General features: G+C 47.3%; 61 protein-coding genes and 2 pseudogenes (1 of these 63 cut by a window edge). 55 read left to right on the top strand and 8 right to left on the bottom strand.

Annotated features, from left to right (window positions below; translation table 11 throughout):
- Positions 1–737 (bottom strand): annotated as a pseudogene (mttB, locus tag BLR65_RS30930) ([trimethylamine--corrinoid protein] Co-methyltransferase) (it extends 724 nt beyond the left edge of the window).
- A gap of 780 nt (positions 738–1,517) precedes the next feature.
- On the opposite strand from mttB, the gene pylSc reads away from it, so the two are divergent.
- The 3 genes from pylSc to BLR65_RS13670 all read left to right on the top strand — a co-directional run bounded on the left by pylSc (position 1,518) and on the right by BLR65_RS13670 (position 4,055).
- Complete coding sequence (pylSc, locus tag BLR65_RS13680) at positions 1,518–2,360, top strand: pyrrolysine--tRNA(Pyl) ligase large subunit (protein ID WP_211285126.1); 843 nt, start codon at positions 1,518–1,520, stop codon at positions 2,358–2,360.
- Positions 2,361–2,429: 69 nt separating this feature from the next.
- Positions 2,430–3,389, top strand: coding sequence for a choline kinase family protein (locus tag BLR65_RS13675; RefSeq protein ID WP_093794743.1), 960 nt, complete (start codon positions 2,430–2,432; stop codon positions 3,387–3,389).
- A 30-nt stretch (positions 3,390–3,419) separates the two neighbouring features.
- Positions 3,420–4,055 carry a corrinoid protein gene (locus BLR65_RS13670; RefSeq protein ID WP_093794742.1) on the top strand — a complete coding sequence of 212 codons (636 nt, stop codon included), beginning with the start codon at positions 3,420–3,422 and terminating at the stop codon, positions 4,053–4,055.
- A gap of 51 nt (positions 4,056–4,106) precedes the next feature.
- Here the strand turns inward: BLR65_RS13670 and BLR65_RS13665 are convergent, their stop codons facing one another.
- Positions 4,107–5,543 carry a sigma-54 interaction domain-containing protein gene (locus BLR65_RS13665; protein WP_211285125.1) on the bottom strand — a complete coding sequence of 479 codons (1,437 nt, stop codon included), beginning with the start codon at positions 5,541–5,543 and terminating at the stop codon, positions 4,107–4,109.
- Positions 5,544–6,003: 460 nt separating this feature from the next.
- On the opposite strand from BLR65_RS13665, the gene BLR65_RS13660 reads away from it, so the two are divergent.
- The 18 genes and pseudogenes from BLR65_RS13660 to BLR65_RS13575 all read left to right on the top strand — a co-directional run bounded on the left by BLR65_RS13660 (position 6,004) and on the right by BLR65_RS13575 (position 20,416).
- Positions 6,004–7,002 (top strand): DMT family transporter, encoded by a 999-nt coding sequence (locus tag BLR65_RS13660; RefSeq protein ID WP_093794740.1) that lies wholly within the window; start codon positions 6,004–6,006, stop codon positions 7,000–7,002.
- Between the two features lie 21 nt (positions 7,003–7,023).
- Complete coding sequence (locus BLR65_RS13655; protein ID WP_093794739.1) at positions 7,024–7,332, top strand: hypothetical protein; 309 nt, start codon at positions 7,024–7,026, stop codon at positions 7,330–7,332.
- Between the two features lie 124 nt (positions 7,333–7,456).
- On the top strand, positions 7,457–7,792 hold the full coding sequence (locus tag BLR65_RS13650) for a BMC domain-containing protein (RefSeq protein WP_093794738.1): 336 nt from the start codon (positions 7,457–7,459) through the stop codon (positions 7,790–7,792).
- A 31-nt stretch (positions 7,793–7,823) separates the two neighbouring features.
- Positions 7,824–8,471 (top strand): ethanolamine utilization microcompartment protein EutL, encoded by a 648-nt coding sequence (gene eutL, locus BLR65_RS13645; RefSeq protein ID WP_093794737.1) that lies wholly within the window; start codon positions 7,824–7,826, stop codon positions 8,469–8,471.
- An 18-nt stretch (positions 8,472–8,489) separates the two neighbouring features.
- Positions 8,490–10,010 (top strand): acetaldehyde dehydrogenase (acetylating), encoded by a 1,521-nt coding sequence (locus tag BLR65_RS13640; protein WP_093794736.1) that lies wholly within the window; start codon positions 8,490–8,492, stop codon positions 10,008–10,010.
- A 39-nt stretch (positions 10,011–10,049) separates the two neighbouring features.
- Positions 10,050–10,691 carry a cupin domain-containing protein gene (locus tag BLR65_RS13635; RefSeq protein ID WP_093794735.1) on the top strand — a complete coding sequence of 214 codons (642 nt, stop codon included), beginning with the start codon at positions 10,050–10,052 and terminating at the stop codon, positions 10,689–10,691.
- Positions 10,692–10,715: 24 nt separating this feature from the next.
- Positions 10,716–12,080 (top strand): ethanolamine ammonia-lyase subunit EutB, encoded by a 1,365-nt coding sequence (locus BLR65_RS13630; RefSeq protein ID WP_093794734.1) that lies wholly within the window; start codon positions 10,716–10,718, stop codon positions 12,078–12,080.
- A gap of 16 nt (positions 12,081–12,096) precedes the next feature.
- Positions 12,097–12,990: an ethanolamine ammonia-lyase subunit EutC gene (gene eutC, locus BLR65_RS13625; RefSeq protein ID WP_093794733.1), complete on the top strand. Its 894-nt coding sequence runs from the start codon at positions 12,097–12,099 to the stop codon at positions 12,988–12,990.
- 27 nt (positions 12,991–13,017) lie between these two features.
- Positions 13,018–14,493, top strand: a complete 1,476-nt coding sequence (locus BLR65_RS13620; protein ID WP_093794732.1) for an ethanolamine ammonia-lyase reactivating factor EutA — start codon at positions 13,018–13,020, stop codon at positions 14,491–14,493.
- A gap of 42 nt (positions 14,494–14,535) precedes the next feature.
- Positions 14,536–14,847 carry a BMC domain-containing protein gene (locus tag BLR65_RS13615; RefSeq protein ID WP_093794731.1) on the top strand — a complete coding sequence of 104 codons (312 nt, stop codon included), beginning with the start codon at positions 14,536–14,538 and terminating at the stop codon, positions 14,845–14,847.
- A 45-nt stretch (positions 14,848–14,892) separates the two neighbouring features.
- Complete coding sequence (pduL, locus tag BLR65_RS13610) at positions 14,893–16,191, top strand: phosphate propanoyltransferase (protein ID WP_211285124.1); 1,299 nt, start codon at positions 14,893–14,895, stop codon at positions 16,189–16,191.
- Between the two features lie 3 nt (positions 16,192–16,194).
- Positions 16,195–16,953 carry a hypothetical protein gene (locus BLR65_RS13605; RefSeq protein ID WP_093794730.1) on the top strand — a complete coding sequence of 253 codons (759 nt, stop codon included), beginning with the start codon at positions 16,195–16,197 and terminating at the stop codon, positions 16,951–16,953.
- Complete coding sequence (locus tag BLR65_RS13600) at positions 16,950–17,264, top strand: EutN/CcmL family microcompartment protein (RefSeq protein WP_093794729.1); 315 nt, start codon at positions 16,950–16,952, stop codon at positions 17,262–17,264. Before BLR65_RS13605 ends, BLR65_RS13600 begins: the two co-directional genes overlap by 4 nt.
- Positions 17,233–18,585 (top strand): 4Fe-4S dicluster domain-containing protein, encoded by a 1,353-nt coding sequence (locus BLR65_RS13595; protein ID WP_245692778.1) that lies wholly within the window; start codon positions 17,233–17,235, stop codon positions 18,583–18,585. Before BLR65_RS13600 ends, BLR65_RS13595 begins: the two co-directional genes overlap by 32 nt.
- Positions 18,582–19,040 (top strand): annotated as a pseudogene (locus BLR65_RS13590) (BMC domain-containing protein); the annotation flags it as partial. The gene BLR65_RS13595 and the pseudogene BLR65_RS13590, both read left to right, overlap by 4 nt.
- A gap of 133 nt (positions 19,041–19,173) precedes the next feature.
- The gene (locus BLR65_RS13585; RefSeq protein WP_093794726.1) at positions 19,174–19,518 is read left to right on the top strand and encodes a BMC domain-containing protein; all 345 of its coding nucleotides are present in this window, start codon (positions 19,174–19,176) and stop codon (positions 19,516–19,518) included.
- A 2-nt stretch (positions 19,519–19,520) separates the two neighbouring features.
- Positions 19,521–19,970 carry a EutP/PduV family microcompartment system protein gene (locus BLR65_RS13580; protein ID WP_093794725.1) on the top strand — a complete coding sequence of 150 codons (450 nt, stop codon included), beginning with the start codon at positions 19,521–19,523 and terminating at the stop codon, positions 19,968–19,970.
- A gap of 53 nt (positions 19,971–20,023) precedes the next feature.
- Entirely contained in the window at positions 20,024–20,416 is a 393-nt protein-coding gene (locus tag BLR65_RS13575) for a response regulator (RefSeq protein ID WP_169716833.1), read from the top strand.
- A 94-nt stretch (positions 20,417–20,510) separates the two neighbouring features.
- On the opposite strand, the gene BLR65_RS13570 is transcribed toward BLR65_RS13575, so the two are convergent.
- Both BLR65_RS13570 and BLR65_RS13565 read right to left on the bottom strand, forming a co-directional pair.
- A complete protein-coding gene (locus BLR65_RS13570) occupies positions 20,511–20,918 on the bottom strand; it encodes a VOC family protein (RefSeq protein ID WP_093794723.1) in 408 nt (135 codons plus the stop codon).
- Positions 20,919–20,922: 4 nt separating this feature from the next.
- A complete protein-coding gene (locus BLR65_RS13565; protein WP_093794722.1) occupies positions 20,923–21,690 on the bottom strand; it encodes a histidinol phosphate phosphatase in 768 nt (255 codons plus the stop codon).
- Positions 21,691–22,099: 409 nt separating this feature from the next.
- On the opposite strand from BLR65_RS13565, the gene BLR65_RS13555 reads away from it, so the two are divergent.
- The 7 genes from BLR65_RS13555 (at position 22,100) to BLR65_RS13525 (ending at position 29,302) form a co-directional block, all read left to right on the top strand.
- The gene (locus tag BLR65_RS13555; RefSeq protein ID WP_211285123.1) at positions 22,100–23,293 is read left to right on the top strand and encodes a phosphotransferase; all 1,194 of its coding nucleotides are present in this window, start codon (positions 22,100–22,102) and stop codon (positions 23,291–23,293) included.
- A gap of 48 nt (positions 23,294–23,341) precedes the next feature.
- Complete coding sequence (locus BLR65_RS13550) at positions 23,342–24,784, top strand: trimethylamine methyltransferase family protein (RefSeq protein ID WP_093794719.1); 1,443 nt, start codon at positions 23,342–23,344, stop codon at positions 24,782–24,784.
- Between the two features lie 31 nt (positions 24,785–24,815).
- Positions 24,816–25,436, top strand: coding sequence for a corrinoid protein (locus BLR65_RS13545; RefSeq protein ID WP_093794718.1), 621 nt, complete (start codon positions 24,816–24,818; stop codon positions 25,434–25,436).
- 42 nt (positions 25,437–25,478) lie between these two features.
- Positions 25,479–26,276 carry a methyltetrahydrofolate cobalamin methyltransferase gene (locus tag BLR65_RS13540; protein ID WP_093794717.1) on the top strand — a complete coding sequence of 266 codons (798 nt, stop codon included), beginning with the start codon at positions 25,479–25,481 and terminating at the stop codon, positions 26,274–26,276.
- Positions 26,277–26,278: 2 nt separating this feature from the next.
- Entirely contained in the window at positions 26,279–26,905 is a 627-nt protein-coding gene (locus BLR65_RS13535; RefSeq protein WP_093794716.1) for an HAD family hydrolase, read from the top strand.
- A 457-nt stretch (positions 26,906–27,362) separates the two neighbouring features.
- Positions 27,363–28,628, top strand: coding sequence for a PocR ligand-binding domain-containing protein (locus tag BLR65_RS13530; protein ID WP_093794715.1), 1,266 nt, complete (start codon positions 27,363–27,365; stop codon positions 28,626–28,628).
- The gene (locus tag BLR65_RS13525; protein WP_218130635.1) at positions 28,628–29,302 is read left to right on the top strand and encodes a corrinoid protein; all 675 of its coding nucleotides are present in this window, start codon (positions 28,628–28,630) and stop codon (positions 29,300–29,302) included. The genes BLR65_RS13530 and BLR65_RS13525 overlap by 1 nt, the downstream gene beginning before the upstream one ends.
- Before the next feature lie 111 nt (positions 29,303–29,413).
- Here BLR65_RS13525 and BLR65_RS13520 read toward each other — a convergent pair whose 3' ends face one another.
- Together BLR65_RS13520 and BLR65_RS13515 are read right to left on the bottom strand one after the other, a co-directional pair.
- A complete protein-coding gene (locus tag BLR65_RS13520) occupies positions 29,414–29,656 on the bottom strand; it encodes a hypothetical protein (protein WP_093794713.1) in 243 nt (80 codons plus the stop codon).
- Positions 29,657–29,881: 225 nt separating this feature from the next.
- Complete coding sequence (locus BLR65_RS13515) at positions 29,882–31,750, bottom strand: sigma 54-interacting transcriptional regulator (protein WP_093794791.1); 1,869 nt, start codon at positions 31,748–31,750, stop codon at positions 29,882–29,884.
- Positions 31,751–32,078: 328 nt separating this feature from the next.
- Here BLR65_RS13515 and BLR65_RS13510 point away from each other — a divergent pair, with 328 nt between their 5' ends.
- Positions 32,079–35,012 (top strand): insulinase family protein, encoded by a 2,934-nt coding sequence (locus BLR65_RS13510; protein WP_093794712.1) that lies wholly within the window; start codon positions 32,079–32,081, stop codon positions 35,010–35,012.
- A gap of 71 nt (positions 35,013–35,083) precedes the next feature.
- On the opposite strand, the gene BLR65_RS13505 is transcribed toward BLR65_RS13510, so the two are convergent.
- Positions 35,084–35,392 carry a hypothetical protein gene (locus BLR65_RS13505; RefSeq protein ID WP_093794711.1) on the bottom strand — a complete coding sequence of 103 codons (309 nt, stop codon included), beginning with the start codon at positions 35,390–35,392 and terminating at the stop codon, positions 35,084–35,086.
- A 171-nt stretch (positions 35,393–35,563) separates the two neighbouring features.
- Here BLR65_RS13505 and BLR65_RS13500 point away from each other — a divergent pair, with 171 nt between their 5' ends.
- From BLR65_RS13500 to BLR65_RS13490, 3 genes are all read left to right on the top strand, one after another.
- The gene (locus BLR65_RS13500; RefSeq protein WP_093794710.1) at positions 35,564–37,468 is read left to right on the top strand and encodes a hypothetical protein; all 1,905 of its coding nucleotides are present in this window, start codon (positions 35,564–35,566) and stop codon (positions 37,466–37,468) included.
- A gap of 111 nt (positions 37,469–37,579) precedes the next feature.
- Entirely contained in the window at positions 37,580–38,152 is a 573-nt protein-coding gene (locus BLR65_RS13495) for an RNA polymerase sigma factor (RefSeq protein ID WP_093794709.1), read from the top strand.
- Complete coding sequence (locus tag BLR65_RS13490) at positions 38,149–39,066, top strand: hypothetical protein (protein WP_144036424.1); 918 nt, start codon at positions 38,149–38,151, stop codon at positions 39,064–39,066. Before BLR65_RS13495 ends, BLR65_RS13490 begins: the two co-directional genes overlap by 4 nt.
- 133 nt (positions 39,067–39,199) lie before the next feature.
- Here the strand turns inward: BLR65_RS13490 and BLR65_RS13485 are convergent, their stop codons facing one another.
- Entirely contained in the window at positions 39,200–40,384 is a 1,185-nt protein-coding gene (locus BLR65_RS13485) for an HD-GYP domain-containing protein (RefSeq protein WP_093794707.1), read from the bottom strand.
- 121 nt (positions 40,385–40,505) lie between these two features.
- Between BLR65_RS13485 and BLR65_RS13480 the strand changes: the two genes are divergently transcribed.
- From BLR65_RS13480 to BLR65_RS13365, 23 genes are all read left to right on the top strand, one after another.
- The gene (locus BLR65_RS13480) at positions 40,506–41,324 is read left to right on the top strand and encodes a carbon-nitrogen hydrolase family protein (RefSeq protein ID WP_093794706.1); all 819 of its coding nucleotides are present in this window, start codon (positions 40,506–40,508) and stop codon (positions 41,322–41,324) included.
- Between the two features lie 121 nt (positions 41,325–41,445).
- Positions 41,446–41,655: a 50S ribosomal protein L31 gene (rpmE, locus tag BLR65_RS13475; protein ID WP_093794705.1), complete on the top strand. Its 210-nt coding sequence runs from the start codon at positions 41,446–41,448 to the stop codon at positions 41,653–41,655.
- Between the two features lie 165 nt (positions 41,656–41,820).
- The gene (locus BLR65_RS13470) at positions 41,821–42,660 is read left to right on the top strand and encodes a DUF1385 domain-containing protein (RefSeq protein ID WP_093794790.1); all 840 of its coding nucleotides are present in this window, start codon (positions 41,821–41,823) and stop codon (positions 42,658–42,660) included.
- On the top strand, positions 42,650–43,717 hold the full coding sequence (gene prfA, locus BLR65_RS13465) for a peptide chain release factor 1 (RefSeq protein WP_093794704.1): 1,068 nt from the start codon (positions 42,650–42,652) through the stop codon (positions 43,715–43,717). The genes BLR65_RS13470 and prfA overlap by 11 nt, the downstream gene beginning before the upstream one ends.
- Positions 43,717–44,574: a peptide chain release factor N(5)-glutamine methyltransferase gene (gene prmC, locus BLR65_RS13460; RefSeq protein ID WP_093794703.1), complete on the top strand. Its 858-nt coding sequence runs from the start codon at positions 43,717–43,719 to the stop codon at positions 44,572–44,574. Before prfA ends, prmC begins: the two co-directional genes overlap by 1 nt.
- 23 nt (positions 44,575–44,597) lie before the next feature.
- Positions 44,598–45,644, top strand: coding sequence for an L-threonylcarbamoyladenylate synthase (locus BLR65_RS13455; RefSeq protein WP_093794702.1), 1,047 nt, complete (start codon positions 44,598–44,600; stop codon positions 45,642–45,644).
- Between the two features lie 63 nt (positions 45,645–45,707).
- On the top strand, positions 45,708–46,304 hold the full coding sequence (locus tag BLR65_RS13450) for a manganese efflux pump MntP (protein ID WP_093794701.1): 597 nt from the start codon (positions 45,708–45,710) through the stop codon (positions 46,302–46,304).
- A 74-nt stretch (positions 46,305–46,378) separates the two neighbouring features.
- Positions 46,379–46,843 carry a low molecular weight protein arginine phosphatase gene (locus tag BLR65_RS13445; RefSeq protein WP_093794700.1) on the top strand — a complete coding sequence of 155 codons (465 nt, stop codon included), beginning with the start codon at positions 46,379–46,381 and terminating at the stop codon, positions 46,841–46,843.
- A 56-nt stretch (positions 46,844–46,899) separates the two neighbouring features.
- A complete protein-coding gene (rpiB, locus tag BLR65_RS13440) occupies positions 46,900–47,343 on the top strand; it encodes a ribose 5-phosphate isomerase B (RefSeq protein ID WP_093794699.1) in 444 nt (147 codons plus the stop codon).
- Between the two features lie 17 nt (positions 47,344–47,360).
- Complete coding sequence (locus BLR65_RS13435) at positions 47,361–47,915, top strand: TIGR01440 family protein (protein ID WP_093794698.1); 555 nt, start codon at positions 47,361–47,363, stop codon at positions 47,913–47,915.
- A 38-nt stretch (positions 47,916–47,953) separates the two neighbouring features.
- Positions 47,954–49,189, top strand: coding sequence for a serine hydroxymethyltransferase (locus BLR65_RS13430; protein WP_093794697.1), 1,236 nt, complete (start codon positions 47,954–47,956; stop codon positions 49,187–49,189).
- Positions 49,190–49,208: 19 nt separating this feature from the next.
- Positions 49,209–49,835 carry a uracil phosphoribosyltransferase gene (gene upp / locus BLR65_RS13425; RefSeq protein ID WP_093794696.1) on the top strand — a complete coding sequence of 209 codons (627 nt, stop codon included), beginning with the start codon at positions 49,209–49,211 and terminating at the stop codon, positions 49,833–49,835.
- Positions 49,836–49,892: 57 nt separating this feature from the next.
- Entirely contained in the window at positions 49,893–50,366 is a 474-nt protein-coding gene (locus tag BLR65_RS13420; RefSeq protein ID WP_093794695.1) for a deoxycytidylate deaminase, read from the top strand.
- A gap of 8 nt (positions 50,367–50,374) precedes the next feature.
- Positions 50,375–51,049 (top strand): MazG nucleotide pyrophosphohydrolase domain-containing protein, encoded by a 675-nt coding sequence (locus tag BLR65_RS13415; RefSeq protein WP_093794694.1) that lies wholly within the window; start codon positions 50,375–50,377, stop codon positions 51,047–51,049.
- Positions 51,050–51,229: 180 nt separating this feature from the next.
- A complete protein-coding gene (locus BLR65_RS13410) occupies positions 51,230–52,273 on the top strand; it encodes a glycosyltransferase family 4 protein (RefSeq protein WP_093794693.1) in 1,044 nt (347 codons plus the stop codon).
- A 115-nt stretch (positions 52,274–52,388) separates the two neighbouring features.
- Complete coding sequence (wecB, locus tag BLR65_RS13405) at positions 52,389–53,555, top strand: non-hydrolyzing UDP-N-acetylglucosamine 2-epimerase (protein WP_093794692.1); 1,167 nt, start codon at positions 52,389–52,391, stop codon at positions 53,553–53,555.
- A 195-nt stretch (positions 53,556–53,750) separates the two neighbouring features.
- Positions 53,751–53,960 (top strand): AtpZ/AtpI family protein, encoded by a 210-nt coding sequence (locus BLR65_RS13395; protein ID WP_093794690.1) that lies wholly within the window; start codon positions 53,751–53,753, stop codon positions 53,958–53,960.
- A gap of 21 nt (positions 53,961–53,981) precedes the next feature.
- Complete coding sequence (locus BLR65_RS13390) at positions 53,982–54,386, top strand: ATP synthase subunit I (protein ID WP_245692783.1); 405 nt, start codon at positions 53,982–53,984, stop codon at positions 54,384–54,386.
- A gap of 26 nt (positions 54,387–54,412) precedes the next feature.
- Positions 54,413–55,093, top strand: a complete 681-nt coding sequence (atpB, locus tag BLR65_RS13385; RefSeq protein WP_093794688.1) for a F0F1 ATP synthase subunit A — start codon at positions 54,413–54,415, stop codon at positions 55,091–55,093.
- A gap of 56 nt (positions 55,094–55,149) precedes the next feature.
- Positions 55,150–55,401, top strand: coding sequence for a F0F1 ATP synthase subunit C (gene atpE, locus BLR65_RS13380; RefSeq protein WP_093794687.1), 252 nt, complete (start codon positions 55,150–55,152; stop codon positions 55,399–55,401).
- Positions 55,402–55,486: 85 nt separating this feature from the next.
- Positions 55,487–55,990 (top strand): F0F1 ATP synthase subunit B, encoded by a 504-nt coding sequence (atpF, locus tag BLR65_RS13375; RefSeq protein WP_093794686.1) that lies wholly within the window; start codon positions 55,487–55,489, stop codon positions 55,988–55,990.
- Positions 55,984–56,538 carry an ATP synthase F1 subunit delta gene (gene atpH, locus BLR65_RS13370; protein ID WP_093794685.1) on the top strand — a complete coding sequence of 185 codons (555 nt, stop codon included), beginning with the start codon at positions 55,984–55,986 and terminating at the stop codon, positions 56,536–56,538. Before atpF ends, atpH begins: the two co-directional genes overlap by 7 nt.
- A gap of 80 nt (positions 56,539–56,618) precedes the next feature.
- The coding region (locus tag BLR65_RS13365; RefSeq protein WP_093794789.1) for an ATPase domain-containing protein at positions 56,619–57,442 on the top strand (824 nt) is incomplete at its 3' end.

Raw genomic sequence — 57,442 nt, 5'->3', positions numbered from 1 at the left:
TCGGCATTGTGTGTTACCAGGGTACTGGCAAGGTTGACACAAGTCGTACCACCTGCCAGCCCCATGGAGTTGACTTTGGCCGGTACGCCCAGGCGAATGGCCTGGATAAGAGTATCTGTCGCTCCTTTGGAATGAACCATAGGGCTGACCGGGTCCGTACTTTGAGAAAAGAGCGGGCGTGCCCGGAAATTTTCTTCGCCACCGGAGACCACATAGCCCATTTTAGCGGCCGCCCGCATATTTTCAGGTCGATTCATACCGATGTAAGCATGCTTGGTGGAGTGATTGTAGAACGATTCGGCAATGTGGACTTGCGCCACGTCAGGGTCCACTTCTGAAGGGCCCATGGCCCGTTCAAAGATAATGACCTGCTCCATGGCTTCACAAAAGCGCGTAACATCGTCGACGTCCTCTTTTAAGGGTTTGCGTAATTGGCGGGTATAAGGGTCGATCATAGTTACCGCTTCGCCAAAATTGACGAAGCCGGTACGGTTCCCCTCATTTAGCCAGTCATTTTCCGGATTTCTCCCACAGGCCCGGAACGTTTTGGGGATGGAGCGCAGGGCATCCTCTACCAGGTGAGCCGGGATTTTAACGATATTGGTATCCCGGTCTAAAGTACAGCCATTGCTGTAAAAAATCTCACGTGCTTCCTCGCTCTCCACCTTTACACCGATATTCCACAGAACATCAAGTGTCGCGAGATGGATATCGTAGAGTTCATCATCGGTAAACATGTGGAGTCCAATTCCATCCATACGGGTAGAACCGGCGTGCAATCCTCTAACAGTCAAATACGTCACCTCCTAAATTATTTATTTGAAGAGTCATAGGGTGTTACCACAGTCCCATTACGGGAATGGTTCACCTCCTTCCAAACGGTCAGCCATAACTCACGCGGTAACAAATAGCATGGCAGAGGTTGTATTACACTTATATTTCATGCAACAATCGTGCCAATTTTTCACTGAGCTCCACCGCTGGCGCTTGTCTTCCGCTTTTACTAACACTTTGCCTGCAAAACTTTATTGGATACTGTTAAATCAAAGTGCTGGGAGCTGGTGCAAGGGATTGGTTGTCAGACTTGCGGTTGAGCGTCCAATAAGGTGAAGACGTAAGCGAATTTGACTTACGAAGTCATTTTTGATTTAGTTAGCAGCGCATTTTTCTCAGTTTAAGGTGACTGAGAGTCAAGCTATATAGGGGAAAACTGGCTATAGAAAATCCAATAAAGATTTTCATCTGCCAGGGTATTAGTAACGCTCCGCCGCTGGCGCTTAACCTCCGCTTTTACTAACACCCTGTCTGTAAATCTTTATTGGCGTACTATATAGAAGAAAGTGGCACGTTTCTTGCAATTGAAAATTATTGCAGATCGCTGACCTAACAATAAGTATCTTTTTATGGGGGGTGGATCGAATGGATCACACGGACTCTAAATTCGTGCAGGCGGGTGAAACTCCCGTACTCCCCGCCAACTATAGGGAGCCCTGCACTGTAGACTGCAAGGAGGGTGCATGGTGAGTATTTTATGGACACCGGTTCAATTGCAAAGGTTGAAGGAACTGAATGCAACTGCCGCAATGCTGGCAATGAATTTTACAGAAACAGCCGGACGTGACCGTGCGTTTCAAAAGATTGAGCGTCAACTAGTGGGTCAGGGGAAATTACGGCTGGAAAGATTGCGCACTAGCAAGCGCCGTCCGTCGCTGCTGGAACTGACAGACCGGTTGGCTGACGTATTATGTAAGCAAGGATTTGTACAGGTTGCAACACCTGCGATTATTACGAAAGCGGCATTAGCCAAAATGACAATTGCAGATGACCATCCTCTGTTTTCCCAAGTATTCTGGCTGGATGCCAAACATTGTCTGCGGCCCATGCTGGCTCCCAATCTATATGCTCTCTGGCATGAGCTGGAACGTTTCTGGGAAAAGCCGATTCGTATTTTTGAAATAGGAAGCTGCTATCGCAAAGAATCACAGGGTGCGCATCATCTTAATGAGTTTACCATGCTGAATCTTGCGGAATTGGGAACGCCGCTTGACAATCGGCACCAATCCTTAAAGAAAATGGCAGAATGGGTAATGACGGCTGCCGGGATTGAAGAGTATGAATTTATAACGGAATCGTCGGTAGTCTATGGCGATACTGTGGATATTGTCAAAAACGGGCTGGAACTGGGGTCAGGTGCAATGGGACCGCATGTTTTGGATGAAAAATGGGGAATTATTGATCCCTGGGTTGGGATTGGTTTTGGTTTGGAGCGGCTGCTGTTGATTCGTGAAGGAGCAAATAATATTCAAAGCATGGGAAGAAGCAGGAGTTATTTAGACGGTGTTCGGCTAAACATCCTGTGAGGGAAAGCATGGAAGGATCAAGTTGCCGGGTATACGTTTTCATTTAAATACAAATTGGGGGGAGTAGACATGTACCACAAAGTTGAGCTTGAGGAATCAATTCCACTAAACCATATCGGCAGAATCTTTGCGATGATTGGCGCCATTCCTTACTTTCAACAGGAAGAAACGAGAATTGACCGTATTGCAATACTTCCGGGCGGTCTGACAAACAGCAATTATAAAGTAACAGTTAGTGAGGTTACCTATGCGTTACGCTTAGCCGGCGAGGGAACGCTGGAATATCTTAACCGTCCGGCAGAAAAACATAATGCACAGATTATGTCTGATATTAAGGTAAATGCGCCGATTATTCACTATGATGAGACAACCGGCAATCAGGTCTGTAAATATATTGACAACAGTATTACCCTGCATCCGGAACAGTTTAATGAGGACCATTATATCCGGCTTGCTGCCAAGGTATTTAGAAAATACCATACTTGCGGCAAGAAGTTTAAATCAGAATTCAACCCTTTACATGAGACACGTAATTATCGCGAGCTTTTGCGCCTGAAAAATTATCGCTTTTATGAGGGTGCGGAGCTTATGAGCCAAAAATTAGATGAAATTGATGCCGTCCTAAAGAAGTATCCAGTACAGTTAGCCCCTTGCCATAATGATCCGTTGTGTGAAAATTGGCTGGATGACCAGAAAGACTTTTACCTTATTGATTGGGAATACGGGGGCATGAATGATCCAATGTTTGATTTAGGAGCGCTGTCAATTGAAGCAAGTTTGAACGACGAGCAGGAACGGTACTTGTTGCGGGAGTACTTTGGCGGTGATTTGGCTAAAAAACAGTGGGGCGGACTGATTATTAATAAGTTTCTTTGCGACGCACTCTGGTCTTATTGGGCCGTACTGCAAATTGCCACAGGCAAACCGCATGAGGATTACTGGCCCTATGGTCTTAATCGCTATAACCGGGCCTACAGGCTTATCCATGAAGGAACACTTGACCAGGCTTTACAGGCATGGTCGAGGTGATTTTAATATAAGTCAAGGGGGAAAAGGAATATGGCTACATTAAACGATCTTGCCCAGAGTGTAATTACCGGGAATTTAGATCAGGTAAAAGACCAGGTTAAATTCTTTATCGCTAATGGCACTGATCCGCTGGCAATTATCAATGAAGGATTAATTGGCGGCATGAATGTTGTCGGTGCACGTTTTAAAGCTGGGGATATGTATGTGCCGGAAGTATTGATGTCGGCCCGTACGATGAATGCCGGCCTGGAGATTGTCAAACCATTAATTGCCGAAAGAGATATCCACAAACAGGGAAAAGTTGTTTTAGGTACAGTAAAAGCAGATCTGCATGACATTGGCAAGAATCTTGTGTCGATGATGATGCAAAGCGGCGGTCTGGAAGTGATTGATATTGGCATTGATGCGGCGCCGGAAAAATTCGTGGCAGCCGTTAAGGAACATAACCCGGATATTGTGGGTATGTCAGCCTTACTGACAACAACCATGCCGGCAATGCAGGATACCATTGAGCTTTTGACTGAAGAGGGGCTTAGAGATAAAGTCAAAATCATTGTGGGAGGGGCTCCGGTATCACAAGAGTTTGCCAATTCAATCGGTGCCGATGCTTATGCCCCTGATGCGGCAACAGCAACAGATCTCTGCAAGGAATTTATTAGCGCTTGATATGCAAAAAGGTAAGACTATCTCGACCGACAGTCTTACCTTTTTTAGCATCTAATTTTGACTTATCATAAACTTATTCTGTGCTTCAGGCATATATTTGCGGATAAGGCGGCTGGCTTTGCTTTGACTGATTTTTAAAAATTTGGCCACCTCATAGGAACTGCCGAGTTTCTGGTAAGCCTGCAGAATGAGCTTTTTCTCCACTTCATCCACTGCATCTTCTAATGAAAGGTTGTGACCGACAATGGAAGTTAGACTGGGAAAACTTGAAATCGCCTGTTTCGCGTCATGCACGGCAGTAAGGCTTTGCGGCAAATCCAAATCGTCGATGATATTGCTTTGGCTGGTGACAACCAACCGTTCAATCATATTTTTTAGTTCACGGGCATTCCCTGGCCAGGAATATTGTAAAAACAAATCAATAGCTCGCTTGGATAATTGCCGTTCATATTTATACTTCTGATTATATTTATCTAAGAAATATAAAGCCAGCGGGATGATTTCTTCTTTTCTTTCCCGTAACGAGGGAATTTTAATTTCGAATACATTAAGCCGGTAATACAAATCTTCCCGGAATTTCCCTTGTTCAAGCAGCTTATGGATATTCTGGTTGGTGGCGGCAATAATGCGGCAGTTAACCTGTTGGACTTCCCGGCCACCGACTTTATAATATTGATTCTCTTGAAGGATTTGCAGGAGCTTGGCCTGCATATGAAGCGGCAATTCGGCAATTTCATCGAGAAAAAGTGTCCCTTCACTGGCTAATTCAATAAGCCCGATATTTCCCTTGGTGTTTGCGCCGGTAAATGCCCCTTTAGAATATCCGAACATTTCCGCTTCCATAAGTTCGGCCGGAATGGAAGCGCAGTTTACCACAATGAACGGCCCGTTGTATCGTGGGCTGTCTTTATGGATGTGCTTGGCCATATGACTTTTTCCGGAACCCGATTCCCCCAGCAAGAGAACGGTAGAGTCAACCTGTGAAATCCGGTGAACAAGATCTAAGAGATTTGACATTTTGGCGCTTCTGGAAATGAAATCAGGAATATTCATTTCATTTTTCCGCAGAACGGCCACTTCTGTTTGATAGCGATTCAGTAATTTTTCGCTTTTGGCAAGTTCTATTTTAAGCCCGGTTGATTCGGTAATATCTCTGCCATTTTCGATAATATATTCAAGCTTCCCCTCTTCATTAAATATGGGAGTCGCCGTGGTTAACAGGGTTTTGCCGGTGCGGGTTTTTTGTTCCATTGTGACGCTTTGCTTTTTTTCCAGGACAATGGGACTAACCCGTGGGTGCCAATAATGGCAGGCTGAAAGTTCTTCCGAGTTCTTGCCGATAATTTCTCCAGCGCTGATTCCACAATGAGCTTCTACTGCCTGATTAACATAGAGCACAATTCCTTGTGCATCTGTAACATAGATTTCGTCATGAGAATGATCCAAAATATTTTTGAGAAGTTCATAATTAATACAGGATTCCGACACGGATAATCTCACCCTTTCCAGAATACTGAAATTTGATCTATGAAAATGTATAGTAAAGTAGAGGCTCATTTTGCGTTCTTTTTAACAAGCTATGGATTGGTTGTATTAAAATTAGAAATATATTGTAAAAAATAGTTCGCTATATGGTAAATGCATTCCTTCCATACACAGAAAAAAAAGAAAATTGTGATAAAAATATATGCAACGTCCTGAAGATAGTTATAAATCGAAAAAGACTTAAGGAGTCACTTTTGATTTAGGGCAACGGGATTTTATTATTGGAAGACCACTTAAAAACCCAGTTATATGCAGGAAAAAAATGTACGAGATACTGGCACGGTTTTTGCTTAATTAGTTTATAAGTGGTTCTTTTATCGCAATATTCTTTATAATTGAAAGGAGGGCGGAGCGGTTTTATTACGTTTTAGCAAAAAGCCAAAAGAAGAAAAGGAGGGAGAATATGTCCAACTTAAGTACTGCACAATTGCAGGAACTGCAAGCAAAGAATGAACTGTCCCATGCCAAAACGGGTTTATTATGGGGGATTATTTCCGGGGCAACCTGGGGGCTGGATGGCGTTGTCTTAGGCTTGGCACTGGCAATGGCCCCCTTTACGGGAGGGACGTCGCTTTATGCCGCGCCTTTGGCGGGAGCGGCGTTACATGACGGATTTGCCGGTTTTTATTTGTTCTTTTTTAACCTGTTTACGGGTAGATGGAAGGAGTATTTACGGACGCTCAGAACAAAACCCGGCATGATTGTTTGTTTAGGCGCATTATTCGGCGGCCCAATCGGTATGTCTGGATATCTGCTGGGAATTAACATGGCGGGAGCCTCTTATGCGCTCTCTATTACGGCCATGTATCCGGCAATTGGTGCGATTTTAGCTTTTTTTGTATTAAAAGAGAAAATTCAGCCACGCGTTTGGCTGGGTATTGTCTTATGTATTGCAGGTGCTATTATCGTAAGCTATGTTCCGCCGGAAGGTGACTTCCCCAATTTTTACTTTGGTTTAGCCCTGGCTTTGTTAGCTACTATTGGATGGGGATCAGAAGGCGTGCTTTCGGCTTTTGGCATGGATATGGTTGATCCGGCTATCGCCATCGGTATCAGGGAAGCAGTGTCCTTTGTCATTTACTTTATTGCCGTTTTGCCGTTAGCAGCAGGAATGATTATTTTCTGGGATGCTTTTCTTGAACAGGCCATTTGGTATATTGCACTTGCCGGTCTCTTGGGCGGAGTATCTTACCTGGCCTGGTACCGGGCGATTAATATGACTGGCGTGGCACGGGCCATGGCCTTCAATATTTCTTATGCACTCTGGGCGGTTTTTTTTGGCTGGCTGTTAACAGATCTTACTATCACCCCGACTCTTCTCGGTGGCGCTGCCATTATTACTGTCGGGACGATTTTGGTTACCGCTAATCCGAAAGAGCTTGTTAAATTAAGAAATAATTAGTATAAGGGGGGGAACTAGTAAATGTTATTACCTATGCGATTTCGTATTCTTCATCTGCTGACACTTCCGGAAACGGGACTTACTGAACTGGAAATTATGGAGGCATTAAAACCCGAATACGGGACAGACGGACAATATAGAAGATCAATTGTTGATGACCATCTTGCTTCCATGAAAGCAGTCGGAATGATTGAGATTCTGGAACTCTTCATGGGGGATGACGGTAAACTTTTGCATAAGTTTCGAGCAACGGATTATGGAAAAAAATATCTTAAATATATCCCCCAAGGATGGAGCGCTGATCAGCCAGCGAAGCGTGTTTCGCTGTAATTATGTGCCAAGCTGCTGTGCCCGCCGGATTCAGCCGAAGAACTGCGGTTCGGCGGGTACGTGTCTACTTTATTAGCGGCCGGGTTGGTCACGATTGAAGAAAAATGGAAAGGAGAATAGATGAATGGCATACAAAGACGAATTGATTGCTCTTGGAATGGTAGAAACAAGAGGTGTTGTCGGGGCAGTTGAAGCCGCCGATGCCATGGTAAAAGCCGCCAATGTAACGCTTATCGGCAAAGTAAAAGTAGGCGGCGGACTTGTTACCGTGATGGTGCGGGGCGATGTAGGGGCGGTTAAGGCCGCAGTTGACGCGGGTGCGGCCGCAGCCGAACGCGTGGGCGAACTGATGAGCTGCCATGTCATTCCGCGTCCGCATCAGGAATTGGAACAGATTCTTCCGAAAATGCCCAATAGCGAAGAAAAACCGAAAGCCAAAATTTCGGAACCGGCTAAATAATAGATAAAAACAAGTAGGGAGGAAGGTTCTTATGATTGAGCCTATTAAACCAAAAGTTTTAGCAGTGCGGCTCATCCCCAATGTTGCCCCCAATTTGGTGGAACAGCTTGGATTAAAGGATTACCAGCGATCGGTTGGCATGATTACAGCCAATATCGATGACTCCACATACACCGCTTTGGATGAGGCCACGAAAAAAGCAGAAGTTGAAGTCGTGTACGCCAAAAGCTTTTATGCCGGTGCCGCCCACGCGTCAGGGCCCCGATCGGGAGAAATTATTGGTATCTTGGCGGCCCCCAATCCGGCAGAAGTGCGTGCCGGGGTGGATGCCTGTATCGATTATCTGGAAAATGAAGCATTTTTTTATACCTGTGACGGAGGAAAAACGGCCTGGTATCCCCACACCATTTCGCGCACAGGCAGCTACCTGTCGAAGATTGCCAAAATCGAGGAAGGTGAGCCGCTGGCTTATTTAATCGCGCCGCCGCTGGAGGCGGTCTATGGCATTGATGCCGCGTTAAAAGCGGCGGAAGTAGAAATGAAGGCATTTTACGGTCCGCCGACAGAGACGAATTTCGGCGGTGCCTTACTCACCGGTTCACAAAGTGCTTGCCGTTCAGCCTGTGAGGCATTTCAACAAGCTGTTATCGCAGTTGCCGAAAATGCTCTGAAGTTTTAACCGGGGGGGATTACTCAAATGGAATTGGATCGGGATTTGCTTTCCATGCAGGAAGCCCGCAATCTGGTATGCGCGGCCCAAAAAGCACAGGAAATCATCAAGAACTTTTCAAAAGAGCAGATTGACCGCGTCATTGATTTTATGCGGCAAGCAGGTGAGACTAACGCCGCGAAACTAGCCATGATGGCAGTATCTGAAACGGGAATGGGAAACTATGAGGATAAATGCCTGAAGAATTATTTTGCCTCTCATCATGTTTATGAATTTATCAAAGATATGAAGACCATCGGGGTTATTAATGAGGATAAAAAACAGCATATGGTGGAAATTGCCGAACCTGTGGGAATCATTGTCGGGATAGTGCCGACAACAAATCCGACATCTACTGTGATTTATAAATCCATGATTGCCCTGAAAGCGCGCAATGCGATTGTTTTTTCGCCACATCCGTCGGCAATAAAATGTACCCATGAGGCAGCTAAGCTTATGAATCAGGCTGCAGTTGCCGCCGGTGCCCCTGAAGGCGTGATCGGCTGTATGAGTACTGTGTCCATGCAGGCAACCAATGAACTCATGAAGCACCCGGATACAAAGCTGATTTTGGCAACAGGCGGCAGCGGTCTGGTAAAGACGGCCTATTCCAGTGGAAAACCGGCTTTGGGTGTGGGCCCGGGCAATGTGCCGGCTTTTGTTGAACGCAGTGCCCGGTTAGACCGGGCAGCGGAACAGATCATTATTGGCAAAACCTTTGATAACGGCACGATTTGTGCGTCAGAGCAAGCCATTGTTGCGGAAGAATGTATAGCAGATGAACTGATTGAGCTCTTAAAAAGAAATGGTGCCTACTTCCTTGAAGCGGAAGAAGTTCAAAAAGTAGCTAAAGCAGTTATTCTGCCGACGGGGGGAATGAGTCCTCAATATGTGGGAAAGGATGCAAAATTTATCGCCAGTCAACTGGGAATCACTGTCCCTGCCGATACAAGGTGTTTGGTTGCACCCCTCCAGGGAGTAGGTCCGCAGTATCCCTTGTCTCATGAAAAATTAACAACCGTGCTGGGTTTCTATCGGGTTCGTGATTGGCAGGAGGGCTGTGACCGGTGTATTGAACTTTTAGAGTCCGGCGGCATAGGACATAGCCTGGTTATTCACAGTGAAAATAAAGAGATTATTCGTGAGTTTGCCATGAGGAAACCGGTATTTCGTATTCTGGTCAACACACCTTCGTCCTTGGGGGGAGTAGGAGCAACCACCGGGTTGGCGCCTTCTTTTACACTGGGATGCGGGACCTGGGGAGGATCCAGCGTTTCGGAGAATGTTACGCCGCTGCATCTTATTAATGTCAAGCGGGTTGCCTGGCCTGTTCGCGAGCCTGCGGAGTTAACGATTCCCAATTATATTGAGCCGGCCGGTATAGCTGCTATGGCGCAAAATCCCGTTAGCCGGCAGAGCGAGATGAGCGCTTCACCAGCTCTTAGTCCGGACATGATTAGGGATATAGTGGAACAAGTTGTTCGGCGTGTACATAGCTGTAAAAACTGAATTTAAAAATTTCCTAATCATGCATGGGAGGTGAGAGTCATGCGGCATTTTATATCTGCCGAATCTCTGCGTAAAATGGTTGAACAGGGAAAGAAGGTTACTATTGACAAAAATTGTGTGTTAACACCGGCGGCACAGGATTTGGTTAAAGAATTGGGATTAACGGTTATATACGGTGAACCACAAGCTCAGCAGGCTGAACGGCAGGTAACCGGAGTCAGCCCAGTGCCGCCATCCGGCGTTGCTATACACCCGGATGCGCCACAGGAACTGAAACAAAAGGTCCGGCAAATCCTGAGGGAAATTCTCAAACCGGCCTGCCTGCATCCGCAGGTCGTGCATGTGCGCGGCGAGCAAGTGGTCATTCAGCCGTTTGCGGCAGCACCGCCCGGACAAAAAATCGGCCTCACTGATGCCGTAACGGCAAGAGAGGGGAATCTCTGCGCAGGCTTTATGACTTTTGATCACGCCGAACTACCCTGGCTGCTGCATTATGATGAGGCGGATTATATTATTGAGGGCGAATTCACTCTGAAAGTGGGAGAACAACGGTTCGAGGCCAAAGCCGGAGACATCATCTATATTCCAAAAGGAAGCCAGGTGGTTTTTTCCTCGCCGACATTTTGCAAGGTATTCTATGTTACCTATCCGGCGAACTGGGCGGATCTTGGCAGCCAATAGGCAGACAGATTGGGGGGAGAGCAGATGATTTTAAAGGCTAAAGTCTACAATAAAATTTTTGCCTTTAAAGAACTGAAAGAAGTCTTAGCAAAAGCAAATGAAGAAAAATCCGGCGACATGCTGGTTGGGATTGGTGCAGAGTCGGCATCAGAACGGGTTGCCGCCAAACTGGTACTGAGCAACCTTACCTTGGAAGATATCTATAATAATCCGGTAATCGCCTATGAAGAAGATGAAGTTACCCAGGTAATCTATGATCATCTCAATACCAGAATCTATCAAGAAATAAAATCCTGGACAGTGGGTGAGCTGCGGGAATATATCCTGAGCCATAAGACCACAGGCAATGATCTTTCCCGGATCAGCCGCGGACTGACCAGCGAGATGATTGCGGCGACCGCCAAACTCATGTCCAGCATGGATTTGGTTTACGGTGCCCATAAGATGCGCCATGAAGCCTGTTGCAATACCACCATCGGCCGGCCGGGGACCCTGGCATTTCGCAATCAGCCCAATCATCCGACCGATAGTGTCGAAGGCGTCATGGCCTCTATCAAAGAAGGCCTGTCCTATGGCGCAGGGGATGCGGTGATCGGCATCAATCCGGTGGAAGATAATGTAGAGACAGTAGCCCGGTTACTGGAAGCCGTAAAAAAATTCATGATCGAATGGGAAATTCCGACCCAAAACTGTGTACTGGCGCATGTCAGCACGCAGATGAAAGTATTGGAAAAAGGAGCGCCGGTAGACCTTGTATTCCAGAGTATCGCCGGTACCCAGAAGGCGAATGAGGCTTTTGGCATCAGTAAAGCCCTGCTGGAGGAAGCGTTTGCCCTTGTGAAGACAAAAGGCACAGCCACCGGGCCAAACCTTATGTATTTTGAGACAGGCCAGGGATCGGAAGTATCCCTTGACGCGCATAACGGCGTGGATATGATGACGCTGGAAGCCCGAACCTACGGGTTTGGCCGCTATTACCAGCCCTTTATGCTCAACAATGTTTCCGGTTTTATCGGACCGGAGACCATCTATTCAGGACGGGAAGTAATCCGGGCAGACCTGGAGGATTTGTTTATGGGTAAACTGCACGGTTTGCCGATGGGAATAGCGCCCTGCTATACCAATCATATGAAAGCAGACCAGAATGATCAGGAGATCGGCACATTGTTATGTGCGATGGCAGGCGCCAATTACTTTATGGGTGTACCTGGCGGTGATGACATTATGCTAAGCTATCAGGATACCAGTTTTCACGATGATGCGGCAACCCGCGAAATTTTGGGGCTGCGCCCCCTGCCGGAATTCGAAAAATGGCTGGAGAAGCTGGGAATCATGGCAGATGGCCGCCTAACCGAACGAGCCGGCGACCCATCCATTTTTACTAAATAAGCGTGAGGTGAGGAAAATGGCGGTGGCAGCCAGCGAATTAGAAAAAATTATTCAGGAAGTACTGAACGAATTGGGGAAAAACGGGGGAAATAAAAAAGCAGTAACAGAACATGCCATGTCGGCTGTACAGGCGGCTAGGCCGGCAGTTGGGGCGTTCACGGAAAAAATGGTCAGCCTGATAGCGGCCGATGAGATTTTAGTAGAACACCCGGTGAATCTTGCTGCCATAAAAGCCATGAAAAAGGCAACAACGGCTCGTATCGGCATAGGCAGGGCGGGAGCGAGGCCGAAAACCGCATCCTGGTTAAAACTGCTTGCCGACCACGCCGTAGCGCAGGATGCCGTATTTGTGGAGGTATCGGAAGATTTTTTGCAGCGGACAAACCTATTTTCCGTGCAAAGTGCGGCTGAAAACAAAGAACAGTTTCTTACCCGGCCTGATTTAGGCCGCCGGCTTAGCGACGAGGCGGTGCAGACCATACGGCAAAAGTGTGAAAAAGATATGCAAGTGCAAATTCTCATCGTCGATGGTCTGAGTTCGACGGCGATTGAAGCCAATGTACCCGATATTTTGCCGGCACTGCAACAGGGACTAAAAGCAAACGGCATAAAAGTAGGCACGCCCTTTTTCATAAAACACGGCCGGGTAGGAGTACAGGACGAAGTGGGGCAGCTGCTGAATGCGGAACTGGTCATATCGCTGATTGGTGAAAGGCCGGGTCTGGGAACAGCGGAAAGCCTGAGTGCCTATATCATTTACCGGCCCAATGAGAAGACGGTGGAAGCCGACCGTAATGTGGTATCCAATATATACAAGGGAGGAATACCGCCGGCGGAAGCGGGTGCCCATCTTGTCGACCTGATAAGGCAAATTTTGTCCGCAAAGGCAAGCGGGGTTAGGTTTAAGTAAGGAGCTAATCATTTGAGGTGAGTAGAGATGAGCGACCCGGCAGTGCAAACGATGACTAGTGTGGGAATTGACATCGGCACAACGACTACGCAACTTGTTATCAGTCGTCTTACACTTGAAAATACGGCATCTGCTGCTCTTATTCCCCGGGTTGAAATTACAGGTAAAGAAGTAATTTACCGCAGTCAAATTTATTTTACGCCGTTGTTAAATCATCATTTAGTGAACGCCGTGGAAATCTCACGGATTGTAGAAAGTGAATACCGCCAGGCGGGAGTTACTGCGCGCGATATTGATACAGGAGCGGTGATTATTACCGGCGAGACAGCCAAAAAAGAAAATGCCAAAGCTATTCTAGAGGCTTTGGCAAACTTTGCCGGGGATTTCGTTGTTGCTACTGCGGGTCCCAACCTTGAAGCTGTATATGCGGGCAAAGGCTCCGGGGCGGCTGCCTTTTCCCAGGAGAAACATCAAATTATTGTGAATATTGATGTCGGCGGGGGAACCGCCAATTATGCCGTATTCCATGAAGGCCAGGCGATTGATACGGCTTGCCTGAATGTCGGGGGCCATCTGATTGAAATTGAACCAGACAGGCAGCGGGTTACTTATATTGCTGGCCCCGCGCAGGCGGTATTGAAGTCACTGCGGCGGACAATCCAAGCTGGTGAAAAAATCAGCCTGTCTGTTCTTACAGAAGTCGCTGCCGCTATGGCACACTCCGTTGTGGAGGTGCTGCAAGCAAAAGTTCTCTCTGACTTAACCCGTCAACTGCTGATGACACCATCGCTTTCGCTGGACTATCCGGTAACCAAGGTGATGATATCCGGCGGTGTGGCAGACTACGTCTATGCGGAGCAGCCACCCTGTTCGCTAGCGGAAGTAAGCTGTTTTGGCGATTTTGGTCCACTGCTGGGATGGAAACTCAAGGAGGCTTTGCTGGCGGCGGGCTTTGAACCGGTAAAACCGTTGGAAACAGTAAGGGCTACGGTCATCGGCACAGGCACGCAATCAGTCAACCTAAGCGGCAGTACCATTCATGTTGCAGAAAGAACCTTACCACTGCGCAATGTTTTGGTAGCCCTGCCGTTTACCGGCTGTATTCACGGGTTGCCGGCAACAGCGCCGGAGATTGCGGCGTTGGTAAGAAAGACAATGAATATCATAACGGCAGACAACGATGATCAGCTCATTGCCCTGGCCATGAAGGGGCCGGAAACGCCAACCTTTGACGATATACAGATCCTTGCCCGGGGAGTCCTTTCGGGAATGGCGGAATACCTGGTCCGCACCAACATCCTTATTATAATTTTAGAAAAAGATTGCGGGAAAATACTGGGACAGTCGATTGCCGCCCTCTACACAAAACCATTGGAGTTAATCTGCATTGATCAGCTTGCCGTAGGCAGCTCGGATTATATTGATATCGGCAAGCCCGTGATGGGCGGGCGAGTTGTTCCGGTTGTCATTAAGACCCTGCTCTTTGAGACGAAAGAAAAATGATGATAAAGCCCATGAATAGGAAAATAGGAGGAGGAGAAGCAAATGGGAGAAGTCCGTAATGTAGTTGCTCTGGGAATGATTGAGACCAAAGGGTTGATTCCGTCCATCGAGGCCGCAGACCAAATGCTAAAGGCCGCCAATGTAACCTTATGCGGTAAAGAGCATGTAACCGGCGGCTATGTGGCTGTTATGGTACGCGGTGATGTCGGGGCCGTCAAGGCAGCCGTGGATGCGGGGGCGGCGGCTGCCGAACGTGTCGGCGAAATGGTCAGTGTGCATGTAATACCGCGTCCGCACACCAGTGTGGAATACATTTTGCCTGTTGGTGATAATAAAGCCTACGGCAATCAATAGCCGCCTCTTGGCCAAAGCATGAAAACAGCGGAGAGGTGATGTACTTTGATTATTTCAGAACATGAGTTACGGGCCAACTGGAATAAGATAAAGTCCGCTACAATGACGATTCCCCAGGGAAGTATTGTTACACCTTCGGCACGGGATTTTCTACGTTCCCAGGGAATACAGATTCAATATGACAAAGTACCAGATGGCAAAGCAAAGTGGGAAATGCCACCTGTGGCCGGGCAAACACCACGTTTTCCTCAGGAGGAAGAGCCTAAACCGGAGCATATGACCCATTTGCGGGGCAAGCAACTGATTTTTAAAACCCACCCGGTCATTGCCTGGCGAGGCCAGCTTGATCAGTTTGCGTGCGATTTGGTAGAAACGCAAACGCTGTTGGTGAAGGCCGGCGAAACGAAACTAGCCGCTCAATTAGAAGAGGTTGCGTTGCTGGCGCAAAAGGTTATGGCTGCAGAAGTTAAACAGGAGGGCATTGCGTTTGGCACTGTGCTGGGGTGGACGGCAGAACAAATTCGGGATATGTCCCATTATCCGCAAAAATATTTTGGTACGCCGCATACGGCAATGAGCTATCAGGATGGGTGGCTTATTGCCAGGTTAAACAGTTTACGGTCCAAAATCCGGGAAGTGGAACTTTCTGCTAATCGCGCATTTACTGCCGAGGACGGTACTTGCAGCCGGTCTGATATTATTCTCATCTTAAACAGGCTGTCCAGTCTGTTTTATGTTCTTGGCTGCAAACGGCGGCGTGAACAACTGAAAAGTAAACAATTGCCAATCGGCATATCCAACCGGCATGTCCACTTATCGCAAGCCCACCTTGAAAAACTTTTCGGAACCGGGTATTTGCTGCATAAACAAAAGGATTTATCCCAGCCTGGTCAATTTGCCGCGCAGGAAAGCGTTATGCTGGCAGGTCCTAAAGGCAGGATTGAAAATGTTCGAATTTTAGGGCCGGTCCGCCCTGACACGCAGGTTGAAGTCAGTGTTACCGATTGCTTTACATTAGGGATACGGCCTGCTGTGCGTGACTCCGGGCAGATTGAGGGAACAAGCGGCATAACGCTGACCGGGCCGGCCGGCAGCATTGAATTAGCGCAGGGAGTTATTGTTGCAGCGCGGCACATTCATCTGCACCCTGATCAGGCCGAGGCCTGGAATATTAAAGACGGGCAAAGAGTAAACGCAACCGTTGAGAGTGAGCGGTCTGCCATATTTCAGGATGTCCTTGTCAGGGTTAGTCCCCATTTCAAGGGAGAGTTGCATCTGGATACCGATGAAGCCAATGCCGCATTGGTAAAACCGGATACCCAATGTGTTATTTTGGAGGTGTAATTCATGAACGAAGACTTGTTAAAGCAGGTAATAATCAGAATATTATCTTCGCCGGAACTGCAACCTCTGCTAAATAGCACAAACGTAAGTCAGGTTGCCAAACCGGGTTGTCTGATTTTGCTGAACAGCCAGGAAGATATTTGCCATTTGGCTGCCTTGACAGCACGTTATCAGCAGGATTACGAGCTGGGTATTTGCGCTGAAAGCCAGCTAGAACTTCCGTATGAATTAAAACAGATTGACTGCAAACAAGCATGGCAGCATTCGCATTGGCAGCGCCTGCATATACCGGTATGTTCCCAAGACCAGTTAGCACAAATTGCGTTAGGCGTTTGCACTGACTGGCTAACCGGGTTTGTTTCTCAGGGAATTATTGCCGGAATCCCGGTGGAAATCGGGCGGGTGAATTGGCGTTTTACGGCAAAAACGCCGGAGCCATACCGGCAACTGTTTGCAAATTATGTCCGCCAGGCGGCTGGTTTCGGTGTTATGATTGCAGATGATTATTTTACGGATTGCCGGCCAGCTCTGGCCGCAAGCGGGATGAATGAGCCCCGCCGGAGTGTTGAGGAGACATACGGGCAGCAGGCACGTTCTGAACTGAAATACGATAAAAAATTGTTAGCGGCGAAAGAAGCCGCACAACTGCCGCCTAACGGGATATTGCAGGTTGCTAAGTCAACAATTATTACGCCGGTTGCCATCGATGTGTTGAAGCAGCAGAAAATAGAAGTCTACAGGGAAGGGGTGCGTTGCTTATGATTATTGCTCGTGTGATTGGAAATGTCTGGGCAACACGCAAGGAAGAGTCCCTGCGCGGACTGAAATTTTTGGTTGTACAGCCGGTAGCGATAAACTATCAGGAAGCCGGTGGCGTGTATCTGGAATCCCGGGGTGATACGCTGGTGGTTGGCGATAAAATCGGTGCCGGCGAAAGTGAAATTGTCATGGTTGCCGGCGGGTCTTCAGCCCGGCAAAGCCTGGCCGATACGCACATACCTATTGATGCCATGGTCGTCGGGATTATTGATAAAGAAACATTTGAGTCTGGAAGTGGCGAACGCTATGAATGATATTATTGCGAAAGTACAAGCGGCGGGGGTAGTGGGGGCAGGCGGTGCCGGGTTTCCTACCCACGTTAAATTGGCGGCGCAAGCGGATGTTTTTGTGGTAAATGGCGCGGAATGTGAGCCGATGCTCAAAACAGACCAGCAGTTGGCGGCCTGTTATCCGGAGCAAGTACTGCAGGGACTGCGGTATGCGATGCAAGCCACAGGCGCCAAGGAAGGCATTATTGCCCTGAAGGCTAAATACCAGGCAGCCGTTAAAGCATTGCAGCCACTATTGCCGCGCCAGGTCCGGCTTGAATTTTTGCGGGATATTTATCCGGCGGGTGATGAAGTTATGGCTATCTGGCTGACAACGGGGCGGCGGGTGCCGCCCGGCGGTATTCCAATTCAAATCGGCGTTGTTGTAAATAATGTGCAGACCTTGCTTAATGTCGCTAAAGCCATGAATGGCGAAGCCGTTGTGACCAGAACGCTGACAGTAACCGGCGCCGTTAAATCACCGATGACGGCTACCGTACCCATTGGCACTTCCATGGCGGAAGTGATCGCTTTGGCCGGCGGCGTCACCTGCGAAAAGCCGGCTTATATTGACGGCGGCCCGATGATGGGGAAGCTGGTGGCAGACTTATCCAGCCCTATTACCAAAACAACCGGCGGCCTTATCGTTTTGCCGGCAGATCATCTGCTTATCAGGCGCAAGCAACAGTCTGTCCAGTCTGTTTTGCGGATAGCTAAGACGGTATGTGAGCAGTGTTGTTATTGTACTGAGCTTTGCCCGCGCCATATCATTGGGCATGAACTGGCGCCCCATCTTATTGTGCGCTCAGTCAACCATAATGCCATAGGCAATCCGCAATTGCTGCAAAGCGCCTTAACCTGCTGTGAATGTGGTGTCTGCGAAGCCTATTCCTGTCCGGTAGGAATTTCGCCCATGCGGGTAAACAGCGCGCTGAAAGGAGAGTTCCGGTCGCGTAATATTCGCTATCAGGGAAGTTTAGGGCAGATTGACCCCATGGCTGAACACCGACTCATTCCCTCCGCCCGGTTAGTTTCACGTCTTAATCTGCGGTCGTGGTATCCGCCGGCAGCCCCCTTGCAGCAGAAAATTTATCAACCGGAACGTGTTTCCATTCCCTTGCGCCAGCATAGCGGGGCGCCGGCTGTGGCTGTAGTCAAAGAGGGAGACAAAGTTGAGGTAGGCCAATTAATCGCCGAAATGCCTGATAAAGCATTGGGGGCCCGGATTCATGCCAGCATAGCCGGGACAATAAAGCAGGTTTCCCCGCAAGCCATTACGATTCGAAAAGGTGGTGCCGCCTCATGATTAATGCAATTGGTATTGTTGAGTTTACCAGTATTGCCAAAGGAATAGAAGCTTCAGACGCTATGGCGAAAATTGCCGACGTCACGTTGCTGATCGCCAAACACCTTTGCCCTGGCAAGTATATGGTGCTGGTCAGCGGCGATGTCTCGGCTGTCCGGCAGTCGGTCAATGCCGGCGTTGATATGGGAGCCCAGCATGCAGTTGACCATTTCATTATTCCTAATGTTCATCCTTCCATCCTGCCGGCTATTGGGGGCGGCAATGATTTGAGCGGTGTACGGGCTATTGGCGTGATAGAAACCTATACAGTGGCGACGGCAATTGAAGCGGCCGATTTGGCTGTGAAAACGGCGGCGGTGACGCCTGTCCGTCTGCATATGGCTTTTGGTATCGGCGGCAAATGCTACAGCGTACTGACAGGCGATGTGGCTGCCGTTAAAGCGGCTGTCGCTGCCGGGAGTGAGTTGGCGGCAGATAAAGGGATGCTGGTGTACAAAGTTGTGATTCCCCGTCCTCATCAACAAGTCATTGACAGTCTGAAATAGGCTCTAAACCACTGGACCTATCGGCGGAAAGGCTGGTGAAGAAATGACCGCAGTACAAAAACAGCGTATGATTCAGGAATATGTCCCAGGCAAACAAGTGACAATGGCTCATATCATACCCAACCCGCAGGGAAATTTGCACGAACGGTTAGGAATTGACGGCAACGGGGCATTGGGCATTATGACAATTACTCCCAGTGAAGCGGCGATTATCGCTGCCGATTCGGCGGCTAAATCCGGCGATATAGAAATCGGCTTTGTCGACCGGTTTACTGGTTCGCTTGTCATTACCGGCAATATTGCCGATGTCGAAGCGGCCATTCGGGCAGCCGTTGAGACACTTGTTACAATATTAGGATTTTCAGCAGCGGAAGTGACGCGGAGTTAACGATGAAGAAAAAAATTTTACTGATTGGCGGTATCGGCGCCGGCAAAACAACATTGAAACAAAAATTGTTAAACCAGTCGCTGGTTTATTTGAAAACACAGGCCATGGATTTTTCCAGCATTTTTATTGACTGTCCGGGGGAATATCTGGAAATCCCCCGTCACTATCATGTATTGATTAATGCCGGCATGGGAGCGGCCGAAGTATGGGCCTTGCATGATGCAACCCGCGGCAATTGCCCGTATCCTCCTAAGTTTGCCTTGGCATTTCGCAAGCCGGTGATTGGCATTATTTCAAAAATTGATCATCCGGAAGCCAATCCAAAACTTGCCGAAGCCCACTTGCGAAAAGCTGGCATTGTTGGCCCGATTTACCTTGTGTCGGCGCAAGAAGGGATCGGTATAGAGGAGCTGGCATTACACATGTCCCGTCTGACAAATCTGTCAAACTAAAGTAGTTTGGAGCAGCGGGATTTTACGCTATGCATGTAAAGGAGCTGTGGCGAATGTATAAATTGCTGATTGTTGATGATGAGCCCTTGGAACGGCAGGCTGTCCGTTTTATTCTCGACAGGCATTGTCCCCAAATAACGGTGGTGGGTGAAGCCGGTGACGGTGTACTGGCTGTACAGGCTGCCGCTTTAGTACAACCGGACATTATTCTTATGGACATTCAGATGCCGAAAATGAGCGGTTTGGATGCAGCAAGGCGAATACGTAAAAAATTACCCAATGTGAAAATAATGATGCTGACTGCAGCAGATAATGCCGACTATCGAAAAGCAGCGACGCAAATAGGGGTGGAGGAATATATGTTAAAACCTGTTCGCCCTGATAAACTGGTGCACACTGTACATGGCATTTTGGCGCAAGTGTTGAAAAAGTCTATCGCCCTATAACGGGAAGAGAGGATGGTTCGCTTGAGTTGATAAACAATTTTAGTAAACAAAAACCCGTTTTCTGCCTTGCAGCGTGAAAACGGGTTTCTTACATTTAATTTTTAAATGAATCATAAACCACCTGATATTCGGGTGTTGGCGGAATGGACTTGTAAATGTAGATATGTACGCCATTGGGGTCATTGACAACAAAACTGCGCTCACCCCAGGGTTTATCCACAATTTCCTGACAGATTTCAACGCCGGTTTCTTTTAAGCGGTGATATTCTGCGTCAACATCATCAACTTCCAAAGAAATAATAATGCCGGACCCATTGAAAAATTCGCCTGCATCACGCTGGGTTTTCGTAAAGCTAACGCCGGCCGGCAGGCCGGGAGCAATAAGTTCAATATACCAGTCACTTTCATAAACCAAGGTAAAGTTAAAGTGGCGGATATAAAAGTCTTTTGATTCACTTAGTTTGTCGGTACTTATGGTCGTATCAATCCGTTTAATTTTCATAAAGCTACTTCCCCCATTCAGGTTTACGTTGCTTAAAATAGACGACTTTCAGGTTACAAGCATCGGCCATAGCGTGTGCTATCGACAAATGATTACCGATGCTTTCCGGTTTATGAGCATCAGACCCGATAGTAACCATCTGCCCGCCCAATTCCTTAAACCGTTTATAAATGGGCAGCAGATTGGCTGCTGTATCGGGGTTTCCCAGACGGCGGGTATTGATTTCCAGGGCTTTTTCCTTACGGGCGGCAAGCTTAAGTATTTCATCAATCCGATCACTGAATTCATAATAGTAAAGTTCCGGGTTGCTATACCGGGCATAACGGGAGATATAATCAATATGCCCCAGGCTGTCGATAAAATCATAACTCTTCAGACAATCCAGCATGGATTCGAAATACCGGTTGTATGTTTCCTGCTTGGTACGGGCCTGAAAATATTCTTCCTGATAAATTTCTATATTATCAACAAAGTGAATAGAACCAATTACATAATCAAAGTGCTGGTTAGTAACAATATCGCAATTAGCCTGTAAGCATTCGGCCCGCATGCCTAATTCGATTCCCAGAAGCACCTTTTCATTTCGATACTTTGCATATTCCTTAAAATATTGGTTGACATCAAAGGCCACGTCCGGTTTGGGGTGCGCCATATCCATGTGTTCGGTAATAATAATGCCCAGCCCTAATTCGGCTGCCCGCTTGAGAGCCGCATCGATCGGCATGTTTGAATCATTGGAAAAACAGGTATGCACATGAGTGTCAAATAACAATAAAACTGCCTCCTAATTAACTAAAAAAATAGTATAAACTATATATACCATTTTAATACAAAAAGCAGAAAACTACAAATAGCGATTAAAAAGATATATAAAGAGTTTAGGGGAAGAGTCCTCCGGAATTGGTTGCGCTAGTAACTAATTCTGGAGGAGATACAAGTGATGGTTTGAACTTTCTGAAAAAGATGTTATATGGCTTGTTTTGCGCTAAAAGGTACAGGAATGAAGTAATTTATTGGCAAATGATGTGTGCTATAATTTTTTCGAAAGATAATTTGAAATTTTTAAAAAACGAGGGGGAGAGTCCGGTGATGAGGTTTCGGATGGTTTTTCACGGTTAAATTCGCGGCCGGAGACAGGGTTTTGACGCATGCAAAGTAAATCCGAATTTGAGGAGGAGAGAATGATGAATACAGACCGGATGTTGCATTTTGAAGGAATGGGCTTGGAAAAGATGGCAGGGCTATTTTCGCAAAGTCAAACGCTAAAGTCAATCTCCGCCAATATTTATGATTCCATGGAAATGGCACTGCTCCGTACACAAATCACAGAGGCAATAGAAAAGAGCTACGATATAGGGGAAGTAACCGAAGTATATGAAATATTTGGCGGCTATGTAAATAGAAGCTTTGGCATTTATACTTTGAAAGACGGTGTACAGAAAGAATATTTTGTACGAAAGTATAAGAGCGACATAACAGAAAAAGAAATTCTCTTTGAGCATAAACTTATCGACTTTTCGATCATAAACGGTCTGTATATGGCTGCCGGCTTGATTCGCACTAAAAATAATAAGACATACATCAAAGTTCAACGTGAAGTAACCGAGTATTATGCAATTTACGAATATTTGCAAGGCGAAGACAAATATACATGGGATAATCCCAATTGTAATGATGCTGAGTATGCGAGTTCGGCGGAAGTACTGGCACTGGTGCACAATTCGACGCGTCATTTTGATCCGGAAGGCCTGGAAAGAATGGAACCTAAAATTATGGAATTTCTGCCGACACGCGTGCCTGTTTTTAAAGAATTTGCCGCAAGAGAACTGGATACCAAGTACCATAAATACTATTTAAAAAATATTGATGCAATTCTTGCGGTCGTTGAATCTTCGCAAATACCGGAAAGCATTTGGCGTCAAATGCCATTGAACCCCTGCCATAACGATTTTCATCCTGGTAATTTAAAATATTTAAATAACAAGGCGGTTGGTATTTTTGATTTTGACTGGTCGAAGATAGATATCAGGTTATTTGATGTTTGTTTGGCAATTGCTTATTTCTGCAGTTCCTGGGATGGTGAAACAGATGGTGTGCTGCGCCTTGATAAATGCGCCATATTCCTTGAAGCGTACCAGCAAAAATTAAAAATACTGGGTGGACTTCCCCCCTTGACTGGCATGGAAAAAGAATACTTTCCGACAATGATGGCGGCTGCTAATGTCTATTTACTAAACTGGGATATCACCGCCTATTACCAGGGATCTGATTTGAATGAATATGAGTATATTGCCTATTTGTCGCATAATGTGCGGTTGATGAAGTGGATTGAAAGCCATAAAGCAGAGATTGGTAAAATGATTCAAAACGTATAGCCGGGAAAAGGTACAATCATCTGCAAAAAATAATTGGAGGGATATGCAATGCAATTTTACAGATTTTTTACCGATGATCAGGTGAAGCGTATTCATGAGGCATCACTAGAGTTATTGGAAAATGTCGGAATTTTGGTTCATAACGCCCAAGCGCGGGCCATTTATGGCCAAGCGGGCTGTAAAGTAGATACAGAAAGCGGCATTGTCAAATTTCCTGCTCAGGTTGTGGAAAAGGCCAGACAGTCATTTGTGCCGACATATACCTTTTTGGGACAAGATCCGGCGTTTGATAAAGTTCTGCCCCAAGACGGCCCCGTTGTGGTGACAGGCAGTTCAGCCCCCAATATCATTGATCCCAAAACCGGTGAGGAGCGGCGGGCCACTTCCATAGATATTGCCAACATTGCCTATTTGATTAATGAGCTTCCGGGTTTTGATGTTTTTTCCATTTCGACACTGGCCGAAGATGCTCCGGCAGGGCAGTTTAGCCTTTCACGGTTTTATCCCGCGCTGAAGAACTGTAAAAAACCTGTACGCAGTAACACTCCCAATATCAAGGATTTGGAGCAAGTGCTCGAATTAGGGGCGCTTATTGCCGGCAGCGAGGAAGCCTATTTGGAACGGCCGTTTATTAATCATCATTATTGTCCGATGGTTTCTCCGCTGACGATGGATATAAACTCCACCGATGCAGTTATTTATCTGGTGGAAAAGGGATTGCCTGTTTATGGCACGGTTGTTCCTAATGCCGGCTTAACCTCGCCGATGAGTCTTACAGGCACGGTAACTTTGGGGAATGCCGAGTTCCTGGCTTTATCCACTCTAATTCAAAGTATTCGCCCGGGCGCGCCGATGATCTATGCTGTTTTATCTACCGTCGCCGATATGCGTACCGGCAATTATGCTCCCGGTGCTATCGAAACAGGTATACTGCAAATGGCACACACCGAAATGGCAAATTACTATCATGTTCCGTCAGGCGGCTATATTGGGTTAACAAATTCCCATGTAAATGATGCGCAGAGCGGGTATGAAACAGGTATGAATACAACCGCGGCTTTGCTTGCGGGGGGCAGCTTATTTAATATGGGAGGCTTATTGGGGAGCCTGATGGCTTTCGATTTTGGCAAGGCCGTTACCGACAGCGAGATTGCTATGAATCTTAAACAGATACAGCGGGGCATGGAATTCAGCGAAGAAAATCTTTGCCTTGACTTAATCGCCAAAGTTGGGCCTGGTGGCAGCTATATGAGCGAAAAGCATACGGTGAAAAATATGCGTAAGACCGCCGTATTGCCGAAGATTGCCAACCGCGATATGCGCGGCCGCTGGGAAAGCGAAGGCAGAACAGATTACCAGACCCGGGCTATGCGTGAAGCTGACAGAATTCTTAGTAAAGAAAATCCCGCCAGATTCTCAGCAGAACTTGATCGGAAAATTCGCAGCCATTTTCCTAATTTAGTGGCTGGCGACGCAAAATGGTACTTGTAATCAGCAAAAAAATTCATTAGGGGGTAATAAAATGAGTGTACAAAACATATTTGACGCGGTGCTTGATTTTGATGAAGATCTGGCTGTCGAAGGGGTAAAAAAAGAAATTGCCGCCGGCACAGATGTATCCCAAATTTTAAATCAGGGTCTTATTGGTGCGATGGATGAGGTTGGCAAACGTTTTTCCGCCGGCGATCTTTTTGTTCCGGAAATGCTGATGGCCGCTCAGGCAATGAAAGCAGGCCTGGATGTGCTAAAGCCGCACCTTGCTAAGGGGGACACGGTAACGAGAGGTGCCGTTGTTATCGGTACGGTCAAAGGTGATTTGCATGATATTGGCAAGAATCTGGTTGCTATGATGCTGGAAGGTGCCGGGTTTGAGGTTTTCGACATAGGTATGGATGTAGATGTGGAGAAATTCCTGGCAACTGCCCAAGAGAAAAATGCCGGTATTATTGCGATGTCAGCCCTGTTAACGACCACGATGCCAGGTATGGAAGAGGTCGTCAAAACCATCCGGGCAAAGGAGTTGAACATTAAGACGCTAGTGGGGGGAGCACCGGTAACACCTGAGTTTGCCCGGAAAATTGGTGCTGATGCCTATTGTGAAGATGCGCCGGCCGCTGTGGAAGCAGCCCGCAAATATAGTTGATCGTAAGTTTTATCATATTTCGTATCAAGGAGGCGCACAAAGATGCTGGTTGTGGGTGAATTGATCAATGCCAGCCGCAAGGCAATCAAAGCGGCGATTGAAGCGCAGGATGCCGGCTATATTCAAAAAATAGCAAAAGATGAGGTTGAAGCCGGTTCCCATTATATTGATGTCAATGCCGGAATTTTTGTCGGCAAGGAAGCAGAATATCTGCAGTGGCTGGTAAAAATTGTTCAGGAGGTTGTTGATGCCCCCTGTTGTATTGACAGTCCGGATCCTAAATGTATTGAGCAGGCACTGAAAATCCATGAGGGTACGGCCATGGTTAATTCAATTTCTTTGGAGCAGGAACGTTATAACGCGATGTTGCCGCTCATCGCCGGCACGGATTTAAAAGTAGTGGCACTTTGTATGAGCGATGAGGGAATGCCGGAAACCATGGATGCGAGAATGCGGATTGCGGATAAACTTGTCAATTCTTTAATTAAAAATAATGTGCCGATGACTAATATCTATGTGGACCCGCTGGTACAGCCAATTGGTACCAACAGCTCCTTTGGCATTGAGTTTCTCAATACGGTTGAAGCGATAACCAAGACATTTAAAGGTATCCATACCATGTGCGGCCTGTCAAATATTTCCTTCGGTTTGCCAAACCGCAAATTTATGAACCAGATGTTTGCTGTTATGGCAATTGCCAAAGGGCTGGACGGCTTGATTATTAATCCCTTGGATAAAGCCATGATGGCCAGCCTTATCACTGCAGAAACACTACGGGGCAGCGATGATTTCTGTGTGAAATACCTCAAGGCTTTCCGAAAAGGGGCTTTTGAGTTTTAATCATGAAGCCATCTAAGCTGGTTATGTTCGATTATGATGGTGTAATTGTAGATTCTCTGGAAGTTTTTTGTGAAAGTTATATTGGCGCTTGCCAGGACAATGGCCTGTATGGAATAAAAACACAAAAAGATGTATTGACCTTGTTTGAAAACAATGTTTATGCGGCTTTACAACAACAGGGGGTACCGCTCTCCATAATTGACAAAATACTTGAAGACTATGAGCGCAGGCAAAGCAAACATCTTCTGGGTTTACATTTATTTGCCAATATGGCCGACGCATTGCGGGCAATTTCCAAAAAAAATAAAGTCTTTATTATTACCTCGAACATTTCCGCTGCTACTGAAAGTGTCATGCGAAAACATGGTGTGGCTTGTTTCGAAGAAATAATTGGTGCGGAAAAAGAAAAGAGTAAGATCCGCAAAATTGAAAAGATACGGGCACGTTTTCCCGGCTTGCCTGCATTTTATGTAGGGGATACTAAAGGCGATATGATGGAAGGCAAAGCAGCCGGAACAACAGCCGTAGGTGTTACGTGGGGCTGGCATAGCAGGGAACAGCTTGCCGCAGGGGGGGCCGACTTTATTGTTTGGTCACCGCAGGAATTAGTGGCTTTGTTATTAAGGTAAGCCCAATAAGGAATTTTTCTATAAACAAATCACAATTGACTTTTTAAGTCAATTGTGATTTGTTTTGGCATTTTTATTATCTAACGGTGTCCTGGAACTAAACCATTTGTATGGATTTCTATAGTTTAACCAAATGAATGGTTAATGGCACGTTTCATGCAATATATAGTTACAGTTGAATAAACTTGCTTTTAGGGCATAATAGTGGCACCATTGGCCATATTCTTCATGATATGAAAATGAAATGGCGTGTATACAGGTTCACTAATTATTAATATCAGTTTTTTCTGTATTTTCAGTGTATGATTAACGGATTTTTGCAGGAGATTGAGGGGCGATTCGTGAACTATTGGAACGATAGCGTCGATGCTGCAGGGAATTCAGGCCTTTTACCAGCAATAATATAAGGAAAACCTTACTTTTTGATAGTAAACTAAAACAAGTGAGGTATGAACTGATGAACATGGAAAACGATCTATTCGACATCAAATACTTAGAAGAAATTCTGGGAAGTTTTTCACAAGCAACCGGACTGCATATTGAAGCTGTGGATGATAAGGGCGAAACTTTTTGTATCCCTGAAAAAGCCGAACGCTGTGAGTTTTGCCAGTACATTCGCAGCCAGCCTTATGGAACAGAAAAGTGTCGCGCTTCTTACCGGCAGGCAAGTTTGGAGGCTGCCAAGTGGGAAGAACCATACTTTTTCCGGTGTCATGCCGGGTTGGTTATTTGGGCTGTGCCGATTAGCGTGCCAGCGGCATCACTAAAAAGTATTATCTGCGGCCAGGTATCAATGTGGAGACCAGATCGTTTCTTTTATCAGGAGCTGAAAAGCCGTAATTCCAGCATAAAAAATTTTGATGAACTCAAGGAAAAGGCAAAGTTATTGGAGGTTGTTTCCCCAAAACGCTCCCAGGCCGCCGCTGATATGTTATTTGTGGTTGTAAATTATCTGGTCAAAAGGGATATTCGCGTTTTAGAACAAGTGAATAATCGTAGAATGCAGCAGAAAATCAGTAAGTATTTAGCGGAACAAAAACAGCAAAGACCTCAGGAACAATATAATTATAGTACATATTTAAAAACAGAAAGAAGTTTCCTGCGGTATATTCGGCTGGGAGATAAAATAAAGGCTGAAAAGATTTTACAAAGCTTATTGGCCTGTCTGTTTACCAAAACGGTGGGGGACATAAAAACAATCAAAATACGGATTTGCGAATTGGCCGCGCTGGTTTCGCGTGCCGCTGTCGAAGGCGGGGCTGATGCAGAGCAGGCTATGTCTATACTTAAAAATTTTTATAATCAAATTGACAATCCTAAACGCGTAGAAGAATTGTTTTGCTTGATAAATACCTTAATTTTGGAATTATTGGACAATAGTTTGGCACTAGCAAATAAAAAACATCTTAGTTTGGTTAATGAAGCGAAAAAATTTATTATGAGCAATCACTCTAAGTCAATAAAGATAGAAGATGTGGCGGGAAGACTGTTTATTAGTCCCTCCTATTTATCACGCCTCTTTCAACAGGAAGTTCGCTGCACTGTCAACGACTATATTACCCGGGTTCGAATAGAACATGCCGTGGAGCTGATAAAAAAACATGAGCTTAGTGTTGAGCAGGTATCGAAAGCAATAGGGTTTCAAAGTCAAAGTTATTTCACGAAAATCTTTCGTAAGTATATTGGAGTGACTCCGCTGGTTTATCGCAATAGTTTGTTGTAATGGGAGAGGAAGTTCTCATGGTTTATGAAGAGATAATTTGCAACGTTATTGAGGGTGAAGCCGAGAAAGTCGTAGAACTTAGCAAGCAGGCACTGGCAAAAGGTTATCCGGCCACTGTCATTTTAGAAAAAGGGCTTTTGGCTGGAATAAACAAAGTAGCCGATAAATTTCGCAATCAACGTGTTATGGTACCGGAGGTACTGATGTCTGCCAGGGCTATGAATGCCGGATTATCAATACTGGAGCCGCGCATAAAAGCAAAGAAAAAATGGGGGAGGCGAGGTAGTGTTGTCATTGGTACGGTTGCGGGCGATTTACACGATATCGGCAAAAATCTTGTAAAAATGATGATCATGACGACCGGTGTAAGGATTATTGACTTAGGCGTAGATGTTTCTTCAAAAAAATTTGTTCATATTGTTCAGAAAGAAAAACCCGATATGTTAATGATGGCCGCTCTATTAACAACGACCATGCCGATGATGAAACAAGTAATTGATGAACTAATAGAAGCCGGTATTAGGCCAGGAGTAAAGATTGCAGTTGGGGGAGCACCGGTCCAGGAAAATTTCTCCAGAGAGATTGGAGCAGATTATTACTTTGAAAGTGCGGCGGAAGTAAAACACTTTTTGGATGAGAATATAGGAAAAATTATAGCTCATAGGAAAACTTAGAGTATAGGGGAAATCTTGCTAGGAGAGCTGTGGAGCAACCAAAAGAAAGCTGTGCGGACAATCCACACAGCTCAGGTCAAAATAAGGTTGTTGTCGAGAATAGACAGGCACTTAGATAGTACCTTTCCTAAAGTAATTGAAAAGCTTAGTCAGTTTACCGGTATTAAGATTGTCGGTAATGGACGGAGTCAAATCCTGCGGCTGCAATAGCTGCTGGGCTTCTTCCGCCTTGCTGGCGGCTTTGCTAAGAAAGAGACTATGAATTCCGTTGGATAAGTTGGCCGCAGGTGGTTTTTGCGGAATTATCGGCGTTGGCTGGCCTGTTGACGCAGGATTAGGTTTTATTTCTTGCATAATGACACCTCTTTGTTGATTTTGGGGATTGAGCTATTCGTAGCAGGTAAACAAGCGGCAAATCATTGCTGTAAGATTATGTTTTGCAGTATAGGCTGCTTTATACCCGTTACTCGAATAATATGCAATTTTCATGCCAAAAATAATTAATAGCAAAAGCTGGTTTTTTCGCCAAACAAAGAGACAGTGATGTTTCATATTAAAACATTACTGTCTCTTTTTAAATCACTCAGAGCAATCTCGTAATTTGCGCCAGAGAGTAGAACGACCAATGCCTAAAAGCTTTGCGGCCTGCTGCTTATTACCGCCGGTTTTGGCCAATGCTTCCTGAATGGCGATGGTTTCGGCGTTTTTTAGATTGACAGGCGGGACAGGTGATAGTGGAGGCAGCAGGTTCTTAAGGCAAGCGCTTACCTCTTCTTTGGTAATGACGGGAGTGGCCGCTAATACGACCAGCCTTTCGACGATATTATGCAGTTCCCGGATATTGCCGGGCCAATCATATTGTGCCAGCAAGCTGATGCCTTCCGGTGCGATATATTGGACAGCGGTGTGAAACCGTTGATTAAAATCCGCGATAAAAGCCCGGACAAAAAGGGGAATATCCGCTTTGCGGTCCCTGAGCGGTAACAGCGTTATGGTCAGCACTGCCAGTCGATAATAACAATCTGCCCGGAAGCATTGTTCGGCCATCATCTGCCGGAGGTCGCGGTTTGTGGCGGCAATTACCCTGATATTGACCGGAATAACCCGGTCGTCACCAACGCGGTACACCTGATGTTCCTGCAGGACACGCAGCAGCCTGGCCTGGAGAGCATCGGACATTTCGCCAATCTCATCCAGGAAAATGGTGCCTTCGTGGGCCTGTTCAAACAGGCCGATTTTGCCGCCTTTTTTTGCACCCGTAAATGCCCCTTCGGCATAACCGAATAGCTCGCTTTCCAGAATATTGGCCGGAATGGCGGCGCAGTTGACAGCTACAAACGGGCCGCTGCTCCGGGAACTCGCCTGATGAATGGCTTGCGCGAAATATTCTTTGCCGACGCCGGTTTCTCCCAGAATGAGTACAGTGCTGTCATAGCAGGCAAAGCGTTTGGCTTCTTCGATCACTCGCTGCATAGCCGGGGCCTGCGATTCAATATCGAGAAATGAGGCTTTGGCAATACGTCCGCGCAATGCCAGCTCCTGACGGGTTTTCCACTCGAGTTCCCGCAATTGGTCGATAAGCTGGAAAGTGGTAACCGCGCCAACGACCTCACCGCTGGCGACAACGGGCTGAAAGCTGGCGGCAATATCGAAGTTGCGGCCAATATGTTCGACAATGCCGATTTGGCGCTCTCTTTTTTCCATGCAGTTCCACAAGCGCTCTATAATGGAGTCGGCGGCAGCGGCGCTCCCGTCTTTGGCCAGGTTGAACAAGCGGGCTGCCTCCATATTCATGGCAGTTACGGCGCCGGCATGATCTATGGCTAAAACGCCGTAATCAATGGAATTTATAATTGTTTCCAACTGGCGGTCTGCCTGTTCCTGCGAGCGTTTTTGGGCAAGTTGCTGCATAGCCAGTAAAATAGCCTGCTCCACTCCCTCACGGCCGGAAGTGAGAATTGTGCCGGTTAAGCCATAGGTTGCCGCTGTTTCAATAACTGCTCTGGTACCAATCAGCGTGGTTGCCCCGAGCTGACGAGCGGTGCCTATTGCTGCGTTAATATCAGCATCATCTTCTAAATTTACCTTAATGCACGCCGGTAATTGCAAAATATCTTCAATACTCTTCATGCCAGCGGTTACCTGCTTGACGGCCACGACCGCCAAATACCCGCCATGATTGGCGGCTGCCAGGCGTGCGCGCAGGATGTCATAGCCGGTGTAGGAAATTTCCACGACGGCAATGTCGGGTATGGCATTGATAATCATGTGAAAGGTTAAGCCTCTGGTAATTAATACTTTGGCGCCGGCGCTAACGGCAGCTTTAGCGGCTGTTACGCCTTCCATTAAACGGGCGGCGATAAACGATACCGGGCCGCCGTTCAGTCCAAGAGTTTCAGCTAATTCAACAATTTCCGGGTCAGGGGCAATTAGGACAATTTCCGACAAACGCATCACCTTCTGCTGGAATAAATAACTTTTGTATACCTTAAGTAATTTTTCGGCTTATAACGATTTTTTCCTGTAAATCTTTCTTGAATTTCATATATTAATTATGAGCAAGCGGGAGAAGCTATTTATGAGCAGTGCTTTTTATATATTCCGCATGCAAGCATTTTGCAGGCGGATGGTTATGGACATTCTGACATAAGAAAATCCTTCTTTAAATTCATATAGAAGGAAAACTGTTCCAGATTGCCGAAACCAGAATAATTAACTTCTTTGTAAAATACTACATAGGATAATTTAAACAAAATGATAAAAGCGAGGTAACAAAATGTCCTTTACGATTGGAAAAACCTATCAGGGATTTAAATTGCTTGACGCCAAGTATGTTCAAGAAATTAATTCGGAAGCCAAACTGTTTGTGCATGAACAAAGCGGAGCCCGGCTATTGCATTTAGGAAATGAGGATGACAATAAGGTCTTTTCTATTACTTTCCGCACGCCGCCGGCGGATTCGACCGGTGTGCCGCATATTGTGGAACATTCGGTTTTGTGTGGTTCGCGTAAGTTTCCGATAAAAGAGCCGTTTGTTGAATTGGTAAAAGGGTCGCTTAATACCTTTTTAAATGCCATGACTTTTGCCGACAAGACGATGTACCCGGTTGCCAGCCGCAATGACAAAGATTTCCGCAACTTGATGGATGTTTATCTGGATGCCGTCTTTTATCCGCTAATGGTAAAGACGCCTGAGGTTCTTATGCAGGAGGGCTGGCATTATGAACTGCCTGATCAGGAAGCTGAGCTTGCCTATAAGGGTGTTGTTTATAATGAAATGAAAGGGGTATTTTCTTCACCTGACGCTATTTTGGAGCATCAAATTTACGCTACTTTGTTTCCTGATACGACTTATGGCGTAGAATCAGGCGGGGACCCCGAATTTATACCTGATCTTACCCAGGAGCAATTTGTGGCTTTTCATAAAAAATATTATCATCCTGCCAATAGCTATATTTTTCTGTATGGCGACATGGACTTGGAGGATAACCTGAAATTTCTGCATGAAGCTTATCTCAAGGACTTTACTAGGACAAAGATAGATTCTGAGATTTCGCTGCAGCAACCGTTTGCCAAAATGGCAGTCAAAGTAGTGGACTATCCGGTATCACCGGAGGAATCAACCAAGGATAAAACCTTTATTACGCTGAATATTGCCGCCGGCAGGGCTACGAATCCCGAAAGTTATCTGGGACTGATGATGCTGGAGCATATCCTCCTGGAGACCCCGGCGGCACCACTGAAAAAAGCTCTGCTGGATGCAGGCTTAGGTAAAGAGGTATTTGGCAGCTATAATAAAAGCATTCTTCAGCCAACCATGACGTTCGGCGTCAGCGGGGCAAACCCCGAGCAAATTGATTTGTTTAAAAATACGCTTCAGCAGGAACTAAACAGACTGGCAGCCGAGGGGCTGGATCAAAAGCTGGTGGAGTCTTCCGTAAATATTTTTGAATTTCATTTGCGGGAAGCTAATTACGGCAATCGCCCCAAGGGGCTTGTCTACAACATAAAATGCCTTGACAGTTGGCTCTACGATGCGAATCCGGTGATTCATCTGGCCTACGAACCGGCACTTGATAAAATTAAACAGCAATGTAAACACGGCTATTTTGAGCAGTTAATAAAAGACTGTCTGCTTACCAATCCGCATCAAGCTTTGGTTGCTTTGCAGCCTAACGGAAAAATCGGTGCAAGCAAAGCCGCCGCCATCAAGGCTAAGCTGGCCGAATACAAGGCTGGCCTGAGTCAGGCTGAACTGACCGCTTTAGTCAAGCAGACGGAGGCACTAAAACTACGCCAGGAAACGCCGGATGATCCGGAAAAGTTGGCACTGATTCCACTAATTGAATTAAAGGATATCGATCCGCAGGCGGAAAAACTGGTCACCGAAGAACATAATGAGCAAGGGTTGACGGTACTCTTCCATCCTTTATTTACCAACCGGATTGCTTATCTTAACCTTTATTTTAATACCGGGGCTGTCGCCGAGGACGAATTGCCTTATTTATTTTTGCTGGCCGATATTTTGGGAAAAGTGGATACGGAAAAGTATCCGTACGCGGAATTAGCTAAGGAAATTAATATCCATACAGGCGGCTTCGCCTATGACGTGTTTGCCTATTCGGAAAATGGCAATGACTTGCGGTATACGCCGATGTTCAGAGTCAAGGCCAAGGCGCTGGTGAGCAAACTGTCTGAACTTTTTGCCTTGCTGGGCGAGGTAACCGGCGGCAGTTTGTTTGAGGACAAAGGCCGGTTAAAGGAACTTATCCGCGAAAATAAAGCCGCCTGGGATACCGCAATATTCCGGCGCGGCCAACAGGTTGTGGCGAGCAGGCTGTTGTCCTATATATCGCCGACAGCCAAATTCAATGAAGTGGGTCAACTGACTTATTATAAGTTTATTGCGTCATTAGAACAGGATTTGGATGCCAAGGTAGCCGAAGTTGGCCGTACGCTGGCAAAAGTGGCCCAGACTATTTTTAATCATAATAATTTGCTGGTCAGTATCACCTGTGAGGGCGAAGACTATCAGACGTTTTGCCGAAGCCTGCCGGTGTTTGTGAGCAAACTTGGCAGAAGGCAATATGAACCGGTTACCTACAGCTTTCAGGCTAAAGCCCGTAACGAGGGGTTATTGACAGCAGGTAAAGTACAATATGTGGCCAAAGGTGGGAATTTCCGCCGTTTGAACTTTACCTACCACGGCAGTATGAAGGTACTGGAAACCATTTTGCGCTATGATTATCTTTGGAACCGCATCAGGGTACAGGGCGGGGCCTATGGCGCCTTTACCCAGTTTGACCGCAGCGGCAATGTTGTGTTTGGTTCCTATCGCGATCCTAATCTGGCCGAGACGCTTAGGGTCTACGACGAAACCGTGGACTATCTCAAAAAATTTACGGACAAAACTGTGAGCAAGCGGGAAATGACAAAATATATTATTGGAACCATGAGTTCTCTGGATACTCCCCTGACGCCGCAGATGAAAGGCGAACGGGCCGACGCTGCTTATATTCGCAACATCAGTCAGGCTGATTTGCAACAGGAACGGGACGAAATACTGGCAACTAAGCAGCAGGATATTCAAAAACTGGCCGGGCTTGTCGAGACCGTAATGAAGTCGAATATCCTGTGTGTGCTGGGAGGCGAGCAGAAGATTAAAGCTAATAAAGAATTATTTGGTGAGTTAGTGACTGTTATTGAGTAATGAAAATGCCACGCTTATTGTGCAATGAGGAAGGCTTTTCCGGTCATTGCGCCCGCAGCGTGGCAATTTTTTTATTCGGTCAAGATTCCCTGAGCCAGCAAAGTGTCGTCTCTTTCCCAGGATTCAACAATAACAATAGCGGTAGGATAATCAAATCCCATTCCCATTAAGTAGGCAATTAGTGCTAATTCCGTTAAGGCATGGCGTGGGTTGGTTTCCGCCAGTTCTTCAATTCCGTGACGGATGGCAGGTTCAACCTGTAATAAAAAATAACCGGTGCTTAATGACTGACCGGGAACAAGCTGAAATATTGGTGCCGGCCTTACGCGGCGCTCAGATTTTGAATTTTGTTTGGATAGCATTTTGTAGAAATTATCCATAGAGCAGCCCCCTTTATGGCTTTTATTATAGTTTATGTATGGATACAAATATTTGTGTTATGTTAAGAATTTAAATAAAAATCTCGATAACAGAGATAGCCACAAGTAATATTGGAACGAAGGTCCTTATCAAGTGCCAGGGAATGGAAAGCCTAAGGAAGGTGTAAAAAGATGAACGTCAACACCGTAAATGACGCCGGTTCGGTTCAACCCGCTTCGGGGGTAAAAGCCGAGGCTGCTCCGGTGAATCAACAAACGGATGCCGCCCAGGTACAACCAGGGGCGGCAAATAAAGCTGCCGACTCGTCGCAAGCAGTAGCGGTTGACTTAGAAAATACGATTACGGCTAAGCTGGCCGACCTTGGCCGCGCTATAACCGGCCAAACTGAACTGCTAAAAAACTTGCCTAGGGAAATCAGAGAACTGGTTGAGCAGCTTTTAAATCAAAATCAGTCTGCGGCGAAAACTTTGCCGGAAGGACTGGTCGCACTACTTAAATCACCGAAAATAACGAATGAAAAATTAGGCATTTTGGTTGAGCTTATCGAACAGGCAGCCGGTATATCTAGCGAGACTCAGCCTCCTTCCAGTGCAACCGCTAAGCAGCAGTTGCTGCTAGAACTCGCTGAAGCCTGGCAGGGGACAAATTCCGGCGATTTACAGCAAGCAGCCAAAGTTTTGCGTGAATTGGCGACTGTTGTGCAGTCAAATAAGCAATTGCCGCAACAACAAGAAGCTGTCGGCAACGTGGCAAATCCCACTGCGGCGGACGGCAGGGAACAAGCTCCGCTTAAAGCTGTTACGCAGTCAGGTGAAAGGCTGCAACAGCCGCCGGAACAACCGGCAGCGGCAAGACAGCCGGGTATATTGCAGAACGAGCAGGCAAAAGCCGTGCTGCCCAACCGGTTCACCGATGGTGCCGGTGTTTCACGGCAACCGGCAACACTCCCCGCGCAAGGCAGTACGCCGAATAATTTGCCAGGCATACCGGTAAAGACTGCTGTGCCGGCGAGTGAAACCCTTCGGTCTCAGGATTTGCCGCAAATACTTAAGACAGTCGGCGCACAGCCGGAATTAATCAAAAACCTGCCGCCGGAAATTCGAAAATTTATATTGGATATCTTACAGCAAGAAACTCCGCCGGCGCAAACAGAGCAAGCAGCTTCAAACCAGACACCGCCAGCAAAAATGGTAGCACAGACAGCACAGACACTACAGGCGGGTCAGACATCCCAACCGCTGCAGTCGACGGCAGCGCAGCAGAGCCAGCAGGCGCCAACAACTCAACAGGTACCGCAGAGTAGGCAGGTGCCACCCACTCAACAAGTAACGCAGAACCAGCAGACTTCGCAGTCGCAACAGGCTTCGGCTGCAATAGCCCAGTCGCCGGAGCCGGGTGCAGGGATATTTACCGTACCTAGTCAAAGTCAAACACCACAAGCAGGGCAGCTTGCACAAAGTTTGCCGCCGGCGTTGACAGAATTGCTGGCTGCTCTCAATAAGTCCAAACAGAAACCGTCAGAAAAGCTCGAACTGCTGGCCGGTACACTGGAACAAACCGCGGAATTGCTCATGCCCGGGGAACCTGCGGCGGGACAAGCAGCAACCTTTCGTCAGCAAGTAGCCAGGATGGCCGGGGTTTGGCAGGAAAAAAATCCCGAAGACCTTAAAGCCGCCAGCAAGCTTGTGCAGCAATTGGCGGAGGCGATAGCAAAACCCAGTGGGGTTACGGCCGAGCGGCAGGAAGGCCAAAAAGTATTGACTTTAGCAGTGCCTTTATATTTTGGCGAAGGCCAAAACGTTTATCCGGCTTATATTCATGTATACCAACAAGAAGAACAAAACAAAAAAAATCCTGACCGGAAAGTAAGCGAAACATGGCTGAGAGTTTGTCTGGAAACAGAAAACATGGGTACGGTCGATGCGTCATTTCGGTTGTATAATGAAAATAGTCTCGATGTAAAGGTACGCTTTAATGATGAACAAGCTGCTAACGGTTTTGCCAGCAGCCTTGATGAGGTAAAAAGTCAATTAGCCAAATTGCCGTTCACGCTGGGAGAGTTTCTGGTAAAATAAGTTATATGGAACGAAATTTATGGAAAAATACGCATAGGGATAATCTGCCTGTTACTTATTTGCACTATATTACGTTTAATTTTACATGGAGGTAAGGCGTGGTGACATGGATTGCCAATTGATGAAAATCTTATGATCGCCAGAGCACAAAGCGGTGATCGGGCAGCTCTTAACGAACTGGTTGTTGTCTATTGGCCATCTATTTACCGCCTGGCGCTGTCCAAAACCGGCAGCCCGGAAGATGCTCAGGAAATCGCGCAGGACACCTTTGTAAGAGCGCTGGGAGCATTGCCCCGCTACCAAGAAACTAGTGCTGCATTTAAAACCTATCTGTCACGTATTGCTCTTAACCTTATTACTGATTATTACCGTAAACGTGGCCGGAATCCCCAAATGGTTGATATTGCCGAATATAATTTGCCGCTTATTGCTACCGGGACTCAGCCTGATGAGGCTGTCTTAGACAGCGAACGCCGCGGAGAAGTAAATAGATTGCTGGGGCTTTTGCCAGAGGAACAACGGCGCGTGATTGAACTTAGAATTTTGCAGGGAGTCGCAGTTGCTGACGTGGCACGGATATTGGGTAAAAGCGGTGCGGCCGTGAAAATGCTGCAGCAGCGGGCACTTAAAAGGCTTAAAGCATTATGTGATCAACATGGTCTAACAGAAAGGGGGGGAGAATGATGAGCGATCAGGTTGATACCGAAAGAAAACAGGCAGAGGACTTGTCGGCGGCGATTGACAGACTTAATCAGGGACTGCCGGCTGATGATGGCCAGGAACGCGAAATTATGGAACTTATTGATACGGCAAAGCTGCTGAAAGCGGCTGCCGAGCCTTCGGCCGCGCCGCCGCCGGCTGTACTTAGCTATATTGTGGCTGAAGCCGCCGGCACAATAACCAAAGAAAAAAACAAAAAAAGACTGGCCTGGGCCTTGGGAAGCCTCTCCAGTGCAGTTGCGGCGGTTATATTGGTCATTCTTTTACATGCCATGTTGCCGGCTGTTCAAGAACAGGAACAGGCCAATACCCTGCCGCCACCGCAGACTGCTGCGGAAGCACCGCCGCCGCCCGCTACAGTTCAGCCACCGCCTGATTTGACAACTACGCATACTGACACTGAACCACAAGTGCCGGCTGGCCCTGATACGAAATTTGTCCCCCAACCGGCTGACACACAGCAAGCTGAAGCTATTCAGCAGCCGATCGTAGCCCTGAATCCGCCTCCATCCCCGCCAGTCACAGAAGCCGGTGAGACGATGCTGGCTTTGGCGGACCGTAAAGCCGATACGGTTACAATTGATGCAGTAACAAAAACCATCAGACAAGTATACCATCAGGCTGCTCCTGATGAAATCATTATTACCCAGGTGCCAAGGCAGGCAAAAGCTCTTCGTTCGTCCTCTGAGCTTCCACACGCGCAGGTCAAGATGGCTGCTCCCCTGGCTAAAGAATCTGCGGGGATCAAACCGCCAAACCGCAACAAAATTACGGTTACCGTCGATGATGCGGAAGTGACATTGGAAGGTGCTGTCAGCGAGGAGGAACTACGCAATCTTGCGAAAACACTGACGAAAGTAAGCCTGTCAAGTAAATAGAATAAACCAGGGAAGCTCCCTGGTTTATTCGTATAAATTGGCGTAATACGGCTATTTTTTTACAAGCATTTTCGGCTTTTGAGGAATTGTTATATAATGAAAATAGCTTCCAAAGACTAGCAGCTATTTTCCGTTAGGAATTTGGTTGGAAGTTCTTTTTCAGATACATGTCGGTAGGTTGTTGCCGGCGACAATGCTTGGAGCTTGTCCTGGCATCAAGGTGCAATAGTTCGGTGGAGGTGAATACCTTATGAATAAATGTTGTCAGATTTTTGGTCAAATCAATTTCGGGACCATCTGCCAGGCGGCAGCCGTCAGCGTTTACCAGGATTTTTAAAGTCGGCCTGGTTTGCAATCCGGGGGTTACCCCTATTACTACCGCGATATCACCGGTGTTAAGCTGAACGATGCTGTCCAGCGGATAAACGGCAATTTGATTGAGAAAAATCCGCAAGATGGCGGGGTCAAAGTGCGTACTAGCCAGTGACATCATAATTTCATAAGCTTCGTGCGGCAAAGTTCCCTCTTTGTAAGGACGGTCCGAGGTAAGGGCATCATATACGTCGGCGATGGCTACAATACGGGCATATTCATGAATTTCTGTTCCGCAAAGGCTGCGGGTATAGCCTGTACCGTCAAATTTTTCATGGTGTTGATAGGCAATGTGGGCAGAGACCAAGGGAATATCTCTTTGGGTGCGGAGAACGTTAAAACCAAGGTCAGGATGTCGTTCCATGAGCTTGCGTTCGGCGCATGTAAGCGGGCCGGGTTTGATTAACAGTTCCTTGGGAACAAGCATTTTTCCGGTGTCGTGCAGTAAGGCGCCTAGAGCCAATTCCTTAAGCTTACCCAGATCGTAACCCATCTGCAGACCGGTAAGGGTGGCCAGTACACAGACATTGACAGAATGACCAAACGTATAGCCGTCGCGAGCGCGGATATCAGTAAGATGAATCATGGCGCCACGATTTTTAATCACTTCTTCCAGCAGAAAATCGGAGATTTCCTGAAATGGCTGTGTATTTAGCTCTTGCGTGATGGCCAGGTTTTGAAAGGACGTATTTACGATCTGGATGGCCTGAACCCGTGTTTCTTCACGGACAACCTCCGGAATCGTATCGAAAAGGTCACTATCATTTAAATTGTCGGTAAAGGGATTTTTTATATAGATACTTGTTAAACCGAATTGTTGCAAACGGTCAATTTGCGAAGGGTTTAGCACCGTATCGGCACTTAACAGTAATACGCCGTCAGGGCTAAATATATTACGGGCGACCACCATGTTGGGCTGAAGATTTGGTATAGCAATTTTTTGCATGGGCGAATATATCCTCCTGATAATCTACTACTATTATTCGACAGGAGGGATTGGAAAATCCTTCACTTTTTTTGTTTTTGTAAAATATGATTTATGGTAAATAACGATTGGAGGGGTAAATGTGTCGGGTTTCACTGTGGGCATATGCCAGTTAGGGGTTGTTGCCGATAAGAATGCCAATATTCTTAAGGCGCAGCAGATGATTGCCGAAGCGGCAAAGCGAGGTAGCCGCCTGGTGGTCTTGCCGGAAATGTTTAATTGTCCCTATCAGTCGGAGCTATTTCCCCAATATGCAGAAACCTATCCGGATGGGCCGACGATTGCCATGTTGGCTGAATGTGCCGAAAAGCATAAGGTCATTTTAATTGGCGGGTCAATTCCTGAACGTGGCGAAAGCGGTAATATTTATAATACCAGCTTTATTTTTAATGAGTGGGGGGAATTGCTGGGGCGCCATCGCAAAGTGCATTTATTTGATGTGGCTATTAAGAGCGGGACCATATTTCAGGAATCAAGAACACTGGCGGGCGGCAATAGTGTGACCCTGGTAGAAACCTCTCTGGGCAATATCGGTGTGGGAATTTGTTATGACGTGCGCTTTCCCGAGTTGGCCAGGACCATGGCACTTAAGGGCGCTGAAATTCTTGTTTATCCGGGAGCTTTTGGACCGGTAACCGGCCCGGCCCATTGGGAACTGCTGATGCGGGCCCGGGCTGTTGATAATCAGGTATATATAATCGGCGCGGCGCCGGCGCTCAATGCCGCTGCTGAATATAAAGCGTACGGGCACTCTCTTGTTGTTGACCCCTGGGCCAGAGTGCTCGCCATTGCTAACGAAGAGGAAACTGTCATTACCAGTAAAATTGATTTTAGAACATTGGAAAGAGTGCGGGACGAATTGCCGCTTTTGCGGCACCGTAAACCGGAATTATATCGGTAGCGGGCATAGGCAGGGATATTGGTTAAGATATCGTAAGATAACTTGCGCAGTATAGGTGAATGTGCTATAATTACTACGCATAAATTTAATTTAAGTGGCTTTATAAAGTGAGGTGCAAGATATGCAAGAGAAAATTCATCCCCAATACGGTGAAGCCAAAGTTATTTGCGGCTGTGGCAATACATTTGTTACTGGTTCGGTTAAAAAGGAACTTCGCGTTGACGTTTGCTCCAAATGCCACCCGTTCTATACCGGTCAGCAGCGTCAAGTGGCAGCGGGCGGCCGTGTAGAAAGATTTAACAAACGCTATGCCAATAATACCCAAGAATAATTAAATTGCCGCTTGGCTAATTGAACAACATCTGGGCAGCAGAGCAGGAATGCTCTGCTGTACTTGTATGTTAATAAACAAATACTAATTTTTTTATAAAGGAGGGCGGTAAGCGTGGATGAAAAAAAACCTTTTGTAGGTGGGCAGGCTGTTATTGAAGGCGTTATGATGCGTGGCCCGGAATTTATTGCCACTGCCGTTCGCGAACCGTCCGGCAACATTACGATCCAGAAGGAGCGGCTGACCTCCATTACCGACCGTTACCCGGTGCTAAAAAAACCGATGATTCGCGGGGTGGTAGTTCTAGTGGAATCGCTGGTGTATGGTCTTAAATCCTTATCATTTTCGGCGCAGGCGGCTGGTGAGGAGGAAGAAACCTTATCCTCGAAAGAAATTGTGATGACTATGGTTGTTTCGTTGGGTTTGGCGATTTTGCTGTTTGTCATAATCCCGACCTATGCCGCTAAATATATTCATAGTGCAGTTACCGATTCCCGGCTGCTAAATACCTTTGAGGGAATATTGCGGCTGGCCATCTTTTTTCTCTACATTATCGGCATATCCATGATGAAAGACATCCAGCGGGTTTTTCAGTACCATGGGGCTGAGCATAAGACCATTCATGCCTATGAAGCGGGCGAAGAACTGACAATTGACAATATTCGGAAACACAGTCGCCTGCATCCCCGTTGCGGTACAAATTTTTTGCTGATTGTCATGGTAGTGAGTATTGTTATGTTTGCCTTTTTAGGTTGGCCGGACCTTTGGCTTAGAATAGTGTCCCGGGTTATTTTGTTGCCGGTGGTAGCCGGTATTGCTTACGAGATTATCCGGTTTGCCGGGCGGAGTGAAGCCCGTTGGGTCGCTTATGCCATTACGCCGGGACTATGGCTGCAGAAACTGACTACCCGTGAACCCAGTGATGATCAAATTGAAGTAGCTGTCGCAGCTCTAAACGCTGTGCGTCCTGACCAAAAAACAGAGGTGAATACGAATGCTGGATAAACTGCAGGCACTGGAGGATAAATTTCTTGAACTGGAAGGCCAGATCAGCGATCCCGCAGTTATGGCCGATATGGTCGAGTGGCAGAGGCTTACTAAGGCTCATAGTAAAATGGCTTTGGTTGTCGAGAAGTTTCGGGAATACAAGAAAATGCTGAAGACCATTGGCGATGCCCGCGAAATGCTTCAAGATAAACTGGACGATGAGTTTCGCGAGATGGTGGAAGCCGAATATAACGAGGCTCAGAGCAAAATAGGGACATTAGAGGAAGAATTGCGGATTTCGCTACTACCCAAAGACCCTAATGATGATAAAAACGTGATCGTGGAAATCCGGGGCGGCGCCGGCGGCGACGAAGCCGCGCTGTTTGCGGGTGATTTATTCCGCATGTATACCCGTTACGCGGAAAAACAAGGTTGGCGGGTAGAAATGCTGGATGCCAATGCACCCGAACTGGGGGGCTTCAAGGAAGTGATTTTTTCAATTCAAGGTGAGGGAGCGTATTCCAAACTCAAGTATGAGAGCGGTGTGCACCGTGTGCAGCGTGTTCCGACAACCGAGTCAAGCGGCCGGATTCACACATCTACGGTGACAGTCGCCGTTTTGCCCGAGGCCGAAGATGTGGATATTGACATCAACCCGAATGATCTGCGGATTGATACCTATTGTGCCAGTGGCGCCGGCGGCCAGCACGTAAATAAGACGGAATCGGCTGTGCGCATTACTCATTTACCGACAGGTGTGGTAGTACAGTGCCAGGATGAAAAATCTCAGCTTAAAAACAAAGATCGGGCCATGCGGGTGCTGCGGGCGAGACTCCTGGAACTGGCGCAGGCCGAGCAGGCCGCCGAGGTGGCGGAAAATCGGAAAAGCCAGGTGGGTACAGGGGATCGCAGTGAGCGGATTCGAACCTATAACTTCCCGCAAGGCCGTGTAACCGACCACCGTATCGGTTTGACCCTGCATAAACTGGATTTTGTCCTGGATGGCGACTTGGATGAATTGATATCTGCATTGGTAACCGCCGGGCAGAGTGAGAAATTGCGGGATGTAGAATAATGGAACAATGGACCATTTCCTCAATTTTAAATTGGACCAGGCAGTACTTCGCCTCCAAAGGGATTGCAAATCCCCGCTTGGATGCCGAAGTACTGCTTTCCCATATCATGGCCAAAGACAGGCTGCATTTGTATACGAATTTTGATCAGCCGCTGACTGCCGAAGAACTGGCCGCCTACCGCCAGGCTGTCAAACGCCGGGTGATGCGTATGCCGGTAGCCTATATTAACGGCCATAAAGAATTTATGGGATTAGATTTTGTTGTCAATCCGGCCGTGCTGATTCCCCGGCCGGATACCGAGATTTTGGTAGAGGCAGCGCTCGCGCGCCTATCCGGCATACCGGCGCCAGCCATTGCTGATTTAGGCACAGGCAGTGGGGCAATTATTGTCAGCTTATTGGCCAATATAACAGCTGCAGTGGGTACGGCGGTTGATATTTCTGCCGAGGCGCTGGCGGTTGCCCGGGAAAATGCCGGCAGACTCGGGGTTGCCGAGCGGCTTACATTGCTGCGGGGCGATATGTTGGTGCCGCTGGCCGGCAAAACCTTTGACGCGCTCGTAGCCAATCCGCCATATATTCCGGACAAAGATATTGCCGGCTTAAGCCCTGAGGTGCGTCAGGAACCACGGCTGGCCCTGCGAGGTGGAAGTGACGGCCTTGATTTTTACCGCCGGCTTGTGGATAAAGGGGCAGATTACCTGAATGCCGGTGGTTTCATAGCGGTCGAGGTAGGAATTAACCAAGCCGGGCCGGTGGCGGCACTGGCTGATGACGACAGTCGGCTGAATAGGGAGACAATAATCAAAGACTATGCCGGCATAGAACGGGTTGTGATTTTTCGCCTATCTATATAGTTATCCATTTGGAGATGATCAAAATGAAAACAAAATATTATCGGGTCGACCCTGTTAAACCGGATACAGGCGTATTGACGGAAACGGCCGCTTTGCTGCGGCAGGGAGATTTGGTGGCTTTTCCCACCGAAACGGTGTACGGCCTTGGCGCCAACGGGCTTAATGAGCAAGCAGTAAAGGCAATTTATCAGGCCAAGGGACGGCCATCCGATAACCCGCTTATTTTGCATATTGATGCGGTTGCCAAGCTGGATGAATTGGCGGCAACGGTGCCGGCTAACGCCCGGGCGCTGGCCGAACGTTTCTGGCCCGGACCGCTTACGGTAGTGGTCGAACGTCAGCCTAAAGTGCCTGACGCGGTGACCGGTGGTCTCAATACGGTGGCTGTCCGCTTGCCGTCTTCCGTTGTGGCCAGGGAACTGATCCGGCTGGCCGGTGTACCGGTGGCTGCGCCGAGTGCCAACACTTCCGGCAGGCCAAGCCCGACAACGGCTCAGGCGGTACTGGCTGATCTTGACGGGAAAATTGCGGCTGTGATCGATGCCGGGCCTTGTGAAATCGGCGTGGAATCGACAGTGGTTGACTGTACAACGCCTGTGCCGACACTGCTGCGCCCGGGCGGGATTACTTATGAAATGCTGCTGGCAGTGCTGGGGGAAGTTGAAGTGGACCCGACGCTGGCCGGCTCACAGGCTGTACCCAAGTCGCCGGGCATGAAATATACCCATTATGCACCGCTGGCCCCCCTGATTTTAGTGGAAGCCGAACCCGCTGCTGCGGCCATGCTGGTTAAGCGCGAAGTGGAACAAGCGCTCGCAGCCGGAAAAAGAGTGGGGGCTATTGTGTCCGGGGAAGTGGCTGATATTCTGCCAGCCCGGACAATCAAGGCTGTATATGGAGTGCGCGCCGATGCTGCGGCAATCGCTGCCAGTCTATATACAATGCTCAGAAGTTTTGATGATAAGCCGGTAGATATCATTTATGCGGAAGGAATCGCCGAAAACGGGCTGGGGCTTGCGGTTATGAACCGGCTGCGCAAAGCCGCCGGGTATCATATTATCCGCGCCTAAGGGTATGAAAGCTTCATATTGCCTCCGAATGGTACATATACATTACCAGCGGAGGTGGGAAATGTGAGCGTGTTTGAACTGTTTGTCCTGAGTGCTGCTCTGGGAACAGACCTGTTTTCGGTCGCTGTGCCGATTGGTATGAATAAGGTGCGGCGCCTGGTGATTATTCAGTCGGCCGTTGTATTCGCCATATTTCATATTATGATGATTCTTGTCGGCTATCATATTGGCCACTGGTTGGGGAGCATTGTTGAGCATGTCGGGGCTTACCACATTGACTGGCAGGTTACCAGCGTGCAAAATGTGGCAACAATTATCGGCGCAGTGGTGCTGGCCGGGCTGGGTGCCAATATGATTAAGGACAATCTGAGGAGTCAACAGGACATGGCGGCGGGTAATCCTTTGCGCGGGGCTGCGCTCATAGTGTTAGCCGCCAGCGTTAGTGTTGATGCTCTGGCAGCCGGGTTTAGTCTGGGAATGATTGACGTTGATTTATTGCGGTTGAGCTTAATTTTGGGTATTGTTATTTTTGCCATAGGCGTACTCGGCCTGGGCCTGGGGCGCAAACTGGGAGGCTATATTGGCGCACGGGCCGAATTGATGGGGGGCATTATTTTAGTAATTTTAGGGATACATATCTTATGGACAACAATCTGTTAACTGCGAGGCTGACAACGGCACATGCAGGTATGAGAAATTTTTTCCTGACACAAAATAGAAGGAGTTGGACGAAGATGTTCGAAATTCTAATTGTCTGCACCGGCAATACCTGTCGCAGCCCGATGGCTGCCGCATTGCTGGCCAATATGATTGAACAAGCGGGATTAGCCGGTGAAATTATGGTGGCTTCAGCCGGAATTTCAGCCTGGCAGCAGCCGGCTTCGCTTCATGCTCAGGCTGTTATGCGCCAGGCTGGTTGCAGTTTGGACAAGCATTGTTCTCAGCAACTCGACTTAGTAAAACTACAGGCAGCCGATTTGGTTCTCACGATGACGGCGGCGCACAAACAAACGCTCGTGGACCTGGCTCCCGGTATGGCAGGGAAAATATACACCCTGGCTGAGTTTGCCGGTGAATTACAGGATGTTGCCGATCCGTTTGGCGGTAATGAGGCCCGGTATCGGGAATGTGCCGGACAACTTGAACGGCTGCTCAGCAAATCATGGGGAAAAATTGTCAGTTTAGCAGGAAAAAAGTAATTGATGTTGAAAAGGTGAAAAGATGTACAAATATATGCATAGGAAGTGTTACTGCAATGAAAGTGGCAATTGGCAGCGATCATGGCGGTTTTCGTTTAAAAGAAGAGCTTAAAACTTTGCTTAATGAACTCAAGGTAGAGTTCCATGATTTTGGCACATATACTTCCGAGTCGGTTGATTACCCCGACATTTCCCGTCAAGTAGCCGAGTCAGTGGCGAAAGGCGAGTATGAGCGGGGCATTATTGTTTGCGGCACAGGCATTGGCGTGAGTATTGCCGCCAACAAAATAAAAGGAATCAGAGCGGCTCTCTGCAATGATGTATTTTCTGCGCAGATGTCGCGCGAGCATAATGATGCCAATATTTTAACGCTGGGAGAACGGGTGATTGGTTTTGGTTTAGCCCGCATGATCGTGGAGGTATGGTTAAACGCCAAATTTGCCGGCGGTCGTCATGCCTGCCGTGTGGATAAAATTATGGCTTTGGAAAAAGACAGCTAAAGTTGGGGTGAATGACCATGGATACGGACCTGGCAACAATTGGCAGGCAAACAGTACAGGCAACCGAGGAATTATTAAAAATCGCTCAGTTGCAGCCAGGACAAATCCTGGTTGTCGGCTGCAGCACCAGTGAGGTGCAAGGCGCCCGCATCGGCTCTTACGGATCAGAGGTAGTTGCTGCCCGGATTTTGACCGGCCTTTTACGAGTTTGTTCTTGGTATCAGGTTTCACTGGCGATTCAATGCTGCGAACACCTTAACCGTGCTCTTGTTGTGGAACGGCCGGTTGCTGCCAATCATCATCTCGAAGAGGTTACTGTTATCCCGGTTGCTAAAGCAGGCGGAGCATTGGCTGCCCAGGCTATGCGTGAGTTTGCCAAGCCGACGGTGGTGGAAGCCATTAGCGCCCACGCCGGTCTTGATATTGGCAGCACACTGATTGGTATGCATATCAAAAGAGTGGCAGTTCCTGTGCGCCTGACACAAAAATATATTGGTGAGGCTTACTTAACAGCGGCTCGAACCAGGCCCAAGCTAATCGGCGGTGCCCGCGCCATTTATGAATTAGGCTAAAATACGATTACTTTTTATGTTCTTGAGGAGGAATTTTAATGACAATACTCGCAGGCGTAGATCCAGAAGTAAAACAAGCAATTGACCTTGAACGCAATCGCCAGCAAAATAAGTTGGAATTAATCGCATCTGAAAATTTTGTCAGTAAAGCTGTTATGGAAGCTCAGGGATCGGTACTTACCAATAAATACGCCGAGGGCTATCCCGGACACCGCTACTATGGCGGCTGTGAATATGTTGATATTGTTGAACAACTGGCTATCGACAGAGCAAAAAAAATTTTTGGCGCCGAGCATGTTAATGTGCAGCCACACTCCGGTGCTCAGGCCAACACCGCCGTATATTTTGCCTTTTTAAAACCCGGCGACACCATTTTGGGCATGAACCTTGCGCATGGCGGTCACCTGACGCATGGCAGTCCTGTAAATATATCCGGACAATATTTCAAAGTAGTTGCCTATGGTGTAGATCCGGTTTCCCATCGCATTGATTACGAAGAGGTCGCTGAACTTGCTTATAAGAATAAGCCGAAAATGATTGTAGCCGGTGCCAGTGCCTATCCCCGGATTATCGATTTTGCCCGGCTGGGGCAAATCGCCCGTGACGCCGGTGCCATGTTAATGGTGGATATGGCTCATATTGCCGGCTTAGTGGCCGCTGGTTTGCATCCTAGTCCGGTACCACACGCCGATATTGTTACTACTACTACCCATAAAACACTGCGCGGACCGCGCGGCGGTATGATTTTGTGCCGTTCCCAGTATGCCAAGGCCATCGATAAAGCCATATTCCCGGGAATACAGGGCGGCCCGTTAATGCATGTCATTGCCGCTAAAGCGGTAGCGTTCAAGGAAGCGCTTAGTCAGGAATTCCGCAATTATCAGGGACAAATTGTCAAAAATGCCCAGGCGCTGGCCGAAAAACTTGTGCAAAGCGGTTTTACCCTGGTGTCGGGCGGGACAGACAATCATTTGATGCTTGTTGATTTGCGCTCGCAAAATCTTACCGGCAAGCAGGCTGAGCACCTTTTGGACGAAATTGGTGTTACCGTCAACAAAAATGCGATTCCGGGCGATCCGGCCAGCCCGCTGGTGACAAGCGGCATCCGCATTGGCGTGCCTGCTGTTACCTCCCGCGGAATGGTGGAACAGGATATGGTGACAATTGGTGAAATCATCGCCATGACACTGACAAAACCGGACGACAGCGTAACCCAAGATAAAGCGCGCGCACTGGTGGCAAAGTTATGCCGCAAATATCCGTTATACGCGTAAGGTAAGGAGAGATGACTGTATGCAAGTAAAGGTAATCGATCACCCGCTTATCCAGCATAAACTTTCGCTTATTCGCGATGTCAGGACAGGCACCAAGGAGTTCCGTGAGCTTTTGGAAGAAATTGCCATGCTCATGGCCTACGAATTAACCCGTAATATGCCCTTGGAAGAAACCACAGTGGAAACACCGCTGACCACTTGCACCTGCAAAGTTTTGTCAGGCAAAAAAATTGGTGTTGTGCCAATCCTGCGCGCCGGACTAGGCATGGTGAACGGCATCTTAAGGCTGATTCCCGCCGCCAAAGTCGGGCATATTGGCTTATATCGTGACCATGACACACTAAAACCTGTGGAATATTATTGCAAGTTGCCTACCGATGTCGCCGAACGCGAACTTATAGTGATTGATCCGATGCTGGCTACCGGCGGATCGTCAGTGGCAGCGATTGATATGTTGAAAGCCAGGGGCGCTAAGCAGATTAAATTGATGTGCCTGGTGGCAGCGCCGGAGGGCGTTAATATGGTTAATTCCCATCATCCTGATGTTGAGGTGTATGTGGCGGCTGTTGACAGTCATCTTAACGAAAATGGTTATATTGTACCGGGCTTGGGCGATGCCGGCGACCGGATTTTCGGCACCAAGTAAAGCGGGTCTTTTTTCGTAAAATAAGAATACACTAAATGGCAAAGGGGGTAGAATAGCATGCATGATAACCAAGACCCTGTTCGACCGTCCTGGGATGAGTATTTTATGGAAATAACCAAGGTGGTTGCTACCCGCTCGACCTGCCTGCGCCGCCAGATTGGGGCTGTTATCGTCAAAGACCGGCGTTTGCTCAGTACTGGCTATAATGGTGCGCCGTGTGGTTTGCCTCATTGCGGCGAGGTAGGCTGTGTGCGTGCGGTTAATCACGTGCCGTCCGGCCAGCGGCAGGAACTTTGCCGGGGTCTTCATGCTGAGCAAAGTGCGGTTGTCCAGGCGGCTATGTATGGAGTTCCTATTCGGGGTGCGACCATTTATTCTACGCACCAGCCCTGTTCTGCTTGCACCAAAATCCTCATCAATGCGGGCATCATCCGCATTGTTTATCAGTATAGCTATCCGGACAAACTGGCCGAACAATTAATTGCTGAAGCGGCAATCGATTATATTTGCTTTGATAAAGCAGACATATAGGGGATTATATGGTAGAAGCCATCTATTTGCCAAAACTCAATAATCTGAATCCAACCCTGGACTCCACCTTGCTTAAAGCAATGGAAGAGGCCGGAGAATTGGCACGTGCCGTGCTGAAGTTTATACCTTGGGAAAAATTAAGCCCGGCGGAACTGGCGCACCAGCCGGTAGCCGCCGAACTGCTTAATGATGTCAAAGAGGAACTTTTAGACGTTGCCCAAACCTGTGTAACTATGATTTTCGTTATGGAAGACAACTTTGGTATTGACGCCGACAGTCTGATTGGCGAACATCTCGCCAAACTTATTGATAAGGGGTATGCCTATGATGATAGCCAAAGCTACCGCATCACCACGATAAAAAAACTCCATGGCGGTAATTATAAATATATTAGTTTACCTCATCTCGAACTTGCTGATGTCACCTTGTTAACTACTGTATGCAAAATTCAGGAAGAACTCGGAGAACTTACCCAGTTTCTCGGTAAGCATGCCGGTGCGTCGGGTGAGCAGGCACGCCTTACCGTCAACCAGGTGAACCGGGGCGCGGCCTTGGAACTGCTGGATGTGGCCCAATGCTGTTTTACCATGATGTATATACTTGCGCAGCGCCATGCTGTACATATACCGTCGCTGGTTGCCGGTCATGTGGATAAACTGCGCCGTAAGGGTTACTGCCGGTAGAACTAACTGATCCAAGAGTGGGTATTTGCCGGTGATCGAGACATACTATCTTTACGTGATGCATATAGTTACTGATAATGAAAATAATACAAAAACAAAGCTTTGTCTATTCGCTAGCGATTGACAACTTTTATGCAGTTGAGGTACAATGAATGGTGCGTAGAAATGAGGTGTTAGCATATGCAAACATATGTAGTGGCTTTCACTGTTGCTTTAGCAGCGGCTTACTTTATCACTCCGCGTGTCAAGGAATTAGCTATTAAGGCAGGGGCCATGGACGCTCCTGACGCCCGTAAAGTGCATACGGTTCCCATTCCACGGATGGGTGGACTTGCTATATATTTTGGTTTTGTACTGGCTGTATTGTCCAGTATGCATATTAGCCATGAAATCTTAGGCTTGTTATTAGGCGGTACACTTATCTTGACAGTTGGCATTATTGATGATTTGATGCAACTGTCTGCTAAGGTGAAACTGCTGGGGCAAATTATGGCAGCCATTGTACTTGTTTTATTTGATGTTCGGATTGAGTGGTTGACCAATCCGTTTGGCGATATGATTTATGTTAATTATTTATCTATCCCTCTTACCATTATCTGGGTGGTAAGCCTGACAAACACCGTCAATCTGATTGATGGTTTGGACGGACTGGCGGCCGGGGTATCAACCATTGCGTCGGTTACGATTTTATTAGTAGCCCTGGAACAAAATTTCTGGACAGTGGCTATTTTGACAGCGGCATTGGCCGGCAGTGCGCTGGGCTTTTTGCAGCATAACTTTAACCCTGCCAAGATTTTTATGGGCGATACGGGCAGTATGTTCTTAGGGTATATGTTAGCGGCAGTTTCTATACTGGGAGCCGTTAAAAGTGCGGCAACAATTGCTTTGGTAGTTCCTATTGTCGCTTTGGGGTTGCCAATTATGGATACCGCCTTTGCGATCATTCGCCGTTATATGAATGGGCGACCAATTTTCAAACCCGACAGGGGCCACCTGCATCATCGCTTGTTAGCTATGGGCTTAAGTCAGAAACAGGCTGTTTTGTTGATGTATGTCATTAGTGGTTGTTTGGGCGTAAGTGCAATCGTTCTTACAGAAGTAAGCAAAGCCTATGCTGCACTTATTATTTTATCAATTATTGTTGTTGCTTTTTTGGGTGCAAAAAAGATTGGTGTGCTGAGCAATAACGATGGAGTGCTTAAACGTAGTGATTCTGTGCATTAATCGTATAGTTATACAGAACTAGGATGGAATAATAGGCGGGCATTTTTGCCCGCCTGTTGCTATCGGTGGAAAAAGTGAAAAACTCCACATGTTGCCAGCGGAAGGAGCAGAATTTATGTCACGCATTAAGGTTATGACTGTTTTCGGAACAAGGCCTGAAGCCATAAAAATGGCACCGGTTGTACTTGCCTTAGCAAAACATCCAGAACATATAACACCGATTGTTACTGTTACGGCCCAGCACCGCGAGATGCTTGACCAAGTACTTACCTTATTTAAGATTACCCCGGACCATGATCTTGACATTATGAGCCGGGGGCAGACCCTATTCGATATTACCTGCCGGGCCATGCAAGGTTTAAATCAGGTGTTGGCTGAGGAAAAACCTGATATTGTCCTGGTTCATGGTGATACAACGACAACATTTGCCGGCGCGCTGGCTGCTTATTATCACCAGACGGCAGTCGGTCATGTTGAAGCCGGACTGCGGACAGGCGACAAATATTCTCCCTATCCGGAGGAAATGAACCGCAAGCTTACCGGCTCGTTAGCCGATATTCATTTTGCACCGACGGTTACTGCCAAACAAAATCTGCTGCGGGAAAATGTAAATGCCCAAACGGTTATTGTCACAGGCAACACAGTGATTGATGCGCTGAAAGCGACCGTCGATGAAAATTATACCTTTATCGATCCCTTGCTGCAAAATATTGACTATTCGCATAAAAAGGTCATTCTGGTAACTACCCATCGTCGCGAAAATCTTGGTGAGCCTATGCGCCATGTCTATCAGGCATTGAAAGATATTGTTACTTTATTTGCTGATGTCGAAATTGTTTTCCCGGTACATAAAAATCCGCTGGTGCGCAAGGTTGTTCAGGAAGAGTTAGGCGCTCAGGAGCGCGTTCATTTGATTGATCCGCTTGACTATCAGCCATTTGCAAACCTCATGGCCAGAGCATATCTCATACTAACGGATTCCGGCGGCATTCAGGAAGAAGCGCCGGCACTTGGTAAACCCGTACTGGTTTTACGCGATACAACCGAACGCCCCGAAGCACTAACTGCCGGTACCGTAAAACTGATAGGTACGGATAAGGAACGGGTGTTTGCTGAGACCAAAACTCTGCTCGTTAACTGTAAAGAGTATCAACGGATGGCGAATGCGGTAAATCCTTACGGGGACGGCAAGGCCGCCGTCCGGATTGTCCATGCAATACTGCATCGGTATGGATTGGTTCAGACCTTGCCGGATGAATTTGCAGCCGAGAACTGTAAATAAAAGGTAATATTTGATAAATCGGTAAAAAATTTACTGCTTTCTGCCAGCAAAATAGCAGGATTTTTCTTATTTAGCATAGAATATATAACCGGACACCGGCCTTTTTTGGTAATATATCGCTGAAATTTATAGCTTATTACCAGGATGGTTATAATAAGCAAGATTACGATCAAGCTTATAATAAGAGGTGAAACAATGCCGGAGAAACCTAATGGAACATGGTCGGCTCTTAGTACAGCAAGCAATATTGGGCTTACTATGGTGGCTACAGTGGCAGTAGGGCTGTTTCTGGGCCGTTGGGTGGATCATTATCTGGGGACATCCCCTTGGTTTACTGTTGCCGGAATTGTTTTGGGCATGTTGGCCGGATTGTGGTCTACCTACAAAAAAATCGTAAAGTCATAAAGGATGTTTTCATTGCTCAAAATGGAGTTCGCTGACAACTATGCCGAGCAAATGCGGCGAACACTGCTGCATTTGCTGGCTTGGGGATTTTTCGTGATTTTCAGCGCGTTACTATCCGGCAAAATATCCATGATACTTGGTTTGTTAACCGGTTGGACAAGCAGCCTGATTTATTTTTTGCTCATGTGCCGCCGGGTAAAAAGAAGTACTGAGCTTCCACCGGAAAAGGCGCTGTCATCTATGCGTACAGGCTGGCTGCTCCGGTATGGATTTATCATCTCGATACTTGTTTTAGCTGTCAAAGTGCCGGGTATTGATTTTTGGGCGGCAGTAGTGGGGGTATTCTCACTTCATATAGTACTTATGGTGAATGCCGTATGGATTGTGGTTGCCGGACTCATAACAAATTTAGGAAAATCAGAATAACTTGTGGAAGGGAGTGAAAATGAATTATGGGACATGGTGGAGGAGGTCACGAAATTGGTGTGCACAAGCTGGCACATTTTGCCGGGCTTACCTTTAATCTTGACACATTAATGATGACATGGCTGACTATGGCAATTGTCATCATTTTGGCAATCCTTGCTACACGACGGGCATCCATTATACCCCGTGGGTGGCAAAATTTCCTGGAAATGGCTGTTACGGCCTTGCTGGATCAGATTGATAACACCATGGGGCCAAAGGGGAGAAAATTAGCGCCCCTAATCATCACATTGTTTTTGTTCCTTGTGGTTGGTAATGAATTGGGTTTGGTGCCAGGGTTTACCTCACCAACTAATGACATTAATACAACGCTGGGACTAGCTTTGATGGTCATTATCCTGGTACATATTCTTGGTATCAAGGAACGGGGAACTGTCAGGTATTGCAAACATTTTTTTGAACCTTACATTCCTTTTGTTGTTATTAACATTATTGAAGAACTGGCTAAACCGATTACGTTATCTTTCCGTCTATTTGGCAACATTCTGGCGGGTGAGATATTGCTTATTATTTTAGGCATGTTGGTGCCGTATGTTATTCCGACAGCATGGTTGGCCTTCAGTGTGTTTGTAGGCGTTGTACAGGCGTTTATCTTTACTATGCTGTCTATGTCGTATCTATCTAATTCATTAAAAAATGATCACTGATTTTATAGTTTAAAACGAATTTTTACGATTTAACAAACAAAAAGGAGGAATTTTCTGTGGAACAAGCTATTATTATTGCGGCTTCTGCTATTGGTGCTGGTTTAGCTATCGGTCTTGCCGCTATTGGAGCCGGTGTTGGTGACGGTTCCGTAACCGCCAAAGCAATTGAGGGGATGGCCAGACAACCGGAAGCAAAAGGAACTATCCTTGTAAACATGCTGATTTCCGTAGGTTTGATCGAGTCTATTCCTATTATTGCTGCCGTTATTGCCATTGTATTGGTATTTGCCAATCCGTTTATTAAGTAATTTACGCGTTATCGGGCGACTGGCAGGACGAAGTATGGTTCTGCCAGCGCTCCCCTTATACGCCGGAAAGAGGAGGGGCCCTCAATTGGTTGATTTGAATGCGACGCTTATAGCGCAGATTATAAATTTTCTTATACTTGTTGCTATTTTAGCTAAAGTGGCATATAAACCGCTAATGCAGGCGCTGGCTGACCGGCAGGCCAAAATTGCTGAAAGTCTGGAGACAGCCGAACAGGAAAAGCAAGCTGCTGAGAAACTTAAGCAGGAATATCTTGCTCAACTGGCTGAAGCTCGTACCCAGGCACAGGCTATTGTTGAAAAGGCCGCCAAGCTGGCTGAACAAACCAAGGAAGAAATGCTCAAAGAAGCCCGTGAAGAAAGTGCCAGGCTGTTAAAGGCTACTCAGGAAGAAATTACCCGTGAACGCGAGCACGCTATTGCCGAACTCAAAGGCGAAGTCGTGACGCTCGCTGTGGCTGCTGCTTCCAAGATTATTGCCCAAAATATGGACGAACAAGTCAATGCCAAGATTGTTGATGAGTTCATCAATAATCTGGATGGCAAGAAAATAGGTGGTCTGCCATGCTAACCAATCAGTTAGCACTTAAATACGCACAGGCTGTGTATGAAATTGCCAAGGAAAAGGCTATGCTGGACGTAGTAGAAAAGCAGCTTAGACTGGTGGAGACTACGATCGCCGGCCATGCCGATTTGGCTACCCTTATGTACCATCCGTTGGTGCCGGCACCTGCCAAAAAAGAAACCATTAACCGCATTTTTACCGGCGACCTTGATGGTTTTCTCCATAACTTTTTATTGCTTTTAATTGATAAACGGCGCGAACCGGCTCTGCCGGCCATTATTCGCGAGTATATTCGTTTAGCCAATGAAGCCAGAAATATTGCCGAGGTTGAAGTTTTTACCGCTAAAGAACTTACCGCAGAGCAGCTGGAAGCGCTTGCGGCCAAACTTAGCAAAGTTACCGGCAAAAACATTGTGCTTAAGACAACAGTAGACCAGACACTTATTGGTGGTGTTGTTGTCAAAATCGGTGATAAATTAATTGACGGCAGTGTAGAGCGCCAACTGAAAATGCTGAAGGCGGCGCTGCTTGAAAGTCAAGCCGCTGCCGTGTAGTCTCAGTATCTTATGGTTAAGATTGCTTATGTCTTAGGCCGTCTTGCTGTAGACTTTATGATTGGGGTGACAAACAAGGTATGAAAATGAGGCCAGAAGAAATAACAGCCATCATCAAACAGCAAATAGAACACTATCAGGTGGACTTAAGCGTAGATGATGTTGGCACTGTTATCGAAGTAGGCGATGGAATCGCCCGGATTCACGGCCTGGAAAAGGCAATGGCCGGCGAATTATTAGAATTTCCGCACGAAGTATACGGCATGGTCCTAAACCTGGAAGAAGACAATGTCGGTGCCGTACTTTTGGGCGGTGAAATTGAAATTAAAGAAGGCGACACCGTGCGCCGGACCGGACGCATCATGCAGGTACCGGTAGGAGAAGCCATGGTAGGCCGGGTCGTCAACGCCATCGGCCAGCCGATCGATGGCAAAGGGCCCATCAACACCAGTGAATTCCGGCCGGTCGAATACCGCGCGCCCGGCATTGCCGACAGGCAGTCCGTAAAAGAACCTTTGCAAACAGGAATAAAAGCCATTGACTCCATGGTACCCATCGGCCGCGGCCAGCGCGAACTCATCATCGGCGACCGCGGCACCGGCAAAACCGCCATCGCGGTTGATACCATCATCAACCAAAAAGGCCAGGGAGTTACTTGCATTTACGTGGCCATCGGCCAAAAAGCATCGACCGTGGCCCGGGTAGTCAAAACCCTGGAAGACGCCGGTGCCCTCGAATACACCATTGTCGTAGCGGCAACAGCCTCCGACAGTGCGCCGCTGCAATATCTGGCACCCTATGCCGGCGTGGCCATGGGCGAATACTTTATGTACAAAGGCGGCGCCGTACTGTGCGTGTACGATGACCTGTCCAAACACGCCACCGCCTACCGCGCCATGTCGCT

This window comes from Sporomusa acidovorans, assembly GCF_900101845.1.
Taxonomy (GTDB): Bacteria; Bacillota; Negativicutes; order Sporomusales; family Sporomusaceae; genus Sporomusa; species Sporomusa acidovorans.
This window is presented reverse-complemented; position numbering and strand designations above follow the sequence as displayed.

Bases quoted from the DNA above. Each gene is read 5' to 3' on its own strand.
- BLR65_RS13505 (WP_093794711.1), bottom strand. From the start codon at position 35,392: ATGGATAATTTCTACAAAATGCTATCCAAACAAAATTCAAAATCTGAG.
- BLR65_RS13570 (WP_093794723.1), bottom strand. From the start codon at position 20,918: ATGAAAATTAAACGGATTGATACGACCATAAGTACCGACAAACTAAGT.
- BLR65_RS13490 (WP_144036424.1), top strand. From the start codon at position 38,149: ATGATGAGCGATCAGGTTGATACCGAAAGAAAACAGGCAGAGGACTTG.
- BLR65_RS13420 (WP_093794695.1), top strand. From the start codon at position 49,893: ATGCATGATAACCAAGACCCTGTTCGACCGTCCTGGGATGAGTATTTT.
- BLR65_RS13510 (WP_093794712.1), top strand. From the start codon at position 32,079: ATGTCCTTTACGATTGGAAAAACCTATCAGGGATTTAAATTGCTTGAC.
- eutC (WP_093794733.1), top strand. From the start codon at position 12,097: ATGGCGGTGGCAGCCAGCGAATTAGAAAAAATTATTCAGGAAGTACTG.
- BLR65_RS13485 (WP_093794707.1), bottom strand. From the start codon at position 40,384: ATGCAAAAAATTGCTATACCAAATCTTCAGCCCAACATGGTGGTCGCC.
- BLR65_RS13470 (WP_093794790.1), top strand. From the start codon at position 41,821: ATGATGCGTGGCCCGGAATTTATTGCCACTGCCGTTCGCGAACCGTCC.
- BLR65_RS13675 (WP_093794743.1), top strand. From the start codon at position 2,430: ATGTACCACAAAGTTGAGCTTGAGGAATCAATTCCACTAAACCATATC.
- BLR65_RS13650 (WP_093794738.1), top strand. From the start codon at position 7,457: ATGGCATACAAAGACGAATTGATTGCTCTTGGAATGGTAGAAACAAGA.
- BLR65_RS13415 (WP_093794694.1), top strand. From the start codon at position 50,375: ATGGTAGAAGCCATCTATTTGCCAAAACTCAATAATCTGAATCCAACC.
- BLR65_RS13545 (WP_093794718.1), top strand. From the start codon at position 24,816: ATGAGTGTACAAAACATATTTGACGCGGTGCTTGATTTTGATGAAGAT.
- atpB (WP_093794688.1), top strand. From the start codon at position 54,413: ATGGGACATGGTGGAGGAGGTCACGAAATTGGTGTGCACAAGCTGGCA.
- BLR65_RS13660 (WP_093794740.1), top strand. From the start codon at position 6,004: ATGTCCAACTTAAGTACTGCACAATTGCAGGAACTGCAAGCAAAGAAT.
- BLR65_RS13600 (WP_093794729.1), top strand. From the start codon at position 16,950: ATGATTATTGCTCGTGTGATTGGAAATGTCTGGGCAACACGCAAGGAA.
- BLR65_RS13535 (WP_093794716.1), top strand. From the start codon at position 26,279: ATGAAGCCATCTAAGCTGGTTATGTTCGATTATGATGGTGTAATTGTA.
- BLR65_RS13635 (WP_093794735.1), top strand. From the start codon at position 10,050: ATGCGGCATTTTATATCTGCCGAATCTCTGCGTAAAATGGTTGAACAG.
- BLR65_RS13520 (WP_093794713.1), bottom strand. From the start codon at position 29,656: ATGCAAGAAATAAAACCTAATCCTGCGTCAACAGGCCAGCCAACGCCG.
- BLR65_RS13615 (WP_093794731.1), top strand. From the start codon at position 14,536: ATGGGAGAAGTCCGTAATGTAGTTGCTCTGGGAATGATTGAGACCAAA.
- BLR65_RS13410 (WP_093794693.1), top strand. From the start codon at position 51,230: ATGCAAACATATGTAGTGGCTTTCACTGTTGCTTTAGCAGCGGCTTAC.
- eutL (WP_093794737.1), top strand. From the start codon at position 7,824: ATGATTGAGCCTATTAAACCAAAAGTTTTAGCAGTGCGGCTCATCCCC.
- BLR65_RS13530 (WP_093794715.1), top strand. From the start codon at position 27,363: ATGAACATGGAAAACGATCTATTCGACATCAAATACTTAGAAGAAATT.
- pylSc (WP_211285126.1), top strand. From the start codon at position 1,518: ATGGTGAGTATTTTATGGACACCGGTTCAATTGCAAAGGTTGAAGGAA.
- rpmE (WP_093794705.1), top strand. From the start codon at position 41,446: ATGCAAGAGAAAATTCATCCCCAATACGGTGAAGCCAAAGTTATTTGC.
- rpiB (WP_093794699.1), top strand. From the start codon at position 46,900: ATGAAAGTGGCAATTGGCAGCGATCATGGCGGTTTTCGTTTAAAAGAA.
- BLR65_RS13555 (WP_211285123.1), top strand. From the start codon at position 22,100: ATGATGAATACAGACCGGATGTTGCATTTTGAAGGAATGGGCTTGGAA.
- BLR65_RS13640 (WP_093794736.1), top strand. From the start codon at position 8,490: ATGGAATTGGATCGGGATTTGCTTTCCATGCAGGAAGCCCGCAATCTG.
- BLR65_RS13430 (WP_093794697.1), top strand. From the start codon at position 47,954: ATGACAATACTCGCAGGCGTAGATCCAGAAGTAAAACAAGCAATTGAC.
- BLR65_RS13395 (WP_093794690.1), top strand. From the start codon at position 53,751: ATGCCGGAGAAACCTAATGGAACATGGTCGGCTCTTAGTACAGCAAGC.
- BLR65_RS13445 (WP_093794700.1), top strand. From the start codon at position 46,379: ATGTTCGAAATTCTAATTGTCTGCACCGGCAATACCTGTCGCAGCCCG.
- upp (WP_093794696.1), top strand. From the start codon at position 49,209: ATGCAAGTAAAGGTAATCGATCACCCGCTTATCCAGCATAAACTTTCG.
- BLR65_RS13605 (WP_093794730.1), top strand. From the start codon at position 16,195: ATGAACGAAGACTTGTTAAAGCAGGTAATAATCAGAATATTATCTTCG.
- BLR65_RS13550 (WP_093794719.1), top strand. From the start codon at position 23,342: ATGCAATTTTACAGATTTTTTACCGATGATCAGGTGAAGCGTATTCAT.
- BLR65_RS13525 (WP_218130635.1), top strand. From the start codon at position 28,628: ATGGGAGAGGAAGTTCTCATGGTTTATGAAGAGATAATTTGCAACGTT.
- prfA (WP_093794704.1), top strand. From the start codon at position 42,650: ATGCTGGATAAACTGCAGGCACTGGAGGATAAATTTCTTGAACTGGAA.
- BLR65_RS13435 (WP_093794698.1), top strand. From the start codon at position 47,361: ATGGATACGGACCTGGCAACAATTGGCAGGCAAACAGTACAGGCAACC.
- prmC (WP_093794703.1), top strand. From the start codon at position 43,717: ATGGAACAATGGACCATTTCCTCAATTTTAAATTGGACCAGGCAGTAC.
- BLR65_RS13630 (WP_093794734.1), top strand. From the start codon at position 10,716: ATGATTTTAAAGGCTAAAGTCTACAATAAAATTTTTGCCTTTAAAGAA.
- BLR65_RS13575 (WP_169716833.1), top strand. From the start codon at position 20,024: ATGTATAAATTGCTGATTGTTGATGATGAGCCCTTGGAACGGCAGGCT.
- BLR65_RS13655 (WP_093794739.1), top strand. From the start codon at position 7,024: ATGTTATTACCTATGCGATTTCGTATTCTTCATCTGCTGACACTTCCG.
- BLR65_RS13540 (WP_093794717.1), top strand. From the start codon at position 25,479: ATGCTGGTTGTGGGTGAATTGATCAATGCCAGCCGCAAGGCAATCAAA.
- BLR65_RS13620 (WP_093794732.1), top strand. From the start codon at position 13,018: ATGAGCGACCCGGCAGTGCAAACGATGACTAGTGTGGGAATTGACATC.
- wecB (WP_093794692.1), top strand. From the start codon at position 52,389: ATGTCACGCATTAAGGTTATGACTGTTTTCGGAACAAGGCCTGAAGCC.
- BLR65_RS13585 (WP_093794726.1), top strand. From the start codon at position 19,174: ATGACCGCAGTACAAAAACAGCGTATGATTCAGGAATATGTCCCAGGC.
- atpH (WP_093794685.1), top strand. From the start codon at position 55,984: ATGCTAACCAATCAGTTAGCACTTAAATACGCACAGGCTGTGTATGAA.
- BLR65_RS13455 (WP_093794702.1), top strand. From the start codon at position 44,598: ATGAAAACAAAATATTATCGGGTCGACCCTGTTAAACCGGATACAGGC.
- BLR65_RS13500 (WP_093794710.1), top strand. From the start codon at position 35,564: ATGAACGTCAACACCGTAAATGACGCCGGTTCGGTTCAACCCGCTTCG.
- BLR65_RS13390 (WP_245692783.1), top strand. From the start codon at position 53,982: ATGGAGTTCGCTGACAACTATGCCGAGCAAATGCGGCGAACACTGCTG.
- BLR65_RS13580 (WP_093794725.1), top strand. From the start codon at position 19,521: ATGAAGAAAAAAATTTTACTGATTGGCGGTATCGGCGCCGGCAAAACA.
- BLR65_RS13670 (WP_093794742.1), top strand. From the start codon at position 3,420: ATGGCTACATTAAACGATCTTGCCCAGAGTGTAATTACCGGGAATTTA.